At 64.6% G+C, this 44,052-nt stretch carries 44 protein-coding genes (1 of these 44 cut by a window edge); 27 read left to right on the top strand and 17 right to left on the bottom strand.

Going from position 1 to position 44,052, the window contains the following annotated elements; translation table 11 throughout:
• Positions 1-187: 187 nt before the first annotated feature.
• Positions 188-1,081 carry a sugar phosphate isomerase/epimerase family protein gene (locus tag NKJ28_RS22230; RefSeq protein ID WP_352594143.1) on the top strand — a complete coding sequence of 298 codons (894 nt, stop codon included), beginning with the start codon at positions 188-190 and terminating at the stop codon, positions 1,079-1,081.
• Between the two features lie 40 nt (positions 1,082-1,121).
• Here the strand turns inward: NKJ28_RS22230 and NKJ28_RS22225 are convergent, their stop codons facing one another.
• Positions 1,122-1,577, bottom strand: a complete 456-nt coding sequence (locus NKJ28_RS22225; RefSeq protein ID WP_352636958.1) for a Crp/Fnr family transcriptional regulator — start codon at positions 1,575-1,577, stop codon at positions 1,122-1,124.
• 125 nt (positions 1,578-1,702) lie between these two features.
• A complete protein-coding gene (locus tag NKJ28_RS22220) occupies positions 1,703-2,386 on the bottom strand; it encodes a response regulator transcription factor (protein ID WP_023680479.1) in 684 nt (227 codons plus the stop codon).
• Between the two features lie 144 nt (positions 2,387-2,530).
• On the opposite strand from NKJ28_RS22220, the gene NKJ28_RS22215 reads away from it, so the two are divergent.
• Positions 2,531-3,067 (top strand): L,D-transpeptidase family protein, encoded by a 537-nt coding sequence (locus NKJ28_RS22215; RefSeq protein WP_352578133.1) that lies wholly within the window; start codon positions 2,531-2,533, stop codon positions 3,065-3,067.
• 102 nt (positions 3,068-3,169) lie between these two features.
• Here NKJ28_RS22215 and NKJ28_RS22210 read toward each other — a convergent pair whose 3' ends face one another.
• Positions 3,170-3,418: a hypothetical protein gene (locus NKJ28_RS22210; RefSeq protein WP_352636957.1), complete on the bottom strand. Its 249-nt coding sequence runs from the start codon at positions 3,416-3,418 to the stop codon at positions 3,170-3,172.
• Positions 3,419-3,583: 165 nt separating this feature from the next.
• Here NKJ28_RS22210 and gcvA point away from each other — a divergent pair, with 165 nt between their 5' ends.
• Positions 3,584-4,504 (top strand): transcriptional regulator GcvA, encoded by a 921-nt coding sequence (gene gcvA, locus NKJ28_RS22205; RefSeq protein ID WP_352456304.1) that lies wholly within the window; start codon positions 3,584-3,586, stop codon positions 4,502-4,504.
• A gap of 3 nt (positions 4,505-4,507) precedes the next feature.
• On the opposite strand, the gene NKJ28_RS22200 is transcribed toward gcvA, so the two are convergent.
• The 6 genes from NKJ28_RS22200 to tsaD form a co-directional block, all read right to left on the bottom strand.
• Positions 4,508-4,924, bottom strand: a complete 417-nt coding sequence (locus NKJ28_RS22200) for a DUF1761 domain-containing protein (protein ID WP_352636956.1) — start codon at positions 4,922-4,924, stop codon at positions 4,508-4,510.
• Positions 4,925-4,972: 48 nt separating this feature from the next.
• Positions 4,973-5,629, bottom strand: coding sequence for a class I SAM-dependent methyltransferase (locus NKJ28_RS22195; protein WP_352636955.1), 657 nt, complete (start codon positions 5,627-5,629; stop codon positions 4,973-4,975).
• Positions 5,626-6,051, bottom strand: a complete 426-nt coding sequence (locus NKJ28_RS22190) for an EVE domain-containing protein (RefSeq protein ID WP_352594139.1) — start codon at positions 6,049-6,051, stop codon at positions 5,626-5,628. Before NKJ28_RS22190 ends, NKJ28_RS22195 begins: the two co-directional genes overlap by 4 nt.
• Before the next feature lie 135 nt (positions 6,052-6,186).
• Entirely contained in the window at positions 6,187-6,483 is a 297-nt protein-coding gene (locus NKJ28_RS22185; RefSeq protein ID WP_352509118.1) for a YciI-like protein, read from the bottom strand.
• A 25-nt stretch (positions 6,484-6,508) separates the two neighbouring features.
• Positions 6,509-7,519 (bottom strand): NAD(P)H-dependent glycerol-3-phosphate dehydrogenase, encoded by a 1,011-nt coding sequence (locus NKJ28_RS22180; RefSeq protein WP_352623010.1) that lies wholly within the window; start codon positions 7,517-7,519, stop codon positions 6,509-6,511.
• A complete protein-coding gene (gene tsaD, locus NKJ28_RS22175) occupies positions 7,516-8,601 on the bottom strand; it encodes a tRNA (adenosine(37)-N6)-threonylcarbamoyltransferase complex transferase subunit TsaD (protein WP_352622330.1) in 1,086 nt (361 codons plus the stop codon). Before tsaD ends, NKJ28_RS22180 begins: the two co-directional genes overlap by 4 nt.
• A 101-nt stretch (positions 8,602-8,702) precedes the next feature.
• Between tsaD and hemC the strand changes: the two genes are divergently transcribed.
• The 6 genes from hemC to NKJ28_RS22145 all read left to right on the top strand — a co-directional run bounded on the left by hemC (position 8,703) and on the right by NKJ28_RS22145 (position 15,023).
• Positions 8,703-9,629, top strand: coding sequence for a hydroxymethylbilane synthase (gene hemC / locus NKJ28_RS22170; RefSeq protein WP_352594136.1), 927 nt, complete (start codon positions 8,703-8,705; stop codon positions 9,627-9,629).
• A 1-nt stretch (position 9,630) separates the two neighbouring features.
• Entirely contained in the window at positions 9,631-10,338 is a 708-nt protein-coding gene (locus NKJ28_RS22165) for a uroporphyrinogen-III synthase (RefSeq protein WP_352636954.1), read from the top strand.
• A 324-nt stretch (positions 10,339-10,662) separates the two neighbouring features.
• Entirely contained in the window at positions 10,663-12,153 is a 1,491-nt protein-coding gene (locus NKJ28_RS22160) for a COG4223 family protein (RefSeq protein ID WP_352636953.1), read from the top strand.
• 8 nt (positions 12,154-12,161) lie between these two features.
• Complete coding sequence (locus tag NKJ28_RS22155; RefSeq protein WP_023678201.1) at positions 12,162-13,769, top strand: heme biosynthesis protein HemY; 1,608 nt, start codon at positions 12,162-12,164, stop codon at positions 13,767-13,769.
• 39 nt (positions 13,770-13,808) lie between these two features.
• Positions 13,809-14,288, top strand: coding sequence for a tellurite resistance TerB family protein (locus tag NKJ28_RS22150; protein ID WP_023678200.1), 480 nt, complete (start codon positions 13,809-13,811; stop codon positions 14,286-14,288).
• Between the two features lie 18 nt (positions 14,289-14,306).
• Positions 14,307-15,023 (top strand): glutamine amidotransferase, encoded by a 717-nt coding sequence (locus NKJ28_RS22145; RefSeq protein WP_352636952.1) that lies wholly within the window; start codon positions 14,307-14,309, stop codon positions 15,021-15,023.
• Here NKJ28_RS22145 and NKJ28_RS22140 read toward each other — a convergent pair whose 3' ends face one another.
• Positions 15,024-16,265: an MFS transporter gene (locus NKJ28_RS22140; protein ID WP_023678198.1), complete on the bottom strand. Its 1,242-nt coding sequence runs from the start codon at positions 16,263-16,265 to the stop codon at positions 15,024-15,026.
• Positions 16,266-16,596: 331 nt separating this feature from the next.
• Between NKJ28_RS22140 and NKJ28_RS22135 the strand changes: the two genes are divergently transcribed.
• Complete coding sequence (locus NKJ28_RS22135; RefSeq protein ID WP_352456363.1) at positions 16,597-16,884, top strand: GIY-YIG nuclease family protein; 288 nt, start codon at positions 16,597-16,599, stop codon at positions 16,882-16,884.
• Between the two features lie 367 nt (positions 16,885-17,251).
• Here NKJ28_RS22135 and NKJ28_RS22130 read toward each other — a convergent pair whose 3' ends face one another.
• From NKJ28_RS22130 to NKJ28_RS22110, 5 genes are all read right to left on the bottom strand, one after another.
• Entirely contained in the window at positions 17,252-17,716 is a 465-nt protein-coding gene (locus NKJ28_RS22130) for a Ros/MucR family transcriptional regulator (protein WP_352574527.1), read from the bottom strand.
• Between the two features lie 164 nt (positions 17,717-17,880).
• Positions 17,881-18,585: an ROK family protein gene (locus NKJ28_RS22125; protein ID WP_352569458.1), complete on the bottom strand. Its 705-nt coding sequence runs from the start codon at positions 18,583-18,585 to the stop codon at positions 17,881-17,883.
• 19 nt (positions 18,586-18,604) lie between these two features.
• Entirely contained in the window at positions 18,605-19,981 is a 1,377-nt protein-coding gene (gene zwf, locus NKJ28_RS22120) for a glucose-6-phosphate dehydrogenase (protein ID WP_352636951.1), read from the bottom strand.
• A gap of 22 nt (positions 19,982-20,003) precedes the next feature.
• The gene (gene gnd, locus NKJ28_RS22115; protein ID WP_352569460.1) at positions 20,004-21,020 is read right to left on the bottom strand and encodes a phosphogluconate dehydrogenase (NAD(+)-dependent, decarboxylating); all 1,017 of its coding nucleotides are present in this window, start codon (positions 21,018-21,020) and stop codon (positions 20,004-20,006) included.
• A 100-nt stretch (positions 21,021-21,120) separates the two neighbouring features.
• Positions 21,121-23,532 (bottom strand): glucan 1,4-alpha-glucosidase, encoded by a 2,412-nt coding sequence (locus NKJ28_RS22110; RefSeq protein ID WP_352636950.1) that lies wholly within the window; start codon positions 23,530-23,532, stop codon positions 21,121-21,123.
• A 218-nt stretch (positions 23,533-23,750) separates the two neighbouring features.
• On the opposite strand from NKJ28_RS22110, the gene NKJ28_RS22105 reads away from it, so the two are divergent.
• The 5 genes from NKJ28_RS22105 to NKJ28_RS22085 all read left to right on the top strand — a co-directional run bounded on the left by NKJ28_RS22105 (position 23,751) and on the right by NKJ28_RS22085 (position 30,449).
• Complete coding sequence (locus tag NKJ28_RS22105) at positions 23,751-24,764, top strand: ABC transporter substrate-binding protein (protein ID WP_352574532.1); 1,014 nt, start codon at positions 23,751-23,753, stop codon at positions 24,762-24,764.
• A gap of 74 nt (positions 24,765-24,838) precedes the next feature.
• Positions 24,839-26,332 carry a sugar ABC transporter ATP-binding protein gene (locus NKJ28_RS22100; protein ID WP_352636964.1) on the top strand — a complete coding sequence of 498 codons (1,494 nt, stop codon included), beginning with the start codon at positions 24,839-24,841 and terminating at the stop codon, positions 26,330-26,332.
• A 1-nt stretch (position 26,333) separates the two neighbouring features.
• Positions 26,334-27,308, top strand: coding sequence for an ABC transporter permease (locus NKJ28_RS22095; RefSeq protein ID WP_023678190.1), 975 nt, complete (start codon positions 26,334-26,336; stop codon positions 27,306-27,308).
• A 2-nt stretch (positions 27,309-27,310) separates the two neighbouring features.
• The gene (locus NKJ28_RS22090; RefSeq protein ID WP_352456288.1) at positions 27,311-28,258 is read left to right on the top strand and encodes an ABC transporter permease; all 948 of its coding nucleotides are present in this window, start codon (positions 27,311-27,313) and stop codon (positions 28,256-28,258) included.
• A gap of 121 nt (positions 28,259-28,379) precedes the next feature.
• The gene (locus NKJ28_RS22085) at positions 28,380-30,449 is read left to right on the top strand and encodes a 3-hydroxyacyl-CoA dehydrogenase NAD-binding domain-containing protein (RefSeq protein ID WP_352636949.1); all 2,070 of its coding nucleotides are present in this window, start codon (positions 28,380-28,382) and stop codon (positions 30,447-30,449) included.
• Between the two features lie 8 nt (positions 30,450-30,457).
• On the opposite strand, the gene NKJ28_RS22080 is transcribed toward NKJ28_RS22085, so the two are convergent.
• Entirely contained in the window at positions 30,458-31,270 is an 813-nt protein-coding gene (locus tag NKJ28_RS22080; protein WP_292657193.1) for a helix-turn-helix domain-containing protein, read from the bottom strand.
• Positions 31,271-31,384: 114 nt separating this feature from the next.
• Here NKJ28_RS22080 and NKJ28_RS22075 point away from each other — a divergent pair, with 114 nt between their 5' ends.
• From NKJ28_RS22075 to NKJ28_RS22030, 10 genes are all read left to right on the top strand, one after another.
• A complete protein-coding gene (locus NKJ28_RS22075) occupies positions 31,385-32,515 on the top strand; it encodes an ABC transporter ATP-binding protein (RefSeq protein WP_352636948.1) in 1,131 nt (376 codons plus the stop codon).
• The gene (locus NKJ28_RS22070; protein ID WP_352636947.1) at positions 32,496-33,659 is read left to right on the top strand and encodes an ABC transporter substrate-binding protein; all 1,164 of its coding nucleotides are present in this window, start codon (positions 32,496-32,498) and stop codon (positions 33,657-33,659) included. The genes NKJ28_RS22075 and NKJ28_RS22070 overlap by 20 nt, the downstream gene beginning before the upstream one ends.
• A gap of 76 nt (positions 33,660-33,735) precedes the next feature.
• On the top strand, positions 33,736-34,599 hold the full coding sequence (locus tag NKJ28_RS22065; RefSeq protein WP_352636946.1) for an ABC transporter permease: 864 nt from the start codon (positions 33,736-33,738) through the stop codon (positions 34,597-34,599).
• Positions 34,599-35,411 (top strand): ABC transporter permease, encoded by an 813-nt coding sequence (locus tag NKJ28_RS22060; protein ID WP_352636945.1) that lies wholly within the window; start codon positions 34,599-34,601, stop codon positions 35,409-35,411. Before NKJ28_RS22065 ends, NKJ28_RS22060 begins: the two co-directional genes overlap by 1 nt.
• Positions 35,412-35,422: 11 nt before the next feature.
• A complete protein-coding gene (locus NKJ28_RS22055; protein ID WP_352636944.1) occupies positions 35,423-36,184 on the top strand; it encodes an SDR family NAD(P)-dependent oxidoreductase in 762 nt (253 codons plus the stop codon).
• A 142-nt stretch (positions 36,185-36,326) separates the two neighbouring features.
• A complete protein-coding gene (pcaF, locus tag NKJ28_RS22050; RefSeq protein ID WP_352636943.1) occupies positions 36,327-37,532 on the top strand; it encodes a 3-oxoadipyl-CoA thiolase in 1,206 nt (401 codons plus the stop codon).
• A 152-nt stretch (positions 37,533-37,684) separates the two neighbouring features.
• Positions 37,685-38,713: a BMP family protein gene (locus tag NKJ28_RS22045; RefSeq protein ID WP_352636942.1), complete on the top strand. Its 1,029-nt coding sequence runs from the start codon at positions 37,685-37,687 to the stop codon at positions 38,711-38,713.
• Positions 38,714-38,978: 265 nt separating this feature from the next.
• Positions 38,979-40,469: an ABC transporter ATP-binding protein gene (locus NKJ28_RS22040; protein WP_502894526.1), complete on the top strand. Its 1,491-nt coding sequence runs from the start codon at positions 38,979-38,981 to the stop codon at positions 40,467-40,469.
• Positions 40,469-41,524: an ABC transporter permease gene (locus NKJ28_RS22035; protein WP_352636941.1), complete on the top strand. Its 1,056-nt coding sequence runs from the start codon at positions 40,469-40,471 to the stop codon at positions 41,522-41,524. The genes NKJ28_RS22040 and NKJ28_RS22035 overlap by 1 nt, the downstream gene beginning before the upstream one ends.
• A complete protein-coding gene (locus NKJ28_RS22030; protein ID WP_352574549.1) occupies positions 41,521-42,465 on the top strand; it encodes an ABC transporter permease in 945 nt (314 codons plus the stop codon). The genes NKJ28_RS22035 and NKJ28_RS22030 overlap by 4 nt, the downstream gene beginning before the upstream one ends.
• A 14-nt stretch (positions 42,466-42,479) precedes the next feature.
• Here NKJ28_RS22030 and NKJ28_RS22025 read toward each other — a convergent pair whose 3' ends face one another.
• Positions 42,480-43,247: an SDR family NAD(P)-dependent oxidoreductase gene (locus NKJ28_RS22025; protein WP_352636940.1), complete on the bottom strand. Its 768-nt coding sequence runs from the start codon at positions 43,245-43,247 to the stop codon at positions 42,480-42,482.
• A 264-nt stretch (positions 43,248-43,511) separates the two neighbouring features.
• Between NKJ28_RS22025 and NKJ28_RS22020 the strand changes: the two genes are divergently transcribed.
• On the top strand, positions 43,512-43,667 hold the full coding sequence (locus NKJ28_RS22020) for a hypothetical protein (RefSeq protein WP_023678176.1): 156 nt from the start codon (positions 43,512-43,514) through the stop codon (positions 43,665-43,667).
• Between the two features lie 130 nt (positions 43,668-43,797).
• Positions 43,798-44,052 carry the 5' portion of an LLM class flavin-dependent oxidoreductase gene (locus tag NKJ28_RS22015; RefSeq protein ID WP_352636939.1) on the top strand. The gene runs 693 nt beyond the window's last position, so 255 of the gene's 948 nt are visible here — the first part of the coding sequence; the start codon lies at positions 43,798-43,800; its stop codon lies off the right edge, out of view.

Raw genomic sequence — 44,052 nt, 5'->3', positions numbered from 1 at the left:
GCGCCCGACCCCCCCAGGTCCCCCCGCCCCCCTTTTTCCCTCATAACCCGCGCGGCCCCGCGGCGCCCTACGCCCCCCAACCGGGGGGGGGCCGGCACCCCGGCCCGCACCTTTTTTGTCCGAGCAGCGGATTGCCAAAACCGCTTTGGCCTTGGGTCCGCTACTCCTGGAATGACCGGAGACAATCATGTCGCGCATCGGAATCCACTCATTCGTCTGGTCGGCGAGCTCGGCGCAGGGCGACCTCGAGCGGACGCTGGCCAACACCAGGGAAGCCGGCTTCGACCTGATCGAATTCTCCTATCTCGACCCCGCCAATGTCGACATTGACGGCTTGGCCAAGCGGATCGCCGATCTCGGCCTCGGCGTTGCGATCAGCATTGGACTGCCGGCCGACGGCGATATTTCGAGCGCCGACAAAACGATTGCCGCGCACGGCGTCGAAATCCTGGAACGTACGATCGCGCTGACCCGCGATCTCGGCGGCCAGAAGGTTGCCGGCATCCTCAGCACCAGCCACGGCTTGCAGAGCGAGGCGCCGACGCGTGACCAGTGGAACCGCAGCGCCGGCACGCTGGCCGAGGTGGCGGACACGGCAAAATCAGCCGGCGTCACCCTCAACCTCGAAATCGTCAACCGCTTCGAAAGCAATCTGCTCAACACCGCCGCGCAAGGCATGGCCTTCATCGCGGACAGCGGCTCCGACAATATCTTCCTGCATCTCGACAGCTTCCACATGAACATCGAGGAGGCCGATGTCGGCTTGGCCATTCGCAATGCGGTCGGGAAGATCGGCTATGTCCATATCGGCGAGAGCCATCGCGGTTTCCTCGGCACCGGCAATATCGATTTTGCCGCGATATTCGATGCGCTGACCGCCATCGGCTACAGCGACGACCTCAGCTTCGAATCTTTCTCGTCGGAAATCGTCGACGAGAACCTGTCGCGGAAAACCGCCATCTGGCGCAATCTGTGGACCGACAATATGGAGCTGGCCAAACATGCGCGCCGCTTCATTGCGCTGGGACTGGAGACGGCACGGCGCAAGGCCGAGCTTGTTTCCGCAACGCACCGGCCTTGAGCCCTCGCGGTTCCAATCTGGCTAGGCCAGAGGCGCTATATTAGCCGGCAAAACGCGGCCCAAGTTCCTCGATGCGGCGGATCATCGCCTGGAAATCCTCCAAAATGCGCTGGTGCAAGTGAACCGCCAGTTCCGGGTATTCCTCGAGGATGCGGCGGAACATCTTGCGGCTGAGCCGCAGCACTTCCGAATCGATTTCGGCGGAGGCGCTGGTCAGCCGGTTGGTGTCGGCGATCAGCGCCAGTTCGCTGAGCATGGTGCCGGGGCCGGCGGTGCCGATCGGGATGCGCTCGCCGTCGTGCTCGCGGTAGAGCACGATGCGGCCGCTGACCACGATGTAGGCTGAATCAGCCTCGTCGTCCTCGCGGTAAAGCTTGTGGTCGGCTTTCAACATGGTGGTTTCGGCGCCGAAGGCGAGCAGACGCAGCTGTTCCTGCGTAAAGCCCTCGAAGAGCCTCACGGTGGACAGGATGCGGATGTCGTCATCCAGCGCCATCTAGCTATGTCCCCGAACCGTCAGTCCGACTCCTCCCCTACGAGGCCGATCCAAAACCACCTCCAGCCTCAGGACCGTACCCGAAAAGCGCCCCGCCCGGATCGCTTATTTGAATAATGAAATGTTTAAGGAACCAGCTTGTAGCCGCCGCTTTCTGTCACGAGAATTTCCGCGTTGGAAGGATCGCGCTCGATCTTCTGGCGCAGCCGGTAGACGTGAGTTTCGAGCGTATGAGTGGTGACGCCGGAATTGTAGCCCCAGACTTCCTCCAGCAGCACGTCGCGGGTCACCACCTTCTGGTCGGCACGGTAGAGATATTTGATGATCGAGGCTTCCTTTTCGGTCAGCCGCACCTTGGCGCCGCGCGGGTCGATCAGAAGCTTCTGGCTGGGCTTGAACGTGTAGGGGCCGACCGAGAAAGTGGCGTCCTCGCTCTGTTCGTGCTGGCGCAACTGCGCGCGGATGCGGGCCAGCAGCACGGCAAAACGGAACGGCTTCGTCACATAGTCGTTGGCGCCGGCCTCGAGGCCAAGGATGGTGTCGGAATCGGTATCATGGCCGGTCAGCATGATGATCGGCGCCTTGTAGCCGCCCTTGCGCAATATCTTTACCGCCTCGCGGCCATCCATGTCGGGCAGGCCGACATCCATGATGAGCAGGTCGATGAGCCCGCCACGCGCCGTGGCGACGCCTTTGGCGGCGGTCGCTTCCTGCAGGACATCGAATTCCTCATAAAGCGACAATTGCTCGACAAGGGTGCCGCGCAGGTCGTCATCGTCGTCGACGATCAGAATGGTGCGTGAAGTCATGGATCAATCCGTTGTTTTGAAAAGAGATTTCAGTTGACCGCTGCCTGTTTATGCGGAAGCTGACCGGCACAACAGCCGTTCACAGTGATTTGTTCCGTGGCACGATCATACAAGAAAAAACACGATCGCAATGCAGTCGGCGCAATTTTGCCGAAAGGGCTCACCGTGCTCACCGTGCGCGCGCGCCCCGGCCAACCCAGCCAGGGCTTTCTGCAGGCCGGCAAACTGGTGTTTCCATGTGCGCTGGGGCATGGCGGCATCTCGGCCGGCAAGCGCGAGGGCGACGGCGCCACGCCGCTTGCCTCGATGCGGATATTGTCGGGATATTTTCGCGGCGACCGTTTTGCCGGCGGCCGCCGGACGCCGCTGGCGATGACGCCGATCGGCCGCGACCTCGGCTGGTGCGAAGTGCCTGGGGACCGCAACTACAACCGCCCGGTCAAAATCCCCTATGGCGCCAGCCATGAGCGGATGCTGCGCACCGACGATCTCTATGACGCCTGCCTGGTGCTGGACTGGAACATTGTGCCGCGCCGGCGCGGGCGCGGCAGCGCCATCTTCTTCCACCTGGCGCGCCCCGGCTTCACGCCGACGCAAGGCTGCGTCGCGGTAACGGCCCGCACCATGGCACGGCTGCTGCCCCTGCTGTCGGAGCGGACGGTGGTAAGGGTGGTGAGGTAGTGAATAGTGAATAGTGAATAGTGAGTGGTGAGAAGCGATCGGTAGGGACATGTGCAGGCGCACCGCCTAGCTTCCCATTCACCATTCACCATTCACCATTCACTACTGCCCTATCCGCTTCCTCGGCCTCTGCCACCCTATGTCGAGAAGGCCGAGCCGGCCGAGTTCGCGGTCCATGGCGCGTGCGATGTCCTTGCGTTCGCCGCCGATGTCGCGAAGCTGGCGATCGGAGAGATCCTCGACATTCTCGTAGGGAAGATTGACTGCGATTTTTGCATGCCGAAGCCAGTCAAGCATGGCGCGCAGCCAGGCCGGGCGGAGGGTTACCGAGCGCAAGGCGATGTCAGACATGGTGCAATCCGCTTCTCCGGACATCAAATCCGGTTTGATGTTTCTTCGATGCTCAGATCATGGCGGATTGAAATTCAAACGAGAAACGAGTAGTTTTTTCTGCATCTTCAAGTTTTGTTTGATGATGATTGGAATGCTCGACCGAACCCTCCTCGTCTGGCACTGATGGCGCGCCTGCTGCCTGGAACCCGTGCGCTGCGGACGCTGGAGGCAGCGGCGCGGCACCTCAATTTCACCCGCGCCGCCGACGAGCTCGGCCTGACGCCGGCAGCGGTCAGCCATCAGATCAAGGAAATCGAGGATCAGCTCGGCATCGTGCTGTTCACACGCACCAGCCGCACGATCCGGCTGACCGAGGCGGGCGCGGTGCTGTTCGAAGCTTCGACCGATGCGCTCGACCTGCTTGGCCGGGCCGTCTCACGGGCGCAGAAGGCGGCGCGCGGATCGGCGCTGCTGAAGGTCACCCTCGATGCGCAATTCGCGACGAAGTGGCTGATGCGGCGCGTCGACGATTTTCGCAAGCAGCATCCGGCAATCGAGCTGCGTTTCGACATCAGTTACGAGGTGCGCGACTTCGATCGCGACGACGTCGATCTCGGCATCCGTTTCGGCACCGGCAAATATCCGGGGCTTCGCTCACACCGGCTGTTCGAAAACGTCATCATCCCCGTCTGCAGCCCGGCCTTGCTGCGGGCTGGGCCGCGGCTGAAAGAGCCGCGCGACCTGTTTCATCACACGCTGGCGCATATCGAGTGGTCGCGCCAGGGCGTCACCTGGCCGAATTGGAGCATGTGGATGGCGGCGGCGGGCGTCGACGATTTCGACGACAGCCGGACCATCGTGTTCGGCAACTCGACCGATGCCGTCCAGGCCGCGCTCGACGGCAACGCGGTCGCGCTCGCCGATTTCGCCATGGTGGCAAACGACCTGTCCGAAGGCAGGCTGATCCGGCCGTTCGAACTCGGCATCAAGGTCGCGCCTGAATTCGCCTATTTCCTGGTCTATCCGGAGACCGCGGCGAATGATCCGCGCATCGTCGCCTTTCGCGATTGGCTTCTCGAGGAAATCGCCAGGACCCCGAGCTGACGGTCAGCCCGCCGCCGCGCCGAACCAGCCGATCACCGCGCCGATGAGAAGCAGCACGCCGAGCCAGTGACCAACATCGATGAGCGTCAGATCCCAGCCGAAACCTTCGTAGCGATGGTTGACCGAAAGCGTGGTGGCGACGAACCCCAGCCAGAGAACGAAGCCGAAGATCACCCCGGCAAGCAGGCTCGGCTCGCCGCCGGTTACGGCGCCGATGATCAGCGACATGACCAGCGCCATGACGAGCTCCGCGATGAAGGAGACGACGAAGGGCAGCATCGATTTGCTCATCGTCGCCGGATCAAGCTTGGCGGCCTTCAGCCACGGCTTGCTCAAGCCCATGTACCAGGCCCCGCCGAACAGCCACGCCACGACGGCGGCGACGACTACCGCCAGCCAATTGATTGCTGAAAAATCCATGGTTCCCTCCGGTCGATTGCGCGATGGAACGCCTGTTCGGCGATGCCGTCAAGCAAGGCGCCAGACGGTGGTGCGCTTGACCTCGGCGTCCTCCAGCGCCCGGGTCACCGCCACTTCATAGACGGCAAGCGGTTCCAGTCCCGCCCTCGGCAGATAGAAACGGCCGGGATCGCCGACGAGGATGTCGCCGCCGCGCGCCTTCAGCGCGACGAACCATGGCATCAGCCTGTCGGCGAAAGTTTTGTCGTAGAAGACGTCGCCGGCCAGCACCAAGTCCCAGCCGGCATCGCTGCCGATGCAGTCGCCGATGAGGAATTTTATCTCGGTCCCATTTGCCTCGGCATTGAGGCGGATCGCGGTCGCGCAGAATGGGTCGATATCGGCGGCGATCACCTCGGCAGCTCCGGCCTTCACCGCGGCAATGGCGACAAGGCCGGAGCCGGAGGCGAAGTCCAGCACGCGCTTGCCGCGCACCGCCGCCGGATTGTCGAGGATGTAGCGGGCAAGGCCTTGGCCGCCGGCCCAGGCAAAAGCCCAGAAGGGCGGCGGCAGGCCGATTTCGGTCAGCTCGTCCTCGGTCCGCCGCCACAGTTCGTGCGCCTCGTCGGCCAGGTGCAGGCGGATCTCCGGCACATGTGGCGGCGCCACCAGCGCCGTGTTGTCGAGGATGAATTTCCTGGCGCTGTCCGGCGTCAGCGCCGTCATGGCGCCGGCGTCAGTTCGCCCATGCGGCAAACCTCTTGCCATTCGGCCGGCGTCACCGGCTGCACAGACAGCCGCCCGAGCCGCACCAGCGCCATGTCGGCCAGCTTTTGATTGGCCTTGGCTTGCTCCAGCGTCACCGGCTTCGGCATGGCCTTGAAGGCGCGGATGTCGACGCACTCCCAGCGGGGATCGTCGGTGGTGCTGTCCTGATGGGCCAGAGCGCAGACTTCGGCGATGCCGACGATGTCCAGCCCGTCATTGGAATGGTAGAAGAAGCCGAGATCGCCGATCTGCATCGCCTTCATGTTGTTGCGCGCCGCATAATTGCGCACGCCGTCCCATTGCGTGCCGGCCTTGCCCTTGGCCTTGAGGTCCTCGAAGGAGAAGACCGAAGGTTCGGATTTGAACAGCCAGTAGTTCATTGTGTTGCTCCCTCCTCAGGTGCCGCCGCGACTAAAAGCGCGTCGCGTTCGACCGGCCTCATGCGACGCGCTTTAGGTTCTTGTTGTATGCATGTCGTTATCACAAAACCGCTGCACACTTTTGCGCGACATGCATCAGATATCCGCCGGCTTGTTGAAGCTCCAGTTCCACTGCCGGATTTCGACGCTTTCGAACAGCCCTGCCTTGGTATAGGGATCGGCCGCCGACAGGGCTTTTGCCGCAGCCAGATCGGGCGCCTCGACAACGGCGAGAGTGCCGTTCGGCTTGCCGTCGGCGTCGAGGAACGGGCCGGCGAAGGCCAATTTCTTGTCGCCGTTCAGCCCTTCCAGGAAGGCAAGGTGCTTGGGCCGCGTATCGAGCCGCACCTGCAGCCTTCCTGGCTTGTCCTTGCAAATCAACGCAAACAGCATCTTCCATCTCCGCAATCGTTCGCGATTACATGTCGGTTTCGGTCTTGAGTGGCCTTGTCATCAACGCCGACACAGCCTGGTCTATGGTTATGGTGCCGTCCAGTATGGCGGCGACGGCGGCGATTATCGGCGCGTCGATCCGGCGCTCGCCGGCGATGCGGGCGGCGATTGCCGCCGTCGGCACGCCTTCGGCCAAAGGCAGGCCGGCTAGCGGCTTGCCTTGCCCCAGCGCCAGCCCATAGGCGAAATTGCGCGACTGCGCGGACGAGCAGGTGAGCAGCAGGTCGCCGAGGCCGGAAAGCCCCATCAGCGTCTCCGGCCTGGCGCCAAAGGCGGCGCCGATGCGGCGCAATTCGACGAAGCCGCGCGTCACCATCGCCGCCTGGGCGCTGGCACCGAGCCCGGCGCCGGTGACGGCACCCGCGGCAATGGCAAAGACGTTCTTCAGCGCGCCGCCGATCTCGACGCCGATTAGATCGTCGCTCGAATAACAGCGCAGATTTTCCGCCGAAAAGCGGGCGGCAAGGTCGGTGGCCAGAGCCTCGTCGCGGGCGGCGACCACGACGGCCGTCGGCAGGCCCCTGGCGACGTCGGTGGCAAAGCTTGGGCCGGACAAAGCGGCGACCGGATTTGCCGGCAGTATTTCCTCGGTGATGGACGATAGCAGCGCGCCGGTGTCGCGCTCGATGCCCTTGGCGCAGAGGACCAGCGGGACGCCTTTCGGCATATGGCTGGACGCGGCCGTCAGCATAATTCGCAACGATTGCGCCGGCGCTACCGCCAGAACGCAGTCGGCACCGTCGAGCGCCGCCTCGATGTCGCTCGTCGCCACGATGCCGGGATCGAGCGCGATGCCCGGCAGATAGCGCGGATTTTCGCCACGGTCGACCGCCGCGACGGTCTCCGGGTCGCGCGCATAGAGGCGGACGAAATGACCGGCGCGCAGCGTGGCCAGCGCCAGCGCCGTGCCCCAGGCGCCGCCGCCGAGCACGGCGACGCGCCAGCCGCTTGGCGCCTTGTGCCCGCTGCCGGTCATGCCTTGGCCCCACGCCGGCCCGAGCCGACCATCGGGGCCGAGACGCTGTCCAGCGGCCAGCGCGAGCGCGGCACGAAATCGGCGGCGTTTTCACCTGATATGCCGGCGCGCAGGCGCTCGATGCCGGCCCAGGCGATCATCGCCGCATTGTCGGTGCAGAGGTTAAGCGGCGGCGCGACGAAGCTGAACCCGGCCTGCTCGCACAGGCCCTGCAATGTCGCCTTGATGGTCCGATTGGCGGCCACGCCGCCGGCGACAACCAATGCAGGCTCGGCCTTGTCCGGGAATTGCTGACGGAACCGGGTCAGCGCCCGCGCAACACGGTCGCCCAGCGCATCCGCCACCGCCGCCTGGAACGAGGCGCAGATATCGGCAACATCCTGGTCGCTCAGCGGGGCGATCGCGGTGGCTGCCTGGCGGACCGCGGTCTTGAGGCCGGAGAAGGAAAAATCGGGCTGCACCGAGCCCTTCATCGGGCGCGGAAAGGCAAAACGGGCCGCATCGCCATTTGCCGCCGCCTTCTCGACATTCGGTCCGCCCGGATAGGGCAGGCCGAGCATCTTGGCCGTCTTGTCGAAGGCCTCGCCAAGCGCGTCATCGATCGTCGTCGCCCAGCGCTGGTAGTCGCCGACGCCGCGTACGGCGACGATCTGGGTATGGCCGCCGGAGACCAGCAGCAAGAGGTAGGGAAAGTCGAGCCCATCGGTCAATCTGGCCGTCAGCGCGTGGCCTTCGAGATGGTTGATGGCGATCAGCGGTTTTTTGGCTGCCGCGGCGATTGCTTTTGCCGTCATCAGGCCGACGATCAGCCCGCCGACAAGACCGGGACCGGCGGTGGCGGCAATCGCATCGATGTCGGCGAGGTCGACGCCGGAATCGGCCAGCGCTGCCTCGATGATGCCGTCGAGCGCCTCGACATGGGCGCGCGCGGCGATCTCCGGCACGACGCCGCCGAAAGCAGCATGCTCCTCGATCTGGCTGAGCACGATGTTCGACAGGATTTGCGGCGTGCTGCGACCGTCCAGCGCCACCACGCTGGCGGCGGTCTCGTCGCAACTCGTCTCGATGCCCAGAACGCGGATCAATTCGTCGCTGTCCAAAAATCGTACAGATTGTACTGTCGGCCTTTCCCCGATAGGAGAAAACCCGAAAACCTGCCGGGGGTTATCACGGACGGCGCGTCATGCAAACAACCTTGAAAATCGGAACACGCGGCAGCCCGCTGGCGCTGGCGCAGGCGCATGAAACGCAGGCGCGGCTGATGGCGGCGCACGGCATGCCGGCCGAGGCGTTCGAGGTGGTCGTCATCTCGACCAGCGGCGACCGCATCCAGGACCGGCCGCTGTCGGAAGCCGGCGGCAAGGGCCTGTTCACCAAGGAGATCGAGGAGGCGCTGCTGGCGCGCCGCATCGACATCGCCGTGCATTCGTCGAAGGACATGCCGACGCTGTTGCCCGAAGGGCTGGAACTGTCCGCGTTCCTGCCGCGCGAGGACGCGCGCGATGCCTTCATCGGCAAGGCGGCGCGAACGATTGCCGGCCTGCCGCAAGGCGCCAGGGTCGGTTCGTCGTCGCTGCGGCGCCAGGCGCTGATCCGGCGGATGCGGCCGGACGTCGAAGTGGTGATGTTTCGCGGCAATGTGCAGACGCGGCTGCGCAAGCTCGACGACGGCATCGCCGATGGCACCATCCTCGCCTATGCCGGGCTGAAGCGGCTCGGGCTCGAAGACGTCGTCACCGACCTGATGCCGCTCGAGGTCTTTCCGCCGGCGCCGGGGCAAGGCGCGATCTGCATCGAAAGCCGCATCGGAGACCGCGACGTGGAACAGATGCTGGCAGCGATCCACGACGGGCCGACCGGCGAGGCGCTGGCCTGCGAGCGCGCCTTCCTGGCGGCGCTCGACGGGTCCTGCCGCACGCCGATCGCCGGACATGCGACGATATCGGGCGGAACGGTTTCCTTTGCCGGGCTGATCATCTCGCCCGATGGCACGCAGTCGCATGAAGTCAGGCTGCAAGGGCCGGCGCAGGAGGCGGCGCGCATTGGCGCGGAAGCCGCGGCGACCGTTCGGGCCAAGGCCGGCGAAACATTCTTCGATGGCTGGACCTGACATGCTCCGCGTCCTTGTGACGAGGCCCGAACCGGGCGCGTCGCGCACGGGGCGCCGGCTTGCGGATGCCGGCTTTCAGCCGATCCTGCTGCCATTGACCGGAACCGTGGCGCTGCCGGTCGATGCCGGCGCGCCCGCTGACGCCGCGGCGGTCGCGGTCACCAGCGCCAATGCCGTTCGCCATGCGCCGAAAGAGGTCATCGCGGCGCTCGCCGGCTTGCCGTGCCACGCCGTCGGCAGGAAGACGGCAGAAGCCGCCCGCACTGCCGGGTTTCTGTCGGTCAGCGAAGGCCCCGGCAATGCCGAGGCGCTGGCCGATGCGCTTGCTGGCGGTTACGCGGGGCAGACGATCGTCTATCTCTGCGGGCGGGTGCGATTTCCCGACTTCGAGGAAGGGCTGTTGGCGTCGGGCGTTCAGGTCCGCGCCGTCGAGAGCTACGACACCGTTGTCCTGGATTACTCCGACGAGGCCGTTCTTGCGCGCCTGTCCGCCCGGCCGGTCGAGGCGGTGCTGCTCTATTCGGCCAAGGCGGCCACCGCTATGCAGGCCCTGGCTAGCCGGCCGGTGCTGCGCGGTGTTTTTGAAAAAACGCGCTTTTTCGGATTATCGGGGCGCATCGCCGCGGCCTTGGGCGATGTCGCCGAGATCCGGATTGCGCCTGAGCCCAGCGAGGACGCGCTGCTGGGACTTTTGCAGGCGTCGCGCTGATGGCAGTCGCGGCGGCTCTGTGCCGTCCTTGAGAGGCGGCGCCAAACGCAGGCGATTGCCCTCGGGCACATTTTGTTCTTGCTTTGTGCCGGCAGCTATGCTACTAATTTGGTTATGGTGCTAATTGGCTCCAACGACCCGCCCGCCGAGGCGGGTTTTTTGTGTGCCGAGCATGGGCCTTGGCTTGAAACGTGGATTCGGCCCTGCGGCGTTTTGCCAAAACTGAACTCCAGGCCGTGGCGTCATCACGCCGCCCCTTTTCACCGCTTGGTGATGTGCTAGACCCTTCAAACCATCCCGAAGCGAATTTTGCGGAGCCCGAGCATGGTCAAGACGCCGAAGATGCGGCATTCCAAGAGCCGCCGTGAGCCGGTGACCATCGAGCTTGAGCCTGGCGCCGTCTCGCGAGTCGCCGACGAACAGGATGCCGTGACCTCGCAGACCGACGAGGCGCGGGCCGAGGAAGCGGCGAACGCCTCGCAGCCGGAGCCACCTGAAGAGCCGGTGCATGCGGACCAGACCGATCTCGAGCCATGGGAACATGCCGACGCAGCCGCGCCGGCCGGCACGCAAGAGCCGGCGGATGCCGGCGTCGATTCTGCCAGGGAAGCGGAAACCCCTTATCCCGCCGGTTCGGATGCGCCGGCCGGGCGCTCCACGGTTTCCGACTACAGTTTCGAAGATGCATCCAGCGGAACCGGGGCCAACGAACCGGGGATCCCAGGTTCCGGCGAGAAGACAGCTGAGACGAGGGACGACCATATGGCAGCGCAGCCGAAGCGAAGCGGCATCAACGGCATCGCCGCCGGTATTATCGGCGGCGTCATCGCCCTCGCCGCGGCCGGCGGGCTGCAATTTGCCGGCCTGCTCGGTGCGCCGGGGTCGGGCGGCGTGTCGCTCGACGCGGTCAATGGTGAGATCGTTTCGCTGAAACGCGAGGTCGCGGACCTCAGACAGGCCGGCGCCAACAATGGCGCATCGGCCAAGGTGGACGGGCTGTCGTCGGCGCTGGATCAGGTAAGGGCGGACGTTGCGACGTTGAAGTCGGCCGTCGAGCAAGGCGGTGCCGGCGGCAATGCCGGCCTGGCAGCACTTGGCGACAAGGTAAGGCAGATCGAGACGGCGGTTGCGGCCCTCGGCAAGGCCGGCGGTACGGCGCCGGTCGATCTCGGCCCGCTCAACGAAAGGCTGGCCGCGCTCGATGCGCTGGTGAAATCGGCCGGCGAGACGACAAAGGCGCAGGACAGCCGGCTTGCGGCCCTGGAACAGTCGGTTTCACAGATCTCGGGCAAGGTCGATGCACAGGCTTCGCAGCCGAAGATCGCACTGGCCATTGCCGCTTCGGCGCTCAAGGCAGCGCTCGACCGTGGTGCACCGTTCGGCGCCGAGCTCGAAACCTTTGCCGCGATCTCACCCGATGCGCCCGAGATCGCGACGTTGCGCACCTATGCCGAAAAGGGCGTCCCGATGCGCTCCGAGATCGCCGCCGAAGCGGACGGCGCCGCCAACGCGATGGTCGCTGCCGCGACGCCCATCGACCAGAATGCCGGCATCCTGCAGAAGCTGCTGTCCAGCGCCGAATCGCTGGTCAAGGTCAGGCCGATCGGCGCCGTCGAAGGCACCGGCGTTCCGGAAACCGTCGCGCGCATGGAGGTCGCGGTCAACCAGGGCGACTACGCCAAGGCGCTCAGCGAATACGAAACCCTGCCTGAGGCGGCCAAGGCCGCCGGCGCCGACTTTGCCGGCAAGCTGAAAGCGCGGATGGAGGTCGAGACGCAGATCGATTCGCTCATCGCCGGCGCGATGAAGGCGTGAGGAACCCAATGATCCGCATCCTCGCCTTCCTTGCCGTCGTCTTTGCGCTCGGGCTCGGCTTCGCCTGGCTGGCCGACCGGCCGGGCGAAATGCTCGTCACCTTCAACGGCTATCAATACCAGGTCAGCCTGATGGTCGCGGCGGTGGCGGTCGTTGCCGTGGTTGCCGCGGTGATGATCGTCTGGTGGCTGGTCAAGGCGCTGTGGAACAGCCCCTATACGATCTCGCGCTATTTCCGCGTGCGTCGCCGCGACCGCGGCTACCAGGCGCTGTCGACCGGGATGATCGCCGCCGGCGCCGGTGACGGCGCGCTCGCCCGCAAGAAGACCAAGGAAGCGGCAAAGCTGATCCGCTCCGATCAGGAGCCACTGATCCAGCTGCTCGACGCGCAGGCCTCGCTGCTCGAAGGCGACCATGAAGGCGCCCGCGAAAAGTTCGAGACCATGCTCGATGATCCCGAAATGCGGCTGCTCGGCCTGCGCGGACTTTATCTCGAGGCCGAGCGGCTCGGCGACCGCAACGCAGCCCGCCACTATGCCGGCCGTGCCGCGGCGGTGGCGCCGCAACTGGCCTGGGCGGCCGAATCGACGCTGGAAGACCTGACCGGACGCGGCGACTGGGATGGCGCGCTGAAACTGGTCGACGCCCAGAAGTCGACCCGGCAGATCGAGCGTGACGCCGCCAACCGGCGCCGCGCCGTGCTGCTGACCGCCAAGGCGCAGGCGCTGATCGACAGCGATGCCAATGCCGCAAGGGCGGCGGCGCTCGAAGCCAACCGGCTGCGGCCGGATTTTGCACCGGCGGCGGTCGTCGCGGCGAAATTGCTGTTTAGGCAGAACGACGTGCGCAAAGGCTCGAAAATCCTCGAGGCGGCGTGGAAGGCCGAGCCCCATCCGGAGATCGCCGAGCTCTACAGCCATGCCAGGCCGGGCGATGCCGTGCTCGACCGGCTGAACCGGGCAAAGAAGCTGCAGGAGCTGAAGAAGAACCATGCCGAGTCCTCGCTTGCCGTGGCGCGCGCCGCGCTAGATGCGCAGGAGTTTTCAACCGCCCGCCGGGAGGCTGAAGCCGCCATCCGCATCGATCGCCGCGAAGGCGCTTATCTGCTGCTGGCCGATATCGAGGAGGCCGAAACCGCCGACCAGGGCAAGGTGCGGCAGTTGCTGTCGAAAGCGGTGAGAGCGCCGCGCGACCCGGCTTGGGTCGCCGACGGCGTCGTCTCCGAGCGCTGGGCTCCGATATCGCCGATCACCGGCAGGCTCGACGCATTCGAATGGCGGGCGCCGATGGAGCGGCTCGGACAGTTGATCGACGGTCATGAGGATACGCCGGAGGCGCCGGTGCCGGCCATCGCGGCTCCAGCCAGGCCGGTACAGGAAAGAGCCGGGACGATCGAGCACACGGCGGAGACACCGGGCACAGCGACCGAGGAGAAGACGGACGACCGTGCCGGCGAGGATCATGTGACACCAATCACCGCGGCGGCGTTTGCCCAAGTGCCGGAAGATGCCGAGGCCGTCGAGCCGGCGCAGGAGCTGACGCGGCTGCCCGACGACCCCGGCGTCGATCCAGACGACGCGGCGGATAAATCGACGCGCCGGTTTCGTTTGTTCTGATCAGGGTCAAGTGGACCCGGGCTTATTGGGAATGATTTGATGTTCGAACGCGTTTTGTCGTTTCTAAGGGATCTGCCGTCCGGTGGTGGCGCCAGCCCCAGCGCCGACGATCCGCGCATTGCCGCGTCCGCCCTGCTTTTCCACGTGATGAACGCCGACGGGGTGCGACAGGATACCGAATGGGAACGGTTCAAGAAGGTGCTGGCTGAAAGCTACTCGATCAGCGGCGACGAACTCGACGCATTGGCGGCTGCCGGCGAGCGGGCCGACAATGAGGCGATCGACCTCTACGCTTTCACCAGCGTGCTCAAGCGCCATCTCGACGCCGAGGCGCGAAAGGCCTTCATCGGCCTGATGTGGGAGATCGTCTATGCCGATGGCGAGCTGCACGAGCTCGAGGACAATACCGTGTGGCGGGTCGCCGAGCTGATCGGCGTCGAACGTCGCGACCGTGTCGAGGCGCGCCTCAAGGCGGCCGCCGCGGCTCCTGGTGCCGCCGGAACCTCAAGCGACGAATAGACAGGATCCCGCCTTCCAATGCCGCCCAAGCCAAGTCCGAGACCAAAGATCCTGATCGTGCTGCATCAGGAGCATTCGAGCCCCGGACGGGTCGGCCATATGCTTATCGAGGAAGGCTTCGACCTCGACATCCGCCGACCGCCGCTCGGCGAGGCCTTGCCGCAGACGCTGGATGGCCATGCCGGCGCCGTGGTGTTCGGCGGGCCGATGAGCGCCAATGACGGCGACGAGTTCGTCCGCCGCGAGACCGACTGGCTCAAAATTCCGCTCAACGAGAACCGGCCGCTGCTTGGCATCTGCCTCGGCGCGCAAATGCTGGTCAAGCATCTTGGCGGCAGGGTCGAGGGCCATGGCGAGGGCCTCGTCGAAATCGGCTGGTATCCGCTGAAGGCGACCGAAGCGGGCAGCAGGCTGATGCATTGGCCGGAGATGGCCTATCAGTTCCATCGCGAAGGGTTTTCGCTGCCGAAGGACGCGACGCTTTTGGCGACGGCCGAAACCTATCCCAACCAGGCCTTCCGCTATGGCGACAATGCCTGGGGCATTCAGTTCCATGGCGAATTGACCCGGGCGATGATGCAGCGCTGGGTGGTGCGCGGCGCGCACCGCTTCGAACTGCCCGGCGCGCAGCCCGGCCGCGACCATCTCGGCGGCCGGCTGATCTGGGACATCCACCTCAAGCGCTGGCTCGGCGAGTTCCTGCCGATGATTTTCGGCAAGCCGGCGCTGCGGTAATCAGTTTCGCCCCCTGAGATGACGCACCTTGCGCAGCTGCGGGAACAGCACCGCCCATAGGCCGGCAACAGCGATCGCCCCGACACCCCCGACCACCACGGCCGGAACCGTGCCGATCAACGCCGCCATGGTACCGGCGCGGAATTCGCCGAGCTCATTGGAAGCGCCGACAAACACCTGGTTGACAGCGTTGACGCGGCCGCGAACGTCGTCCGGCGTCCACAGCTGGATCAGCGTCTCGCGGATATAGACGCTGAACATGTCGGTGGCGCCGAGCAGCGCAAGGGCCGCAATCGACAGCCAGGTGATGGTCGAGAGGCCGAACAGAACCGTGAACGCGCCGAACAGCGCGACGAAGCCGAGCATGACAAGGCCGGCATGGTTGCGGATCGGGTGTCCGGCCAGCCAGATGGCGACGCAGATGGCGCCGACGCCGGGCGCCGAGCGCAACAGGCCGAGCCCCCATGGGCCGAGTTCGAGGATATCGCGCGCGTAGACCGGCAGCAGCGCCGAGGCGCCGGACAGGAGCACCGCAAACAGATCGAGCGAAATCGCGCCGAGCACGATCTTTTCGCTCCAGATATAGCCGAAGCCGGCGAACAGGGTCTGTACCGTCGGCCTGTCGGTCCGGCTGCGCTGGGCAGGCTTAGGGATGGTGAAGATCAGCACGGCGGCAACCAGCATCAGCACGGCGGCGGTGGTGTACGCGGCTTCGGCTGAAAGCCCGTAGAGCAGGCCGCCGGCGACCGGCCCGACGATGGTTGCCGTCTGCCAGGCGGACGAGTTCCAGGCGATGGCGTTGGCGAAATCCTCGGGCGGCACCAGATTGGCGAACAGCGATGAGGAGGCCGGCCCGAAGAAGGCGCGCGCGATGCCGAACATGGCGAGCACGATGAAGACCGGCATCGGCCCGGAGAGGCCGCGTAGCGTCAGCAGCAGCAGGGCCAAGGCGCAGCCCGCCTCGACCAGCACCGCCAGCGCCATGATCAGCCGGCGCCCGAAACGATCGGCAACGTCGCCGGTGACCAGCACCAGCAGCAGCGAAGGCAGGAACTGAACGATGCCGACAAGGCCGAGGTCGAACGGGTCGCGGGTGAGATCGTAGATCTGCCAGCCGACGGCGACCGACACGATCTGGGTGGAGAATGTCGAGAGGAAGCGCGCCGCCCAGTAGCTCAGGAACGGCCGGTGGCGAAAGGCGGCATAGCGCTGGTCGGATGGTACTTGGGATTCTGTGGTCATGGAATAAGGCCCCGTGGCGGCGATGTCGGCCGGCGGGGCACTTCCACGATGGGCGCTGGTCCGGCCAAAAGAGCCTTTAGCGCAGTTCGGCCGGAGGCGCGCGCAAAAATCCGGCCTGGATCAACAATTTCGTCCTGGCAGATAACAAGCGCATGGCAAATTGCAAACCTTCGAGACTAGCCGAAACACCTCTCGCTTCGTCATCCCAGGGCGGAGCAAGGAGCGAAGCGACGCGGCGCAGACCCTGGGATCCATGCCGTTACCTCAGTCGAAGAATGCAGCGGTTCAGAACGGCACTTGTGTCGGCATTGGCGTCAGCTACCCTTCAACCATGACCGGCTATGTCTACATGACCGCGAGCCAGAAGCGCGGCACGATCTACATCGGCGTCACCAACGATCTCGGCCGCCGCATGCCGGAGCACAAGACCGGCCAAGGCTCGCGCTTCACCAGCCGTTACGGCGTGCAGCGTCTGGTCTGGTACGAGGAACATTTCGACATTCGCGACGCCATCCAGCGCGAGAAGTCGCTGAAGCGCTGGCCACGCCAGTGGAAGATCGAGCTGATCGAGAAGACCAACCCTGAGTGGTTCGAGCTTTTTCGCGGGACGGGGTGGTAGCGTACGGTTCTGGTCCGCAGGCGCACTGCCGCGAGGTAACGGCATGGATCCCAGGGTCTGCGCCGCGTCGCTTCGCTCCTTGCTCCGCCCTGGGATGACGAAGTGGAGGGGTGTTCGGCCAATCTCGAAAGCTTGTAATTCGCCATCAATCGTCGTCCGATACACCGGACGAGCTGCCACTCTCCGACATCAGCGATTAGCCTTCAGCCATCCTTACCTTCGTCCTAGGGCGGAGCAAGGAGCGAAGCGACGCGGCGCAGACCCTAGGATGCTATGCCGTTAGCTTCGAGCGTCGCAGCTTCCGCTGAACACCAACAGACCGATCAGCAGAACGCGTTCAATGTGCATCCCGCTCGATCCAATGGTATCAAGCCGTCGCCTTGGCCTTCCTGCCCCTGCCCTTGACGGGCGCGGGCGGGGCGGCTTTGCGGCCGAGGCCGATCGCCTTGGCCAGTTGCGAACGCGAGGCCGCGTAGTTGGGGGCGACCATCGGGTAGTCCGACGGCAGGCCCCATTTGGCGCGATAGGCGTCGGGCGTCAGCCCGAAATGAACGCCGATATGGCGCTTCAAGGATTTGAACTTCTTGCCGTCCTCGAGACAGATGATGTAGTCCGGCGTCACCGATTTCTTGGGATTGACGGCGGGCGTCAGCGGCGCGGCGACCGGCACTGCCGGTTGCCCGAGCCCGCCTATGGCAGCGCTGACGCTGGCGATGAGGTCGCCGAGGCCGGAAGCCGGCAAGCGGTTCTTCTCGACATAGGCGGACACGATATGGGCGGTCAGCTCGAGCAGGTCGATATTTTTGCGAGCGTTGTTGCTGTCGTCGGTCAATCTATTTCTCCGTCCGTGGGGGTCGCAGAAATTCCTAGTCGGCAAATCTGCGCAATGCAATGACGCCGCACCACGTCACACATTATTTTGAATAATAATACTAACGGCAGCGCGGGATTAACAACCCTGAGCCGGTGCTCGATAATATCAGACAATCAGCAATATCAAATAATCAGGGATTTGTCGCGCCATAGTCGAAATCCGCCCTCGAAGGCGCGTGTGTTGTCGCCGCGTCTGCAATCGGCGGGCAAGTCGGTGAGTTCGTCGACATTGCCGCCGCCGATGACCACGTAATCCGGCTGCATGGCGGCGCGAAGCCGGTCGACCACGTCGAAGACGTGTTTGCGCCATTTCTTCTTGCCGCGCTTTTGCAGGCCGCGTTCGCCGACATAGTCTTCGAAACTGCCGCGCTTCTTGTAGGGAAGATGGGCAAGCTCCATCGGCTGGGCAACGTTATCAACGATCATCGCGGCCCCCAGGCCGGTGCCGAGGCCAAGGAACAGCATGCGGCCGCCCTCATAACTGCCGATGGCCTGCATGAGCGCATCGTTAACGACCTTGACCGGTTTGCCGAACTCGGCGGCGAAATCGCAGCCGACCCAGCCCTTGCCGAGATTGGCGGGTTCGGTCAGCGGCCGGTTGTGATGCACCGGGCCCGGATAGCCCATCGAGACGACATCGTAGTGCAGCCCTTCGGCGAGCGTCTTCACCGCCGCGACCATCTGCTGCGGCGTAAGCTCCGGTCCGGAAGCGGTCTTGCGCTCGTCGCCGCCGGCGCTGGTGCGGATCTTGACATGCGAGCCGCCGATATCGATCGCAAGCACGATCTTTTCTTCCTCCGATGCCGGTTGCTTCATCGCCTTGGCCATCGCTTTCGCCTCCCAGAAATCATTTCGCTGGATTGATCCAGCCGTTCTGCGGCCCGAATCCAGCCATGGCTTCGGCCGGCCCCCAGGTCTTTGGCGCGTAGACAAGGGGCGGCGTGGTGTCGCCGAGCACCGGGCCGACGATGCGCCAGGCGAGCTCGCTGGCGTCCTGGCGGGTGAACAGCTGGCCGTTGCCGTTCATGGCGTCGCCGATCAACCGCTCGTAAGGCGGCATGTCGCCCTTCGAATCGTCCAGCGCGGTGAGCTCGACCTGCTCACCGACCATGTCATCGCCGGGCGCCTTGCGCCGGGCTCCGATCGAGATCGCCACCTGAGGATCGATGCGGAAGCGCACGTGATTGCAGTCGCCGGGCTTGATCGGATCGAAGACGTCGAGCGGCGGCCGCTTCAGCCGCACGATGACCTCGGTGGCGTGCACCGGCAGGGATTTGCCGGCGCGAATGAAGAACGGCACATCCTGCCAGCGCCAGGTATCGACGAAAAAGCGCACCGCCGCGAAGGTCTCGACCGGCGAGTTCGGCGCCACGCCCGGCTCCTTGAGATAGCCGTCGAACTGGCCGCGCACCACATCGTCCCTGGTCAGCGTCCGGATCGCCCGCAGGACCTGCACCTTCTCGTCGATGAGATCGTCGGCCGAGCGGCCGACCGGCGGTTCCATGGCGAGCAGCAAGAGGATGTTGAGCAGATGGTTTGCGATGACGTCGCGAATGCAGCCGACCTCGTCATAGAAGCGGCCGCGGCCCTCGACGCCGAAATCCTCGGCCATGGTGATCTGCACGCTCTCGACGTAATTGCGGTTCCAGATCGGCTCGAGGAAGGAATTGGCGAAGCGGAAATAGAGCAGGTTCTGGATCGCCTCCTTGCCGAGATAATGGTCGATGCGGAAGATCGACTTCTCGTCGAAGACCAGATGCAGCACCCGGTTCAGCCAGCGCGCCGATTGCAGATCGTGGCCGAACGGCTTTTCCACCATCAGGCGCGCGCCCTGGGCGGCGCCCGACTGCTCCAGCCCCTGGACGACCACCTCGAACATCGCCGGCGGCACCGCCAGATAGTGCAGCGGCCGCTCAGCGCTGCCGAGCGCGGTCTTCAGCTTCTCGAAGGTCGCAGGCGCCCGATAGTCGCCGCTGACATAGCGCAGCAGCGATGCAAGCCTGGCAAAGATCTTGTCGTCGATGCTGCCCAAGGCGTTGACGATGCCGTCGCGGGCGCGCGCCTGCAGCTTGGCGAGGTCCCAGGGATCGAAGGCGACGCCGATCACCGGCTCGTTCAGCGTCCCTTTGGCCACCATGGCGTAAAGGGCGGGGAAGATCTTCTTGTGGGCGAGATCGCCGGTGGCGCCGAAAAGCACCAGCATGTCCGATCGTTCCTGGCTCATGGGCGTGCCTCCCTGTCGCCCGTCACGAGCCGGCTTTGGGTTTTTCGACATGGCCGCCAAAGGCATAGCGCATGGCGGACAGAAGCTTGTCGGCGAATTCGGATTCGCCTTGCGAGGAGAACCTGTCGAACAGCGCCGAGGACAGCACCGGCGCCGGCACGCCGGTGTCGATCGCCGCCTTCAGCGTCCAGCGGCCTTCGCCGGAATCCGAGACCCGCCCGCCGAACTGCGTCAACGACGAATCGGCCTTCAGTACGCCGGCCGTCAGGTCGAGCAGCCACGAGCCGATGACGCTGCCGTGCCGCCAGACCTCGGCCACTTCAGCGATGTCGATGTCGAACTGGTAATATTGCGGGTTTTCCAGCGGGCTGGTTTCGGCGTCGACGGTGCGCTGCCGTTTGCCGGCATTCGCCGACTTCAGGATGTTCATGCCTTCGGCATAGGCGGCCATGACGCCATATTCGATGCCGTTATGGACCATCTTGACGAAATGGCCGGCGCCGCTTGGTCCGCAGTGGAGATAGCCGAAGGGAGCGGTTCCGGCATCCTTGCCAGGGGCGGGCGAAGCGGCGTCGGCGCCCGGCGCCAGCGTTGCGAAGACCGGATCGAGATGCTGGACCGCGCTGTCGGGGCCGCCGATCATCAGGCAGTAGCCGCGCTCGAGGCCCCAGACGCCGCCGCTGGTGCCGACATCGACATAGCTCAAGCCTTTCAAGGCGAGGCGCGCGGCGTGGTCGACGGCCTCGTGATAATAGGAATTGCCGCCGTCTATGATGATGTCGCCCGGCTCCATCAGGGCAGCCACCTGGTCGACGATCTTGCCGGTGATCGCCGCAGGCAGCATCAGCCAGGCGCTGCGCGGCTTCGCCAGCTTGCCGACGAACTCCTCCATCGAGGCGGCTCCGACCGCGCCGGCGCTCACAAGCGCGGCGACGCTCGCCGGGTTAATATCGTAGACGACGCATTCGTGGCCATCACGCAGCAGGCGCCGAACCATGTTGGCGCCCATCCGGCCCAGTCCCATCATTCCTATCTGCATGGTCTCGTCCTGCCTTACTTGAGGGATCGATGATCTAGTGGCGCTGTGATTGAAGCATGATCTTTTCCGAAAACCGGTCTCCACTTTGCGGGATCATGCTCTATCCGGTATCGCCGATGCCGACAGAAAAGTCAGCATTCTCCCAATGGCCGCTATCGGGCCAGAAGAAAGTGAAGACAATGCTATTGCCCGGGCTATTGCCCGGAGCAATCTCGGCAACCGGCAATTCCGCAAGATGGATGCCGAAAGCATTCGCGGTGGTCTCGGTGTCATGGACGGTTGCCCAATTGTCGCTGCTCCAATGAACCAGCGCCCGGGCCAGAAGTTCGATGCGCAGCGCCTTGCCTGCCGGGATGGTACGGATCTTGTGGTTGAAGCGCCATGCCCTGAAGCGCGACACCGTCCTGCCCTCGATATAGCGCTTGACGCCTTGCGGCGGCATGTCGAACACCGTGCCGTCGCGCAGCGACCGCAGCAGCTTGATGTGCTCGGAATGCGCCCAGACCAGCGGCTTGGCGCTGCCGGAGGGCCCGCCATGCCGCAATTCGCGCTCCGGCATGTCGGGACCGTCCCAGACCTGCTCCGGTAGCAGGCCGCCCGGTCCGGCAGAGTTCTCGAACGTCCTGAGCAGGCTTGCCGCACTATCCCTACGGCCTGCCGCCAGCTCGTAATGAGCGCGCTCGCCGACCAGCAGCGGCCAGGGCCGGCCCCGGCCGGTTCCATCGAAGGGCGCGCCGTCGGCATGCTCGCCATAGCCATCGCCATTGTAGCGGTACCAGAGCGGGCCCTGCGGCAGTTCGCAGCGCAATTGCGCGTCGATGACCTTGACCGTGTCGAGGATGCGCGGATCGTCGGCTGCCCGCAAGCCGAAGCGGACCAGCGCCAGCGCATCGGGGCTGACGATCGCCTTGGCCGGCCGGTCCGTATCCGCCGGCGGGCGGTTCTTGATCGGGACGTAGCCGTCTTTCGGCGATGCCGCGCCGGCTTTGTCGGGCGGCGCAATGCGGACATAGTGGCCCTCGACGCCGGCTTCATCGCCTGAGGAGCTACCGGCGACGTAGGTCCAGCGTTCGATCTGATCGTTCCAGACATCGGCGGTTTCGCGCAGATAGTTTGCCGGCTCTGTTTTGCCGGCGGCATCGAAGATGTCCGCAGCCGCTAGCAATGCGGCGATCTCGACGGCAAGCGTGAACGGGCTGTAGCCGGCGTCTTCCTCCCAGCGGTCCTCGCCGGTGACCGGACCGTTGCGCACGACATAGGCGGCAGCGCGCTCGATCATCGGCATGAAGGAGGAGAGTGCGGCGGGCGGCAAATGGCCGGCGCGGCGCAGTGCGTCGGCAAGCAGCAGCGGGAAGGCGCATTCGTCCATCTGGATGCCCGGCCAATAGGCCGATCCGTCGAGCCAGGCGTTCTGCGGCCAACGGCCGTCCGGCTCCTGGATCGCGCGCAGATAGCCAAGGATGCGCAAGGCTTCCGCCGGGTCGCCGGCGGCGAGGAAGCCGCCGGCGGTTTCGACCAGATCGCGCGGCCAGACCAGGTGATAGCCGCCGAGGTCGTCGTCGCCCTTGTTGAAGCCCCACGGGATCGACAGGCTGGCGACGGCTGCTCCGGCAGACGACCTATGTGTCGCCAGCACCGCCGTGCTGAGGCGGTAGGGATTGAGGCCGGACGCCGCGTGCCGGTCCAGCGGCAGCAGGCCGGCCTGCCATTTGCGCCATTTTTCGATGTAGGATCTGGCCGCGGGCTCAAAACCTTGCCTCAGGCTGGCGAAAGCAGTTTCCGCCGCCTGTTGCGGCGTCGCGCCGAAGCCCAGTGCCAGCAATATTTTTGGGTTCGCAGCCGAAAAGGCGATCTCGCCGGTCAGCGCGACATTGCCGTCCTCGGCCCTGCGGCAGGCCGGATCGAGCCGGCCGCCTTGACGAAGCTGCTGCCAGCCGTCGGAGACGCCGACATAGCCGGCCGAGCACACCTTCCACGGCAGCGACGAGGCGAGCGCCAGGCAGGTGCCGCGTCCCGATGCAAACAGGACAGGCTGTCCTTCATGGTCGTCGATCCAGGCGGTGTTGCCCATGCCGGCGTTGACGAGGTGCGGTGCCAGCAGCGCGTAGACGCGGTAGTCGGCGGCCGCGCCTTTGAGCGGCGTGAACATGATCTCCTGCAGCAAGACGGGACGTTCCGGATCCGTCAGGATGCGCTTGTCGATCCTGTAGGTTCCATCGCTTGCGGTGTTGACCAGCCGGTAGGCAGGCACCCCGTCCGCCAGGGGTTCGATACTGTGTTCGGCGTCGCGTTTTTCTTCCGAGAAATAGCCGTCGGGTCCGGTTACGATCAGCCCCAGATCGCGGGTGCAGGCGCTGTCGAGGCGCGGGTAGTAGATCTCGTTGAGGATACCGTGGCTGATGGTGAACCAGATCGGGCAGGCCGGCGAGAGCGCGGTGCCGACGCCGCTCTTGGCGCTCGAGGTCCAGCGCGCCGGAATGCCGGGTGCACCCAGGGCAAGATTCGCTGCCATTCAATCGGTCTCCAGTGCCATCCCTAGACCAGGAGTCGAACCGGTTTCAATGATTGCACCGCAAGTTGATCGCCGGCCATGGATTGCTGTTGACAGCTTGCCGCCTATCTGCATTTGTCTGATAATAGATAAAAAACAAGATTGTGAGCGTATCAGCCAGTACCCACCAGCCAGCCATTAACCACCAGTAAGACAGCAACTCACGGGAGGAGTATGACATGAGGAAAATATTCGTTTTGGGGGCTCTTGCGGCGATGCTCGCCGCAGGTACCGCGCTTGCCGATACCAGCGGCAAGAAAATCGCCTTCTCCAACAATTACGCCGGCAATTCCTGGCGGCAGGCGATGCTGGACAGCTACGCCATCGTTACCAAGAAGGCGGTTGCCGACAAGGTGGTCGGCGCCGCGGACGTCTTCACGACGGCCGACAAGGAAGTGCCGACGCAGGCAGCCCAAGTGCAGAACCTGATCCTGCAGGGCTATGACGCGATCGTCATCAACGCGGCGTCTCCGGATGCGCTCAACGGCGCCATCAAGCAGGCCTGCGACGCCGGCATCGTCGTCGTCTCCTTCGACGGCATCGTCACCGAACCCTGCGCCTACCGGGTCGTCGTCGACTTCAAGGACATGGGCAAGCAGGAAGTCGAGCAGATGGCCAAGTTCCAGCCCAAGGGCGGCAACCTGCTGGAAATCCGCGGCCTCGCCGGCACCTCGATCGACGATGCCATCCATGCCGGCATCCTCGAAGGCGTCGCTGCCCATCCCGAGTTCAAGATCGTCGGCTCGGTGACCGGCGACTGGGACCAGACCACGGCACAGAAAGCCGTAGCGACGATCCTGCCTTCGCTGCCGGATGTTGTCGGGGTCGTCGACCAGGGCGGTGACGGCTACGGCGCGGCGCAGGCTTTCGCCGCCGCCGGCAAGCCACGCCCGACCATCATCATGGGCAATCGCCAGGACGAGTTGCAGTGGTGGAAGGAGCAGAAGGAAAAGGACGGTTACCAGACCTGGTCGGCATCGATCGCACCGGGCGTATCGACGCTTGCCTTCTGGGTGGCGCAGCAGGTGCTCGACGGCCGCACCGACGTGCCGCACGACCTGCTGGTGCCCTATCTTGCCTTCACCCAGGACGATTTCGAGGCCGCGCTGCCGAAGATTCCGAAGGGCGGCGTCGCCAGCCACGAATACACGCAGGAAGACGCCATCGCGGCGATCAAGGCCAACATCAAGTGAGCATGGCACTATTGTTGCCGCCACGGATAAACGGGTATCGTTGAGGGATGCCCGAGGCCAATGCAGACATCATCATGCCGGACGGCGCCGAAAAGCTTTTCGGCGCCGTCAGTTTGGACATCATAAGACTGGACGGAGCCGAAAAACATTTCGGCGCCGTCAGGGCGCTCGCCGGTGTCGATTTCAGCGTTTGTGCCGGAGAATGCGTCGGTCTCGTCGGCCATAACGGCGCCGGAAAATCGACGCTCATGCATATGGTGGCGGGCACGCTTGCCCCCGACAGCGGGCAGATCGCGGTCCGCGGCGGTGTCGAGGCAAGTTATTCGGTGCCGCGCGCGCAGCAGCTCGGCATACGCTGTGTGTTCCAGGAGCTGTCGCTCTGCCCGAACCTCAGCGTCGCCGAGAACACGCGGATCAACCACGCGTCGCTGCATGGCTTCGGCTGGCGGCGCAAGGCGGCCGATCTGATCGCCGCCAAGCTCGACGAGATCTTCCCCGGCCACAGCATCTCGGCATCCGACATCGTCGGTGATCTTTCCATCACCAGCCGGCAGATGGTGGAGGTGGCGCGCGCCTTCACGGTCACGCAGGAGCCGCTCGAGCTGGTTATCCTCGACGAGCCGACATCCTCGCTCGACGCGCATACCGCCGGCCAGCTGCTGGCGTTCGTGCGCCGCTTCATCGCCGCCGGCAAGAGCTGCATCCTGATCTCGCATGTGTTGGGCGAAGTGCTCGGAAATGCCGACCGCATCGTGGTGATGCGCGACGGCAAGGTGGTCGCCGCCGGGCAGGCCGACGCCTTCGACCGCGACAGCCTGGTGACGGCGATGGGCGGAGCGGAGGCGCGCGAGAAGACCGCCGCAGAAATTGCGAGCGGCAAGCCGGAGCCCGGCCCGCTGCGGGTCCGGGCGCGCCCGGCGCGACAGCAGGACGGCAACGAGCTCGTCGCCCGTGCCGGTGAGATCATCGGCCTTGCCGGACTTGCCGGGCATGGGCAGACCGATCTTTTGCTGGCTATCTTTGCTGCGGCTTCCCGTGCCAAGACCGGCATCGAGGTCACCGCGCCGGTGGCGCTGGTTGCCGGCGACCGCCAGTCGGACGGGATTTTTCCGCAATGGTCGATTGCCGAGAACATTGGCATCCGTTCGCTGGCGCGATTGCGCAACGGCCTCTTGATCTCGCCGCAGCGCGAAGCCGAGCTCGCGGAGTTGTGGCAGCGGAAAATCGGCATCCGTACGCCCGACATGAACAACAACATCTTCTCGCTGTCCGGCGGCAACCAGCAGAAGGCGCTGTTCGCGCGGGCGCTCGGCTCCGACGCCAAGATCGTGCTGATGGACGATCCGATGCGCGGCGTCGACATCGGCACCAAGCTCGAAGTCTACGACCTGGTGCGCGAAGAGGCTCGCCATGGCCGCACCTTCCTCTGGTACACCACCGAAACCGAAGAGCTCGACAATTGCGACCACATCTATGTGTTCAAGAACGGCCGGATCGTCGCCAATCTTCGTCGCGACGAACTGACGGAGGAAAAGATCATCCAGTCCTCGTTCGGCGATGCGGCCTGAGATGACAGCGGTATCCGTCGAGAATGGGCTAAAATCTTCGGCTCGCGCCACGAGGCGGGCGCGCATGCTGCGCAGCCTGCTGCCGGCACTGTCGCTGGCGCTGGTGCTCATCGCCATCGCCTGGCTCAACCCGCGCGCCATCAGCTATTTCGGTTTCAGCCTGATGCTCAATCTGGCGATCCCGATCGCTCTGGCGACGATCGCGCAGATGTTCGTCATCGCCGGCAACGAGCTCGATCTGTCGATTGGCACCTTTGTCGGCTTCGTCGGCTGCGTGACGGCGACATGGCTGAAGGACGCGCCGCTGCTCGGCGTCGTCATCCTGCTCGGGTCGATCGGCGTCTACGCGCTGCTCGGCGCGCTGATCCATCTGCGCAACCTGCCCTCTATCGTGGTGACGCTCGGCATGAGTTTTGTCTGGCAGGGCATGGCCATCCTCATCCTGCCCAAGCCCGGCGGCAAGGCGCCGGACTGGCTGCTGGCGCTGATGGCCTTCAAGCCACCCTTCATTCCGTTCCCGATCATCGCGGCATTGCTGATCGCAGCCGTCGTCCACTTTGGCCTGATGCGCACCTCCTACGGCGTCATCCTGCGTGGATCGGGCGGCAATTCAGCCGCACTCAAACGCGCCGGCTGGTCGCTGCTGCGCACCAAGATCGCGCTGTTTGCGCTGACCGGCCTGTTCGGCGTTTTGTCCGGCATGGCGCTGATCGGCATCACCACCTCGGCCGATGCCAATATCGGCAATGGCTACACGCTGCTTTCGATCGCCGGCGTCATCCTCGGCGGCGGCGAGTTCGTCGGCGGCCGGGTGTCGCCGATCGGCGCCGTCATCGGCGCGCTGACGCTGGCGCTGGCGGCATCGCCCCTCTTGACGTTCATGCACATTCCGCCCGACTGGCAGGTCGCCGCCAATGGCGCCATCCTGATCATCGTGCTGGCGGCGCGGGTGCTGATCAGCCGCAGGGAGAGGTGAGCATGGCATCGCTGCGGACACTGCTTGCCAGACCCTGGATCTGGTCGTTCTTCGGGGCGCTGCTGGTGTGGCTGGCGACCATCGCCTTCACCGGCGGCTACGGCGGCGGCGGCATGATCACGGCGGCGCTGTCGCTCGCCGTCTTCACGGTCATCGTCGGCGTCGGGCAGATGTTCGTCATCACGCTCGGGCCGGGCAATGTCGACCTGTCGCTGCCGGCCAATATCGGCCTTGCCAGCGCCGTCGCCATGAAGGTCATGGACGGCAATGATGCGATGATCGCGGTCGGCCTGCTGGCAGCGCTTGCCTGCGGCATGGCGATCGGCGCCGTCAACTATCTGCTGATCTGGGCGCTGCGCATTCCGCCGATCATCGCGACGCTGTCGGCCAGCTTCGTCATCCAGTCGGTCGATATCAGCTATGGGCGGGGCCTGCAGATCAAGCCGCCGCCGGGCTTTGCCGATTTCACCAACTGGCAGATCTTCGGCATCCCGGTGCTGGCGATCCTCACCGTGCTGTTCACCATCGGCGCCGGCATCGTTTTGCAGCGCATGATCTACGGACGCTCGGTGCTGGCGATCGGCCAAAACATCCGCGCTGCCTGGCTGGCCGGCGTCAATGTCGGCCGCACCCGCTTCCTCACCTACACGCTGTCGGGCGCGCTCGGCGGCCTCGACGGCGCACTGCTCGCCGGCTATTTCCGCGGCGCCAATGTCGATATCGGCAATGAGTATCTGCTGGCCTCGATCGCTGTCGTCGTCATCGGCGGCACGTCGGTGGCGGGCGGCAAGGCCAATGTGCCGGGGGTCTGGGGCGCGGCGCTGTTCCTGGTGCTGCTGTTGACCATGCTCAACACATTCGGCGTCAGCGTCGGCGTCCGCCTGGTGCTGACAGGGCTGATCATCGTCGGCGTCATCACCGCCGCCGGTGGGCAGAAGGCGCTGCGCTAAGGCAAGGCCACCCGGCGGCGAGGGGATATCGATCCGGCCCGCAAAACACGTGGTTCCCATCCGCATGCCAGCGCTGTAAATCCCGTCGCGCTATTGGCCAACATCATTGCGTGAGGTTTGCGTGTTCGATTTCGTCAGCACTACAAGGCACGGCAACGTCGCGGTGGTGAGCATCGACAATCCGCCGGTCAACGCGCTGAGCTTCCATGTGCGCGAGCCGCTGATGCAGGCGCTCGTTTCCCTGCGCGACGAGCCGTCGGTCGGAGCAATCGTGATAGCATGCGCCGGGCGGACCTTCGTCGCCGGCGCCGACATCACCGAATTCGGCAGGCCGGCGCGGCAACCGGACCTGGGCGCCCTAGTCGCCATGCTGGAAACCATCGCCAAGCCGACGGTCGCGGCCATTCACGGCACTGCGCTCGGCGGCGGCCTGGAACTGGCGCTCGGCTGCCATTTCCGTGTTGCCGACCGAACGGCAAGGCTCGGCCTGCCGGAAGTCAAGCTCGGCCTGCTGCCCGGCGGCGGCGGCACGGTTCGCCTGCCGCGCTTGGTTGGTCCGCTGAAGGCACTCAACATGATCGTTTCGGGAACGCCGATCGGTGCGGCCGAGGCGCTCGCCGCCGGCCTGGTGGATGCCGTCTTCGATGGCGACCTGACCGCGCAAGCGGTGAGTTTCGCCAACGAAACGGCCGCGAAAGGCGGTCCGTTCACGCCGGTGCGCGACCGCAATGATCGCCTCGACCAGGCCGACTTGCCGGCGTTCGACAAGGAAGCGGCAGTGCTTGCCGGCAAAGCACGCGGCCTCGAGGCGCCGATTGCCTGTGCGCAGTCGGTCCGCAACGCCCTGACGCTGCCCTTCGACGAAGCGCTGGCGGCGGAGCGCGACCTGTTCGTCAAGCTTGTCGCCGGGGACCAATCACGCGCGCAGCGGCATTTGTTCTTCGCTGAACGTGAGGCGGCAAAGATTGCCGGCAAGGACGTCGTCAGGCGCAAGATCGCCCGGGTCGGCGTCATCGGTGCCGGCACGATGGGCGGCGGCATCGCCATGGCGTTCGCCAACGGCGGTCTTCCCGTGACCTTGCTGGAAACAACGCAGGAGGCATTGCAACGCGGACTGACGACGATCGACAAGAATTATGCCGTTTCCGTTATCCGCGGCTCGCTGAGCGAAGACGCCAAGCGCGAGCGGCTGGATTTGTTCAGGGGCAGCACCGACTATGCCGACCTCGCCGATTGCGACCTGATCGTCGAGGCCGTGTTCGAGGAAATGGCGGTCAAGAAGGAGGTATTCGGCAGGCTGGATGCCGTGGCCAAACCGGGCGCGATCCTCGCCACCAATACCTCCTATCTCGACGTCAACGAAATCGCCGCTTCGACGTCGCGGCCGCAGGATCTCCTCGGCATGCATTTCTTTTCGCCGGCTAACGTCATGAAGCTTTTGGAAATCGTCCGCGCCGACAAGACTTCGCCCGACGTGCTGGCGACCATCGTCGATCTGGCACGGCGGATCGGCAAGGTGCCGGTCGTTGTCGGCGTCTGCCACGGCTTCGTCGGCAACCGCATGCTGGCGGCGCGCGGTGCGGAACTGGAGACGCTTCTGCTGGAAGGCGCAATGCCGCGCCAGGTCGACCAGGTGTTCACCGATTTCGGCTGGCCGATGGGGCCGTTCGAGATGAGCGATCTCGCCGGCCTCGACATAGGCTGGCGCAACCGCAAGGCGCGTGGCCAGACGGCCGTGATCGCCGATGCGTTGTGCGAACAGGGACATTTCGGCCAGAAGACCGGCAGCGGCTTCTATCGCTATGACGGCGGTTCGCGCACGCCGCTGCCCGATCCCGATGTCGAGGCGCTGATCCGCAACAAGGCTGCCGAGCGCGGTATTGCACCGCGCGCGACCGGCGCCGAGGAGATCATCGAGCGGACGCTCTATCCGATGATCAACGAGGGCGCCAAAATCCTCAAGGAAAAGATTGCCGCCCGCGCCTCCGATATCGACGTCGTCTGGGTCAACGGCTACGGCTTCCCGATCGGCAAGGGCGGGCCGATGTTCTGGGCGAGCCTCGAAGGCGTGGACAAGATCATCCGGCGGCTGGATCACTGGCACCAGCAGACCGGCAAGGATGTCTTTCGAGTGGCACCCCGGCTCAGGCAGATGGCCGAAACCGGTTCCTGGGACGGCGCTGCCGGCTGAACTTGGGACTACCGAATCCGTGCGTCCATGATCTCGACAAAACGCGCAAACAGACCCGCCTGCGACTTTATCTTGAGCTTGCGGTAAATGTTGCGGCGATGAACTTTTACGGTTCCCGGCACGATGCGCATCGCCCTGGCAATCGATTCCGTGGAATGGCCCTGAAGCACCAGATCGACGACATGCTGTTCGCGCGGCGTGAGCGAAAGGCTCTTCCAGATGTGAGCACGTTCGAACTCACTGACCGGAGCAATCGCCTCGTCTTGCTTCGTCCCAACCGGTCCGTCAGCCGGAAGGGTAGGCCAGCGCAGCCTGACGAGGCTGATCACCGCAGGCGCCATGTCGCGCAGCAACCTGGCATCGGCGGTTCCGAACGGCCCCGAAGCGCGCAATCGCATTAGCGAGACCACCAGCGCGTCCTTTCCCGGCAGCGGCACGAAAAAGCCGACCTCCTCCGCAAGCCTGGTCTGGCTGTAATAGGAGCGGTAATATTCGCTGGCATAGAAGCGATCCGGCGCCAATTCGCGCATGCGCCAAAAGCCTTCCTTGCGCTCGACTGCCGCATGGTGGAACGGATCGAGCAGATAAGGCCCTTCCTGATAGAGCGCGACGAAGACGTGGCTTTCGGCCGGCGAGAATGTCTCGAACAGCAGCGGCGGGCGTGAGGCGCCGCGATAGCCGAAGATCACGCAATGATCGAAGCTGACATGCTGGCGGAGCCAGGCGACCATCGCCTTGCCGAAAAGCTCGCCGCTCGTCTCCCGCGTCGCTGCGATGAGCGCAGCGAGCCGGCTGTATTCATCGCTGCGTGAAACGCCCAATTCATACCCCTCCAGACGAGAAAATAGACGAAATATACCACCTGGGAGGTATATACTAGCCGCCATTGGCTCTGATAGCGTTTCGAGACCAACTAGCCGCTGGAGCCCGCAGCTTTGACCGCAGTGCCCGACATCGAGTTTCGCGGGGTCACCAAACGCTACGGCAGCGTGATCGCGGTCAGCGGCATCGATCTTGCCATCCCGCCGTCTGCCTTTGTCGCGTTGCTCGGGCCGTCCGGCTGCGGCAAGACAACCTGTTTGCGCATGATCGGCGGTTTCGAACAGCCAAGCGAAGGTGTGGTATTCATCCGTGGCCGCGACATGGCCGGCACGCCGCCCTATCGGCGGCCGGTCAACATGGTGTTCCAGCAATATGCGTTGTTTCCGCATCTGGATGTGGCGGACAACGTCGCCTATGGCCTACGCCAGGCGCGGCCGCGCCTGTCGTCGCGGGAGATCAGCCTGAAGGCAGGCGAGGCGCTCGCCATGGTTCGGCTTGCCGGCTATGGACGCCGCAAGATCCATGAGCTTTCCGGCGGCCAGCAGCAGCGTGTCGCCCTGGCGCGGGCGCTGGTCAACAAGCCGGCGGTGCTGCTGCTCGACGAGCCCCTGGCGGCGCTCGACAAGAAGCTGCGCACCGACATGCAGATAGAGCTGCAGAACCTGCAGCGCGAGATCGGCATCACCTTCGTCCTGGTCACCCACGATCAGGAAGAGGCACTGTCGATGAGCGATTTCGTCTGCGTCATGAATGGCGGGCGCATCGTCCAGCTTGGGCAGCCGAGCGAAATCTACGACGAACCCGCCGACCTCTTCGTCGCCGATTTCGTCGGCAAGACCAATCTCTTGAGCGGCAAGGTCGTCGGGCTCTCGGGCAAGCTCGTCGAGGTAGCGCTTGCCGACGGCACCGTCATCGCCGCGCGCAAGCGCACTTCGCTAGCCCAGGGCGAAGCCGTCTCGGTCAGCCTTCGTCCTGAATCCTTAAGTCTCGGCGCGCCCGGAAGCGGCCGGCTGGACGGGCTTGTCCGCAACCGGATCTTTCTCGGTTCCACCGCGGAATATGCAATCGAGGTCCAAGGCATCGGGACACTGCTCGCCAAGGCCGATCATCTGGTTGGCGGTGGAAATCTCTTCAAGCCGGGTGAACCCGTCGCCGTCGGCTTTACAGCCGGAACGCCGCTGGCGTTTCCGGAGAATAACGGGACCAACCAGAGGGAAAACAAAAATGTCGAAATCGTATCGTGACGGACTGCCGATAAGCCCTGAAAAATTCGTCGACCAGTTGATGCGCCTCAAGCGCGGTTCCATCGGCCGCCGCGAGTTCCTTGGCCTCACCGGCCTAGGCATCGCAACGGCAGTAATGGCCCGCGAACTCGGCATCATGCCGTCGCCAGCCTTCGCCCAGGAGGGGCTTGGCGCCCGCATGTCGATTGCCACCTGGCCCAATTATCACGACCCGGCGACGTTCGAGAATTTCAAGGCCGAAACCGGCGTTGCCGTCGAGGTGAACGTGTTCGGGTCAAACGAGGAGATGCTGGCCAAGCTGCAGGCCGGCGCCTCGGGCTGGAGCCTTTTCGTTCCGACCAACTACACGATCTCGACTTACAAGAAGCTTGGCATCATCGAGGCGCTGGATTTGGCCAAGCTTGCCAATTATGACGGCTCGCAAGAAGACCCGCGCTTCACTGGGGAAGGCACGATCGATGGCGTGACCTACGCGGTGCCGAAGAATTGGGGCACCACCGGCTTTGCCGTCAACACCAAGAAACTGACCAAGCCGATGACGAGCTGGAAGGAATTCTGGGACACGGCCATGGCGGAGGGCGACGGCCGGACCATGGTTCATGATTACCAGCTGACCACGATCGGCAACGCGCTGAAATATTTCGGCTTCTCGTTCAACTCGCTGAAGCCGGACGAACTCGCCAAGGCGGAGGAATTGCTGCTGAAGGTCAAGCCGCATCTGTTCGCGGTCTCTAGCGACTACCAGCCGTCGATGCGTGCCGGCGACGCCTGGATGACGATGTGCTGGACCAATGACGGGGCGCAGCTCCACCGCGACATCCCCGAAATCGCCTACGTGCTTGGCAAGGAAGGCGGCGAGATCTGGACCGACTTCTACGCAATACCCAAGGATGCGCCGAACAAGCCTGCCGGCTATGCCTTGCTCAACTATTTGATGAACCCGAAAGTCGCGGTCAAGGAGCACCTGGCCAACGGTGCGCCTTCCACCGATGCGCGGGTCAATGCGCTGCTGCCCAAGGAGGTGCTGGACAATCCGATCCTCTATCCGGCGGCGGATCTGCTGAAGCCGCTCGAATTCGGTGCGGCTGCAACGCTAACCGATCCGGGTCGGGCCGAATTGATGGCACGCTTCAAGTCGGCTTGAACCGGGCAGGCCACAGGCTCGATGCAGGCAACTCCCCGGCGGACAGATGTCCGCCGGCACCGGGGCGGTTTTTTCAATGCGCAGCAATGTCCTCCGTCACAATCTCCTGACCGCCCTGCTGCTCGGTCCAGCAACGGCGTGGCTGGTGGTGTTTTTAGTTTTGCCGTTCGTGGCGATCGCCGTTTTCAGCGTCGGCGAGCGGGCGCCGGAAGGCGGCTATCAGGCCGCTGTCACCTTGGCGCAGTATGCCAATCTTCCGGCGCGGGCGACCGCCTTCTGGAACACCATGGTGCTGGCGCCGGCGGGCGCACTGGCCTGTCTTCTCGTTGCCTATCCGGTCGCCTATTACCTCGCTTTGCGCGCGCCGGAACGGTGGCGGCTGATCCTGCTGGCGCTTGTCGTCATCCCGTTCTGGACCAGCCTGCTGATGCGAACCTATGCCTGGATGTATGTGCTTGGCGGGCGCGGCATCCCAGCTCTGCTGGCGTATGTCGGGATGGAGGACGTGCGGCTGATCAACACGCCGGGAGCGGTTCTGCTCGGCATCGTCTATGGTTATCTGCCGCTGATGATCCTGCCGATCTATGTCAGCCTCGAGCGGCTCGACCGCCGGCTGCTGGAGGCCTCCGCCGATCTCGGCGCGACGCCGATTTCGACATTCCTCGGCGTGACGCTGCGGCTGTCGCTGCCAGGTGTGATGACCGGCTTCTCGCTGGTCATGATCCTGCTGCTCGGCGAATATCTGATCCCGACGCTACTCGGCGGCGGCAAGGTCTTCTTCATCGGCAACGCGCTGGTCGATCTGTTCCTGCAATCGCGCAACTGGCCATTTGGATCGGCAATCGCCATCACACTTGTGGCGGTTTCAGTGGTCGTGCTGCTTGCCGCGAACCGCATTTCGACCCGGCTTTCGGGTGCCCGCCGGGTGGATCTGATCTGATGCGTGCCTTCGTCGTTGCGGTCTTTGCCTTTCTCTACCTGCCGATCACGCTGGTGGTGCTGTTTTCGTTCAACGCCGGCCACCACGCCAGCGAGTTCACTGGCTTCTCGATGCAATGGTACGGCAAGGCCCTGGCAAACCCGTTCCTGGTCGAAGCGCTGAAGAACAGCCTGTTCATCGCCACGACCAGCGCCTTGCTGGCGGCGCTGTGCGGCACGGCCGCCGCGCTTGGCCTGGCGCGTGTCGGGGCCCGGACGCTGGCCGTCTTCGATGCCCTCCTGGGTGCTGCGATCGTCGTTCCTGGCGTCGTCATCGGCATCTCGACGCTGGTCGCGCTGGTCCAGCTATTCGGGGTGGTCAACCCGTTTGTCGCTTCGCTGTGGCCGAACGACCAGCCACCGCGCCTGGCGCTCGGCTATGGCTCGATCATCGCCGCGCACGGGCTGTTTTCGATGGCGCTGGTGGCGATGATTGTCAGCACGCGCCTCGGCAGCCTCGACCGCAATCTGGTCGAGGCCTCGAGCGATCTTTACGCCACCCCGCTGACGACGTTCCGCAGCATCGTGTTGCCGCAGATCATGCCGGCGGTGATCGCCGGCTTCCTGCTCGCCTTCACATTCTCCTTCGACGATTTCATTGTCGCTTTCTTCGTCGCCGGCGCACAGACGACATTGCCGATCTATGTCTTCGCCTCGATCCGGCGCGGGGTCACGCCGGAGATCAATGCCATCGCGACGATCGTGCTCGTCGCCTCCGTTCTGCTCGTGGTGCTTGCCCAATGGCAACTGCGCCAACGAAAACCATCACACTGAAAGACAAAAACATGATTCTGAGAGATCGCATCGCCGTGGTGACGGGTGCCGGGTCGGGGATCGGGCGTGCCGGCGCCATGATGATGGCCAGGGAAGGCGCGCTCGTGGTGATCGCCGACAGGGACCAGGCGGCGGGGGAAGCAACCGCTTCCGACATTCGTGCGGCCGGCGGTCGGGCCGAGGCCGTCGCCACCGACGTCGGCGAGGATGCGGCGGTCGAGCAGCTCATTGCGGGAACGCTGGGCCGGCATCGGCGGATCGACATCCTGCACAATCATGCCGGGATCCAGGTCGGCGGCACGCTGACCGAAGTCGGCGCCGACGGCATGGATGCCTCCTGGCAGATCAATGTGCGGGCGCAGTTCCTCGCGGCCAGGCTGGTCATGCCGTCGATGATCGCGCAAGGCGGCGGGGTGATCCTGAATACCGCCTCGAATTCGGGTGTGTTCTACGACCGCGAAATGATCGCCTACGCAACGTCAAAACATGCAGTGGTAGCGATGACCCGGCAGATGTCGCTCGACTATGCCAAACACAATGTCCGCATCAACGCGCTGTGCCCCGGCTGGGTCAATACGCCCTTCAACGAGCCGTTCATCGCGCAGATGGGCGGGCGGGCGGCGATCGAGAACTATGTCCGCACCAAGATTCCCATGCAGCGCTGGGCCAGCGCGGAGGAAATCGCCGAAGCGATCCTTTTCCTCGTCTCCGACCGCTCGTCCTTCATGACCGGTCAGGCGCTGGTTATCGACGGTGGAGAAAGCATCGGCTGATCCGCCGCTCCCGGCGGGCGGCAGCTGAAATTCTCTTTGGCCTAACGGCCGGCGGCGAGATGTGCTTTCGTCTCAAGGAGAATGCGGCCAACATGGCTGGGTCGGGAGCAGAAATCATCAGCGCAAACGGGAAGGCTGCATAATGGCCGAGGCCTATATCTGCGACTACATCCGCACGCCGATCGGACGCTTCGGCGGTTCGTTGTCGGCGGTCCGTGCCGACGATCTCGGCGCGATACCTCTGAGGGCGCTGGTCGAGCGTAATTCGGGCATCGACTGGGCCGCCATCGACGATGTCGTCTATGGCTGCGCCAACCAGGCCGGCGAGGACAATCGTAATGTGGCGCGCATGGCGCTGCTGCTGGCCGGCCTGCCCAAGGAGGTTTCGGGCTCGACCGTCAACCGTCTCTGCGGTTCGGGCATGGATGCGGTGATAATTGCTGCCCGCGCCATCAAGGCCGGCGAGGCGGAGCTGATGATATCAGGCGGCGTCGAATCGATGAGCCGCGCTCCGTTCGTGCTGCCCAAGGCAGAGACCGCCTTTTCGCGCAATGCCGAGATTTACGACACCACGATCGGCTGGCGCTTCATCAATCCGCTGATGAAGAAGCAATACGGCGTCGATTCGATGCCGGAGACCGGCGAGAACGTGGCGGAAGAGTTTGCCGTCTCCCGCGCGGACCAGGATGCGTTTGCCGCACGCAGCCAGGACAAGGCGGTGGCGGCGCAGGCCAATGGCCGGCTGGCAAAGGAGATCACGCCGGTGACGATTCCGCAGCGCAAGGGCGAGCCGGTCGTTGTCGACAGAGATGAGCATCCGCGCGCGGGTACGACCGTCGAAGGGCTGGCCAAATTGCCGACGCCGTTCAGGCAAGGCGGTACGGTCACGGCCGGCAATGCGTCGGGCGTCAATGACGGCGCGGCGGCGCTGATCGTCGCCTCGGAAGCAACCGTGAAAAAATACGGGTTAACGCCGATCGCCCGTATTCTCGGCGGTGCCAGCGCCGGCGTGGCGCCGCGCATCATGGGCATCGGCCCGGTGCCGGCCACGCAAAAGCTATGCGCCCGGCTCGGCCTGACGCCGCAACAGTTCGACGTTATCGAGCTCAATGAGGCCTTTGCCTCGCAAGGCATCGCCGTGCTACGCCAACTCGGCATTGCCGAGGATGCGGAGCACGTCAACCCGAATGGCGGCGCCATCGCGCTCGGTCATCCGCTCGGCATGTCCGGGGCGCGCATCACCGGCACGGCGGCATTGGAGCTGCGCGAACGCGGCGGCCGCTACGGCCTCGCCACCATGTGCATCGGCGTCGGCCAGGGCATTGCGGTGGCGCTGGAGAGATTGTGAGCAAGCGTCGATTTGCCGGGCCATTTAATGGCGCGTTCCGCCCACTCAAATTTGACCATGTGGACAAAAGCCGGGGACCGCTCCATAGTTCCTTCGCCGATATTCCGGAGAAGAGAGCCGGCTCGACACGGCGCCAATCAGAGGGGCATGCAATGGACAACGGGAAGAGCAGAATCCAATCGAAACGCGAAGGGCTTTCGCGCCGCAACGTGCTGGAGCTGGGCGCGCTCGGCCTGGCGGCGATGCTGCCGGGCAGCGCCTTTGCCAAGACCAAGAAGCTGAAAGTGGCGGCGATCTTCGCCACGCCGATCGAGGAGCCGTGGGACAACCAGATCCACGTTGCCCTGCAGAAGGCCGAGAAGGAACTCGGCATCGAATACAAATGGTCGGAGAAGGTGCAGACGGCCGATTTCAGCCGCGTCATGCGCGAATATGCGCAGGGCGGCTATGAGCTGGTGCTGGGCGATGCCTTCGCCGCCGAGCGCGAATCGCGCAGGACCGCCAAGCAGTTCCCGAAGACCGCCTTCCTGTTCGGCTCCGGCGCCGGGCCGGCCGAGCCGAATTTCGGCGTCTTCGACAACTGGATCCACGAGCCGGCCTATCTGTCCGGGATGATCGCCGGAAAGATGTCGAAGTCAGGCACGGTCGGCGCCGTCGCGGCGATGGGCATTCCGGAAGTGAACCGGCTGGTCAACGCTTTCTTTGCCGGCGCCAGGGAGGTCAATCCCAACATCAAGAAGAAGGTCGCCTTCATCGGCTCGTTCTTCGATCCGCCAAAAGCAAAGGAAGCGGCCGTCGCCCAGATCGATGCCGGCGTCGACGTCATCTATGCCGAGCGCTTCGGCGTCATCGAAGCGGCGGCGGAGAAGAAGATCCTCGCCATCTCCAACATGTCGGACCAGTCGAGCCTCGGCCCCGACACCGTGATCACCGGGCCGGTCTGGGACATGTATCCGACCGTCGAGCAGGCGATCAAGCTGGTCAAGGCCGGCGTGTTCACCGCGCAGGATTACGGCGATTTCTCGCGCATGGCCAAGGGCGGCTCCTACCTCGCGCCCTACCACAAGTTCGACAAGACGCTGCCGGCCGAGGTCAAGGAACTGGTCGAGAAGAAGAAGGCAGAGATCCTCGACGGCAATTTCCGCGTCGACGTCGATGAGAATACGCCGGTTTCGGACTAGCGCTCTGTCTTTTGGGGTTGGTGCTTGTCGCACCCCCCTATGGCCGGCCATCTCCCCCTCAAGGGGGGAGATTAGCAGCTTCGCCGACAGCGCCCTCCTCTTCAGCGTTGACGATTTGCGAAAGCAGAAGTGACATCCGATCTCCCCCTTGAGGGGGAGATGGCCGGCAGGCCAGAGGGGGGTGCAGCGCATCCCGGCCAAAGCCAAATCGTAAAGCCAATTCCGATCGGGAGCACCCTTGTCAACGCCTGCCCCTCTCATCGAAATGCGCGGCATCTCCAAGAGCTTTGGCGCCGTCAAGGCGAACGAGGCCGTCGATCTCAGCGTCGCGCCGGGTGAAATCCTCGGGCTGCTCGGCGAAAACGGCGCCGGCAAGACGACGCTGATGAACGTGCTGTTCGGCGCCTATGCGCCCGATGCCGGCGAGATCCTGGTGCAGGGCCGGTCGGTGGCGATCAACAGTTCGGCCGATGCGCTGGCCGCCGGCATCGGCATGGTGCACCAGCATTTTCATCTCGCACCGCGGCTTTCGGTGCTGGAGAACCTCTTGATCGGCATTCCCGGCAGATCGGGCCGGATCGACCGCGCCGGCGGGCTGGCGCGGCTCGCCGAGATCGGCCGCCAGCACGGGCTGACGCTCGACCCGGACCTCCCCGTCTCGGCGCTGTCGGTCGGCGAGCAACAGCGGCTCGAAATCGTCAAGGCGCTGTTTCGCGGCGCAAGGCTGCTGATCCTCGACGAGCCGACGGCGGTGTTGGCACCAACCGAGGTCGACGGGCTGTTTTCGGCGCTGCGCTCGATGGCGGCACAAGGGCTCGGCATCATCTTCATCTCGCATAAGCTCAACGAGGTGCGAGCGCTGACGCATCGCTGCGTCGTGCTCCGGCATGGGCGCGTTGCCGGCCGCGTCGATGCGCCGGCCAGCACCACGTCCTCGGAGATGGCGCGACTGATGTGCGGCCACGAGATCGTGCCTCCGGCCAGAGGACCGTCGATGCCCGGTGCGGCCGTGCTGACCCTCGACGGTATCTCGACATCTCATCATTCCGGCATGGCGCTGCGCGATGTTTCGCTGTCGGTTCGTGGCGGCGAGATCCTTGGCATCGCCGGCGTCTCCGGCAATGGCCAGCGCGCGCTTGCCGAGGTCATCTCCGGCGTGCGTGCGCCCGATGCCGGGAAGATGACCATAGCCGGCAAAACGGTTTCGCGGTTCTCGCCGAGCACAGTGCAGGCGCTCGGCCTCGGCCGCATCCCGGAAGACCGTATGACGACAGGGCTGGTCACCAATCTGCCGCTCGCCGATTCGATGGTGCTGCCGCGCATCGGCACGGCGGCGTTCAGCCGCAACGGCCTGCTCAAGCCGGATGCGATCCGCGCCTTCGCCGAGGCACAGATCAAAGCCTACGATATACGTTGCCCGGGGCCGATGACGCGCGCCGGGGCGCTTTCCGGCGGCAATCTGCAGAAGGCGCTTTTGGCGCGCGAACTCGCCTTCGATCCGAAGGTGCTGATCGTTTCGCAGCCGACTCGCGGCCTCGACATCGGCGCCGCGCGCTTCATCCACGAAAAATTCCTCGACATGCGCGCCAAGGGCTGCGGCATCGTCGTCATCAGCGAGGATCTGGAAGAGTTGCTGATGCTCTCGGATCGTATCGCGGTGATGTATGAGGGCCGCATCGTCGGCACGCTGAACAGCGCCGACGCCAGCATCGCCAGACTCGGGTTGATGATGACCGGAGCGGAGGGCCATGCCTGATGTTCCGTCTCGAGGCCCGCACCTCAACGCCCGCCTGGTTCAATCTGGCGCTGCCGCTGCTCGCCATCGGCGCGACGCTGATCCTGTGCAGCGGCCTCATTGCACTGGCTGGCGCCGGCGTCGTCGAGGCTTATGGCGTTATGTTTTCGGCGTCGCTGGGCGACAGCTACGCCGTCACCGAAACGCTGGTGCGTGCCACCCCGATGATCTTCACGGGACTTGCCGTGGCAGTCGCCTTCCGCGCCAAATTCTGGAATATCGGCGCCGAAGGGCAATTGCTGGCTGGTGCGGTGGCGAGCTGTGCCGTCGGTGCAATCCAGATGCCGGGGCCGCTCGCCATGCTGCTGATGGCGCTGGCGGGTGCCGCCGCCGGCGCGGCCGTCGCCCTGATCCCCGCCACGCTGCGGGTAAAATTCAGGGTCGATGACGTGGTCAGCTCGCTGCTGCTCAACTCGGTCATTTTCTACGCACTGATGGCGCTGATCGAAGGGCCATGGAAGGACAGTTTCAGCGGCTACCCGATCTCGCCGCCGATCGAGGATACGGCCAATTTTCCAGTGCTGCTCGAAGGCACGCGGCTGCATCTCGGGGTCGTCGCGGCGCTGGTCGCCGCACCGGTCATCTGGTTCGTGGTCGCGCGCACCACGCTCGGCTTCCGCATCAGGGTCACCGGCGAAAACCCCGAGGCGGCGCGCTATGGCGGCATCAATGTCGAGCGGGTGCTGATTTCGACGGCGCTGCTGTCTGGCGCATTGGCCGGCCTTGCGGGCGTCGGCGAGGTCGGCGGCGTGCATTTCCAGGTGATGAGCGACATCTCGCCGGGCTATGGCTATTCCGGCATCGTCGTCGCCATGCTGGCGAGGCTCAATCCGCTCGGCGTGGTGCCGGCGGCGATCTTCCTTGCCGCCGTCATGACCGGCGCCGAGGCGATGTCGCGGGCGACCGGCGTTCCGGCCTTCCTCAGCGATGTCATCCAGGGAACTGCGCTGCTCGCCATGCTGGTGGCGCTGCTGTTCACCGCCTATCGCATCCGTCGCGTGGGAATAGCCAAATGAGCGTGGTGCTGGAACAGATCTTCCAGGTCGGCTTCCTTGCCGCGATCATCCGCATCGCCACGCCGCTAGCCTTCGCGACGCTGGGCGAGATGTTCTCCGAGCGCGCCGGGGTGCTCAATCTCGGCATCGAAGGCATCATGCTTTTGTCGGCGATGACCGGCTTCACCGCGGCGAGCCTCAGCGGCAGCCTCTGGCTTGGCGTGCTAGCGGCGGTGCTGACCGGGGCGCTGATGGGCGCCGTGCACGCGCTGTTCACTGTAGCGCTCGGCCTCAGCCAGCATGTCTGCGGCATCGGCGTGACGCTGTTTAGCTCCGGCCTTGCCTATTTCCTCTACCGGCTGATCTTCGGCCAGCAATCGGTACCGCCGAACATCAAGGGATTCGAGACGCTGCCGATCCCGATCCTGTCCGGCATTCCGGTGCTTGGGCCGGCGGTGTTCAACCAGTTCTCGCTGGTCTACATGGCGATGCTGGCCATACCGCTGGCCGCCTTCGTGCTCTACCGCACGCCTTGGGGCCTGTCGGTGCGCATGGTCGGCGAAAACCCGCGTGCCGCCGATTCTGCCGGCGTCAGCGTCATTGCAACACGCTTCCAGGCGGTGATCCTCGGCGGTGCCTTGATGGGGTTGGCCGGTGCCTTCCTGTCGATGGCGCAATTCAACGCCTTCACCTTCGGCGTGGTTTCGGGGCGTGGCTGGGTGGCAATCGCGCTCGTCGTTTTCGGCCGCTGGGATCCGTGGCGATCGGCAGGCGCGGCACTGCTGTTTGCCTTCGTCGATGCCCTGCAGTTGCGCATGCAGGCGAGCGGGCTTGGCCATATCCCCTACGAGGCCTTCCTGATGCTGCCGTTCATCTTCACCATCGTCGCTATGGCGGTGATGTCGCGCAATGCGGTAGCCCCGTCGGCGCTGCTCAAGCCGTTCCGGCGCGAAGAGCGGTAGCGGCGCTTCGCCCTTCACATCGCGGTAAAGCCGTTATCGACGAACAGATGGGCGCCGTTGACGAAGCTGGCCTCGTCGCTGGCCAGGAACAGGGCTGCCTTCGCGACCTCTTCCGGCTCGCCAATCCGCCCTTGTTGCGCCGCCATTGCCGCGTCGGAGACATCGACGCCGAGTTTGTCGAGATCGGCGACCTCACGCAGGCCATGCGGTGTCCTGATGAAGCCTGGACAGACCGCATTGCAGCGGATGTTGCGGTCGCGGAACTCGACGGCGATGGCACGCGCGAACATATGGCAGGCGCCCTTGGTGGTGTCGTAAAGCACCTCCATCGGCGTCGCCGCCACCGCCGAGATCGACGAGGTGCAGACGATGGAACCGCCGCCGGCGGCGATCATGCCGGGCACCACGGCACGCGTCATCAGGAACATCGAACGCACATTGACGGCATGCAGCCAGTCCCATTCCTGCAGCGTGGTCTCCAGGCAGGGTTTGATGACGAGGGTGCCGGCGTGGTTGAACAGAACCGTGACCGGGCCGAATTTTTCCGTCGCGCCCTTCACCGCCGCTTCGACCTGCGCCTCATCCGATACGTCGGCGACCCAGTGCTCGGCGACATGGCCGCGTTGCCTGATTGCCGCTGCGGTGGCGGCGGCTGCTTCGCCGTTGCGGTCGACGATCGCCACCTTGGCGCCCTCGGCCGCGAAAAGCTCCGAGGCCGCACCGCCCATTCCCGTCGCGCCGCCCGAAATGATGGCGACCTTGCCGGCCAGTCTTGTCCCCATGGTTTGCTCCCTGCAGCCTTGCCGTGACGTCGCGGCTTTCCGCTGAAGCGATGCTATCCCTCATCCATTGGATGGCCAAGAAGCCACAGACACATGGACCTGACGTTTCCTGCCGTCACCCCGGCATGCCGCAAAAGGCAGCGCTAAGCAATAAAAGCACTAATGTGTCTATTATTTGGAGAAAATTGTTCTAAGGATCGCGCGAAAATAGCACTCGACAAAGTCTACTGATTTTATAGATTAAGCGCCGAGACGGAGGTCGATATGTCCTATAGCCAGAACGCTCAGACTGCCCGCAAAGGCCAAAGGCTGGGTTCCGACCAGGTGTGGCGGCCGGCCTATGCCGGCGCTTTCGCCTATCTCGTCTTTGCCCTTGCGTTTGTATTCACCGGGGCAGTGGTACTGGGGCTGATCCCCTGATTGTCAAGGCTCTGATCATCGAGGCTTCCTCGGGATAGCGGCCTGCCGTTTGCAGAAATTCCGGAGTTGATGAACCGAATGCCGGTGCGCTTTTGCGCGCCCTGATTCCAACGTGATGGAGGAGATGGCAATGCCAATCGAGTTCACGCATGTTCCCGGTAAGATCCACGCCACCAACGCCAGCTTTTTCTACGACTTTGTCGAGACCGCGACGAAGCTGTCACTGATCGAGGATGCCGGATTCCGGAAGATCGTCATCGACGACCAGGCCGGGCTGCTGACCAATATGGACCTTGCCGCCCAGACGCTGGACCGGACCTCCTCCCTCGAGGTCGTGCTCACGCATTGGGCAGGCGTGATCGAACCAACCGTGGCGGCGCGGCAG

It is taken from the genome of Mesorhizobium sp. M0145 (assembly GCF_040322355.1).
Classification (GTDB): Bacteria; Pseudomonadota; Alphaproteobacteria; order Rhizobiales; family Rhizobiaceae; genus Mesorhizobium.
Note: the sequence above shows the minus strand (reverse complement) of the source record. Positions and strands in the feature narration are given on the sequence as shown.

Coding starts and splice junctions, on each gene's coding strand:
- NKJ28_RS22070 (WP_352636947.1), top strand. CDS start 32,496: ATGTCGAAATCGTATCGTGACGGACTGCCGATAAGCCCTGAAAAATTC.
- NKJ28_RS22230 (WP_352594143.1), top strand. CDS start 188: ATGTCGCGCATCGGAATCCACTCATTCGTCTGGTCGGCGAGCTCGGCG.
- NKJ28_RS22155 (WP_023678201.1), top strand. CDS start 12,162: ATGATCCGCATCCTCGCCTTCCTTGCCGTCGTCTTTGCGCTCGGGCTC.
- NKJ28_RS22210 (WP_352636957.1), bottom strand. CDS start 3,418: ATGTCTGACATCGCCTTGCGCTCGGTAACCCTCCGCCCGGCCTGGCTG.
- NKJ28_RS22020 (WP_023678176.1), top strand. CDS start 43,512: ATGTCCTATAGCCAGAACGCTCAGACTGCCCGCAAAGGCCAAAGGCTG.
- hemC (WP_352594136.1), top strand. CDS start 8,703: ATGCAAACAACCTTGAAAATCGGAACACGCGGCAGCCCGCTGGCGCTG.
- NKJ28_RS22025 (WP_352636940.1), bottom strand. CDS start 43,247: ATGGGGACAAGACTGGCCGGCAAGGTCGCCATCATTTCGGGCGGCGCG.
- NKJ28_RS22100 (WP_352636964.1), top strand. CDS start 24,839: ATGCCGGACGGCGCCGAAAAGCTTTTCGGCGCCGTCAGTTTGGACATC.
- NKJ28_RS22225 (WP_352636958.1), bottom strand. CDS start 1,577: ATGGCGCTGGATGACGACATCCGCATCCTGTCCACCGTGAGGCTCTTC.
- NKJ28_RS22030 (WP_352574549.1), top strand. CDS start 41,521: ATGAGCGTGGTGCTGGAACAGATCTTCCAGGTCGGCTTCCTTGCCGCG.
- NKJ28_RS22180 (WP_352623010.1), bottom strand. CDS start 7,519: ATGACCGGCAGCGGGCACAAGGCGCCAAGCGGCTGGCGCGTCGCCGTG.
- NKJ28_RS22060 (WP_352636945.1), top strand. CDS start 34,599: ATGCGTGCCTTCGTCGTTGCGGTCTTTGCCTTTCTCTACCTGCCGATC.
- NKJ28_RS22190 (WP_352594139.1), bottom strand. CDS start 6,051: ATGAACTACTGGCTGTTCAAATCCGAACCTTCGGTCTTCTCCTTCGAG.
- NKJ28_RS22150 (WP_023678200.1), top strand. CDS start 13,809: ATGTTCGAACGCGTTTTGTCGTTTCTAAGGGATCTGCCGTCCGGTGGT.
- NKJ28_RS22140 (WP_023678198.1), bottom strand. CDS start 16,265: ATGACCACAGAATCCCAAGTACCATCCGACCAGCGCTATGCCGCCTTT.
- NKJ28_RS22160 (WP_352636953.1), top strand. CDS start 10,663: ATGGTCAAGACGCCGAAGATGCGGCATTCCAAGAGCCGCCGTGAGCCG.
- NKJ28_RS22065 (WP_352636946.1), top strand. CDS start 33,736: ATGCGCAGCAATGTCCTCCGTCACAATCTCCTGACCGCCCTGCTGCTC.
- gcvA (WP_352456304.1), top strand. CDS start 3,584: ATGGCGCGCCTGCTGCCTGGAACCCGTGCGCTGCGGACGCTGGAGGCA.
- NKJ28_RS22110 (WP_352636950.1), bottom strand. CDS start 23,532: ATGGCAGCGAATCTTGCCCTGGGTGCACCCGGCATTCCGGCGCGCTGG.
- NKJ28_RS22035 (WP_352636941.1), top strand. CDS start 40,469: ATGTTCCGTCTCGAGGCCCGCACCTCAACGCCCGCCTGGTTCAATCTG.
- NKJ28_RS22055 (WP_352636944.1), top strand. CDS start 35,423: ATGATTCTGAGAGATCGCATCGCCGTGGTGACGGGTGCCGGGTCGGGG.
- NKJ28_RS22090 (WP_352456288.1), top strand. CDS start 27,311: ATGGCATCGCTGCGGACACTGCTTGCCAGACCCTGGATCTGGTCGTTC.
- NKJ28_RS22220 (WP_023680479.1), bottom strand. CDS start 2,386: ATGACTTCACGCACCATTCTGATCGTCGACGACGATGACGACCTGCGC.
- NKJ28_RS22105 (WP_352574532.1), top strand. CDS start 23,751: ATGAGGAAAATATTCGTTTTGGGGGCTCTTGCGGCGATGCTCGCCGCA.
- NKJ28_RS22165 (WP_352636954.1), top strand. CDS start 9,631: ATGCTCCGCGTCCTTGTGACGAGGCCCGAACCGGGCGCGTCGCGCACG.
- NKJ28_RS22125 (WP_352569458.1), bottom strand. CDS start 18,585: ATGGCCAAGGCGATGAAGCAACCGGCATCGGAGGAAGAAAAGATCGTG.
- NKJ28_RS22145 (WP_352636952.1), top strand. CDS start 14,307: ATGCCGCCCAAGCCAAGTCCGAGACCAAAGATCCTGATCGTGCTGCAT.
- NKJ28_RS22195 (WP_352636955.1), bottom strand. CDS start 5,629: ATGACGGCGCTGACGCCGGACAGCGCCAGGAAATTCATCCTCGACAAC.
- NKJ28_RS22200 (WP_352636956.1), bottom strand. CDS start 4,924: ATGGATTTTTCAGCAATCAATTGGCTGGCGGTAGTCGTCGCCGCCGTC.
- NKJ28_RS22135 (WP_352456363.1), top strand. CDS start 16,597: ATGACCGGCTATGTCTACATGACCGCGAGCCAGAAGCGCGGCACGATC.
- gnd (WP_352569460.1), bottom strand. CDS start 21,020: ATGCAGATAGGAATGATGGGACTGGGCCGGATGGGCGCCAACATGGTT.
- pcaF (WP_352636943.1), top strand. CDS start 36,327: ATGGCCGAGGCCTATATCTGCGACTACATCCGCACGCCGATCGGACGC.
- NKJ28_RS22185 (WP_352509118.1), bottom strand. CDS start 6,483: ATGCTGTTTGCGTTGATTTGCAAGGACAAGCCAGGAAGGCTGCAGGTG.
- NKJ28_RS22095 (WP_023678190.1), top strand. CDS start 26,334: ATGACAGCGGTATCCGTCGAGAATGGGCTAAAATCTTCGGCTCGCGCC.
- NKJ28_RS22040 (WP_502894526.1), top strand. CDS start 38,979: ATGCGCGGCATCTCCAAGAGCTTTGGCGCCGTCAAGGCGAACGAGGCC.
- NKJ28_RS22045 (WP_352636942.1), top strand. CDS start 37,685: ATGGACAACGGGAAGAGCAGAATCCAATCGAAACGCGAAGGGCTTTCG.
- zwf (WP_352636951.1), bottom strand. CDS start 19,981: ATGAGCCAGGAACGATCGGACATGCTGGTGCTTTTCGGCGCCACCGGC.